This window comes from Streptococcus cameli (genome assembly GCF_053207365.1).
In genome coordinates this window covers 459232-515324 of record NZ_JBRUIM010000001.1, presented here as the reverse complement: position 1 = coordinate 515324, position 56093 = coordinate 459232, and the positions used below count along the sequence as shown (strand labels likewise).

The 56093-nt window shown below is 39.9% G+C and carries 62 protein-coding genes, 1 pseudogene and 1 riboswitch (1 of these 64 running past the window's edge); of the genes and pseudogenes, 18 read left to right on the top strand and 45 right to left on the bottom strand.

From position 1 onward, the window contains the following. On the bottom strand, positions 1 to 1336 hold the 5' portion of the coding sequence (ldcB, locus tag ACVR1I_RS02670; protein WP_447442501.1) for an LD-carboxypeptidase LdcB/DacB. The gene continues 917 nt to the left of window position 1, outside the view; 1336 of the gene's 2253 nt are visible here — the first part of the coding sequence; the start codon lies at positions 1334 to 1336; its stop codon lies beyond the left edge, outside the window. A gap of 133 nt (positions 1337 to 1469) precedes the next feature. Here ldcB and ACVR1I_RS02665 point away from each other — a divergent pair, with 133 nt between their 5' ends. Genes ACVR1I_RS02665 through ACVR1I_RS02655 form a run of 3 tightly spaced genes read left to right on the top strand, consistent with a single transcriptional unit; the run spans position 1470 to position 2278 of the window. Continuing rightward, positions 1470 to 1877, top strand: a complete 408-nt coding sequence (locus ACVR1I_RS02665) for a hypothetical protein (RefSeq protein ID WP_447442500.1) — start codon at positions 1470 to 1472, stop codon at positions 1875 to 1877. Continuing rightward, positions 1870 to 2094: a helix-turn-helix transcriptional regulator gene (locus tag ACVR1I_RS02660; protein WP_447442499.1), complete on the top strand. Its 225-nt coding sequence runs from the start codon at positions 1870 to 1872 to the stop codon at positions 2092 to 2094. Before ACVR1I_RS02665 ends, ACVR1I_RS02660 begins: the two co-directional genes overlap by 8 nt. Then, a complete protein-coding gene (locus ACVR1I_RS02655; protein ID WP_447442498.1) occupies positions 2087 to 2278 on the top strand; it encodes a hypothetical protein in 192 nt (63 codons plus the stop codon). The genes ACVR1I_RS02660 and ACVR1I_RS02655 overlap by 8 nt, the downstream gene beginning before the upstream one ends. Before the next feature lie 114 nt (positions 2279 to 2392). Here ACVR1I_RS02655 and tuf read toward each other — a convergent pair whose 3' ends face one another. The 6 genes from tuf to ACVR1I_RS02625 form a co-directional block, all read right to left on the bottom strand. Next, positions 2393 to 3589 carry an elongation factor Tu gene (tuf, locus tag ACVR1I_RS02650; protein WP_447442497.1) on the bottom strand — a complete coding sequence of 399 codons (1197 nt, stop codon included), beginning with the start codon at positions 3587 to 3589 and terminating at the stop codon, positions 2393 to 2395. Positions 3590 to 3789: 200 nt separating this feature from the next. Beyond that, entirely contained in the window at positions 3790 to 3954 is a 165-nt protein-coding gene (locus ACVR1I_RS02645; protein WP_447442496.1) for a hypothetical protein, read from the bottom strand. A 186-nt stretch (positions 3955 to 4140) separates the two neighbouring features. After that, entirely contained in the window at positions 4141 to 6876 is a 2736-nt protein-coding gene (ppc, locus tag ACVR1I_RS02640) for a phosphoenolpyruvate carboxylase (RefSeq protein WP_447442998.1), read from the bottom strand. Positions 6877 to 7002: 126 nt separating this feature from the next. Beyond that, the gene (locus tag ACVR1I_RS02635; RefSeq protein ID WP_447442495.1) at positions 7003 to 8217 is read right to left on the bottom strand and encodes an FtsW/RodA/SpoVE family cell cycle protein; all 1215 of its coding nucleotides are present in this window, start codon (positions 8215 to 8217) and stop codon (positions 7003 to 7005) included. 113 nt (positions 8218 to 8330) lie between these two features. After that, the gene (locus ACVR1I_RS02630; protein ID WP_447442494.1) at positions 8331 to 8711 is read right to left on the bottom strand and encodes a DUF4430 domain-containing protein; all 381 of its coding nucleotides are present in this window, start codon (positions 8709 to 8711) and stop codon (positions 8331 to 8333) included. Further along, complete coding sequence (locus ACVR1I_RS02625; RefSeq protein WP_447442493.1) at positions 8686 to 9198, bottom strand: hypothetical protein; 513 nt, start codon at positions 9196 to 9198, stop codon at positions 8686 to 8688. Before ACVR1I_RS02625 ends, ACVR1I_RS02630 begins: the two co-directional genes overlap by 26 nt. A 119-nt stretch (positions 9199 to 9317) precedes the next feature. Here ACVR1I_RS02625 and ACVR1I_RS02620 point away from each other — a divergent pair, with 119 nt between their 5' ends. From ACVR1I_RS02620 to lysS, 4 genes are all read left to right on the top strand, one after another. Next, positions 9318 to 10178, top strand: coding sequence for a glycoside hydrolase family 25 protein (locus ACVR1I_RS02620; RefSeq protein WP_447442997.1), 861 nt, complete (start codon positions 9318 to 9320; stop codon positions 10176 to 10178). A gap of 89 nt (positions 10179 to 10267) precedes the next feature. Beyond that, on the top strand, positions 10268 to 11110 hold the full coding sequence (locus ACVR1I_RS02615; RefSeq protein ID WP_447442492.1) for a DUF368 domain-containing protein: 843 nt from the start codon (positions 10268 to 10270) through the stop codon (positions 11108 to 11110). Beyond that, complete coding sequence (locus ACVR1I_RS02610) at positions 11107 to 11580, top strand: aminoacyl-tRNA deacylase (protein ID WP_447442491.1); 474 nt, start codon at positions 11107 to 11109, stop codon at positions 11578 to 11580. The genes ACVR1I_RS02615 and ACVR1I_RS02610 overlap by 4 nt, the downstream gene beginning before the upstream one ends. Positions 11581 to 11696: 116 nt before the next feature. Then, the gene (lysS, locus tag ACVR1I_RS02605; RefSeq protein WP_447442490.1) at positions 11697 to 13187 is read left to right on the top strand and encodes a lysine--tRNA ligase; all 1491 of its coding nucleotides are present in this window, start codon (positions 11697 to 11699) and stop codon (positions 13185 to 13187) included. A gap of 485 nt (positions 13188 to 13672) precedes the next feature. Here the strand turns inward: lysS and ACVR1I_RS02600 are convergent, their stop codons facing one another. Both ACVR1I_RS02600 and ACVR1I_RS02595 read right to left on the bottom strand, forming a co-directional pair. Continuing rightward, entirely contained in the window at positions 13673 to 14332 is a 660-nt protein-coding gene (locus tag ACVR1I_RS02600) for a hypothetical protein (RefSeq protein ID WP_447442489.1), read from the bottom strand. 137 nt (positions 14333 to 14469) lie between these two features. After that, entirely contained in the window at positions 14470 to 14865 is a 396-nt protein-coding gene (locus tag ACVR1I_RS02595; RefSeq protein ID WP_447442488.1) for a hypothetical protein, read from the bottom strand. Positions 14866 to 15291: 426 nt separating this feature from the next. On the opposite strand from ACVR1I_RS02595, the pseudogene ACVR1I_RS02590 reads away from it, so the two are divergent. The 3 genes and pseudogenes from ACVR1I_RS02590 to ACVR1I_RS02580 form a co-directional block, all read left to right on the top strand. Continuing rightward, positions 15292 to 15531 (top strand): annotated as a pseudogene (locus tag ACVR1I_RS02590) (transposase); the annotation flags it as partial. Positions 15532 to 16202: 671 nt separating this feature from the next. Continuing rightward, the gene (locus ACVR1I_RS02585) at positions 16203 to 16805 is read left to right on the top strand and encodes a TetR/AcrR family transcriptional regulator (RefSeq protein WP_447442487.1); all 603 of its coding nucleotides are present in this window, start codon (positions 16203 to 16205) and stop codon (positions 16803 to 16805) included. A 9-nt stretch (positions 16806 to 16814) separates the two neighbouring features. After that, on the top strand, positions 16815 to 17426 hold the full coding sequence (locus ACVR1I_RS02580) for a TetR/AcrR family transcriptional regulator (RefSeq protein ID WP_447442486.1): 612 nt from the start codon (positions 16815 to 16817) through the stop codon (positions 17424 to 17426). Between the two features lie 27 nt (positions 17427 to 17453). Here ACVR1I_RS02580 and ACVR1I_RS02575 read toward each other — a convergent pair whose 3' ends face one another. From ACVR1I_RS02575 to ACVR1I_RS02525, 11 genes are all read right to left on the bottom strand, one after another. Then, positions 17454 to 18491 carry an LLM class flavin-dependent oxidoreductase gene (locus tag ACVR1I_RS02575; RefSeq protein ID WP_447442485.1) on the bottom strand — a complete coding sequence of 346 codons (1038 nt, stop codon included), beginning with the start codon at positions 18489 to 18491 and terminating at the stop codon, positions 17454 to 17456. 60 nt (positions 18492 to 18551) lie between these two features. Then, on the bottom strand, positions 18552 to 19217 hold the full coding sequence (locus ACVR1I_RS02570; RefSeq protein WP_447442484.1) for an ABC transporter ATP-binding protein: 666 nt from the start codon (positions 19215 to 19217) through the stop codon (positions 18552 to 18554). After that, positions 19198 to 19923: an ATP-binding cassette domain-containing protein gene (locus ACVR1I_RS02565; protein ID WP_447442483.1), complete on the bottom strand. Its 726-nt coding sequence runs from the start codon at positions 19921 to 19923 to the stop codon at positions 19198 to 19200. The genes ACVR1I_RS02570 and ACVR1I_RS02565 overlap by 20 nt, the downstream gene beginning before the upstream one ends. Next, a complete protein-coding gene (locus ACVR1I_RS02560) occupies positions 19902 to 20696 on the bottom strand; it encodes an ABC transporter permease (RefSeq protein WP_447442482.1) in 795 nt (264 codons plus the stop codon). The genes ACVR1I_RS02565 and ACVR1I_RS02560 overlap by 22 nt, the downstream gene beginning before the upstream one ends. Next, positions 20683 to 21636, bottom strand: a complete 954-nt coding sequence (locus ACVR1I_RS02555; protein WP_447442481.1) for an ABC transporter permease — start codon at positions 21634 to 21636, stop codon at positions 20683 to 20685. The genes ACVR1I_RS02560 and ACVR1I_RS02555 overlap by 14 nt, the downstream gene beginning before the upstream one ends. A 2-nt stretch (positions 21637 to 21638) precedes the next feature. Then, entirely contained in the window at positions 21639 to 23192 is a 1554-nt protein-coding gene (locus ACVR1I_RS02550) for an ABC transporter substrate-binding protein (RefSeq protein ID WP_447442480.1), read from the bottom strand. Further along, positions 23189 to 23860: a class I SAM-dependent methyltransferase gene (locus ACVR1I_RS02545; RefSeq protein WP_447442479.1), complete on the bottom strand. Its 672-nt coding sequence runs from the start codon at positions 23858 to 23860 to the stop codon at positions 23189 to 23191. The genes ACVR1I_RS02550 and ACVR1I_RS02545 overlap by 4 nt, the downstream gene beginning before the upstream one ends. Positions 23861 to 24055: 195 nt before the next feature. Next, a complete protein-coding gene (locus ACVR1I_RS02540; protein ID WP_447442478.1) occupies positions 24056 to 24469 on the bottom strand; it encodes a lipoprotein in 414 nt (137 codons plus the stop codon). Positions 24470 to 24490: 21 nt separating this feature from the next. Continuing rightward, a complete protein-coding gene (locus ACVR1I_RS02535; RefSeq protein WP_447442477.1) occupies positions 24491 to 25741 on the bottom strand; it encodes an ABC transporter permease in 1251 nt (416 codons plus the stop codon). After that, complete coding sequence (locus ACVR1I_RS02530; RefSeq protein ID WP_447442476.1) at positions 25741 to 26436, bottom strand: ABC transporter ATP-binding protein; 696 nt, start codon at positions 26434 to 26436, stop codon at positions 25741 to 25743. Before ACVR1I_RS02530 ends, ACVR1I_RS02535 begins: the two co-directional genes overlap by 1 nt. Further along, positions 26417 to 27583, bottom strand: a complete 1167-nt coding sequence (locus tag ACVR1I_RS02525; RefSeq protein WP_447442475.1) for an efflux RND transporter periplasmic adaptor subunit — start codon at positions 27581 to 27583, stop codon at positions 26417 to 26419. The genes ACVR1I_RS02530 and ACVR1I_RS02525 overlap by 20 nt, the downstream gene beginning before the upstream one ends. Positions 27584 to 27813: 230 nt before the next feature. On the opposite strand from ACVR1I_RS02525, the gene gorA reads away from it, so the two are divergent. Beyond that, positions 27814 to 29163 (top strand): glutathione-disulfide reductase, encoded by a 1350-nt coding sequence (gene gorA, locus ACVR1I_RS02520; RefSeq protein ID WP_447442474.1) that lies wholly within the window; start codon positions 27814 to 27816, stop codon positions 29161 to 29163. 9 nt (positions 29164 to 29172) lie between these two features. After that, on the top strand, positions 29173 to 29370 hold the full coding sequence (locus tag ACVR1I_RS02515; RefSeq protein WP_447442473.1) for a hypothetical protein: 198 nt from the start codon (positions 29173 to 29175) through the stop codon (positions 29368 to 29370). Between the two features lie 27 nt (positions 29371 to 29397). Here ACVR1I_RS02515 and ACVR1I_RS02510 read toward each other — a convergent pair whose 3' ends face one another. Next, on the bottom strand, positions 29398 to 29961 hold the full coding sequence (locus tag ACVR1I_RS02510) for a GDSL-type esterase/lipase family protein (RefSeq protein WP_447442472.1): 564 nt from the start codon (positions 29959 to 29961) through the stop codon (positions 29398 to 29400). Between the two features lie 112 nt (positions 29962 to 30073). On the opposite strand from ACVR1I_RS02510, the gene ACVR1I_RS02505 reads away from it, so the two are divergent. Beyond that, positions 30074 to 30742 (top strand): fructose-6-phosphate aldolase, encoded by a 669-nt coding sequence (locus ACVR1I_RS02505; protein WP_447442471.1) that lies wholly within the window; start codon positions 30074 to 30076, stop codon positions 30740 to 30742. Positions 30743 to 30878: 136 nt separating this feature from the next. Further along, a complete protein-coding gene (locus ACVR1I_RS02500) occupies positions 30879 to 31418 on the top strand; it encodes a biotin transporter BioY (RefSeq protein WP_447442470.1) in 540 nt (179 codons plus the stop codon). Between the two features lie 8 nt (positions 31419 to 31426). Here ACVR1I_RS02500 and ACVR1I_RS02495 read toward each other — a convergent pair whose 3' ends face one another. Continuing rightward, positions 31427 to 31642 (bottom strand): YdbC family protein, encoded by a 216-nt coding sequence (locus ACVR1I_RS02495; protein WP_447442469.1) that lies wholly within the window; start codon positions 31640 to 31642, stop codon positions 31427 to 31429. A gap of 91 nt (positions 31643 to 31733) precedes the next feature. Between ACVR1I_RS02495 and ACVR1I_RS02490 the strand changes: the two genes are divergently transcribed. Continuing rightward, on the top strand, positions 31734 to 32060 hold the full coding sequence (locus ACVR1I_RS02490) for a hypothetical protein (protein ID WP_447442468.1): 327 nt from the start codon (positions 31734 to 31736) through the stop codon (positions 32058 to 32060). Between the two features lie 31 nt (positions 32061 to 32091). On the opposite strand, the gene ACVR1I_RS02485 is transcribed toward ACVR1I_RS02490, so the two are convergent. Both ACVR1I_RS02485 and ACVR1I_RS02480 read right to left on the bottom strand, forming a co-directional pair. Beyond that, positions 32092 to 33378 carry a peptidase U32 family protein gene (locus ACVR1I_RS02485; RefSeq protein WP_447442467.1) on the bottom strand — a complete coding sequence of 429 codons (1287 nt, stop codon included), beginning with the start codon at positions 33376 to 33378 and terminating at the stop codon, positions 32092 to 32094. Between the two features lie 50 nt (positions 33379 to 33428). After that, positions 33429 to 34358 (bottom strand): peptidase U32 family protein, encoded by a 930-nt coding sequence (locus ACVR1I_RS02480; RefSeq protein ID WP_447442466.1) that lies wholly within the window; start codon positions 34356 to 34358, stop codon positions 33429 to 33431. Between the two features lie 155 nt (positions 34359 to 34513). Here ACVR1I_RS02480 and ACVR1I_RS02475 point away from each other — a divergent pair, with 155 nt between their 5' ends. Beyond that, a complete protein-coding gene (locus ACVR1I_RS02475) occupies positions 34514 to 34828 on the top strand; it encodes a DUF3270 domain-containing protein (RefSeq protein ID WP_447442465.1) in 315 nt (104 codons plus the stop codon). Between the two features lie 124 nt (positions 34829 to 34952). Here ACVR1I_RS02475 and ACVR1I_RS02470 read toward each other — a convergent pair whose 3' ends face one another. The 9 genes from ACVR1I_RS02470 to ACVR1I_RS02430 form a co-directional block, all read right to left on the bottom strand. Continuing rightward, entirely contained in the window at positions 34953 to 35408 is a 456-nt protein-coding gene (locus ACVR1I_RS02470; protein WP_447442464.1) for a YtxH domain-containing protein, read from the bottom strand. A 1-nt stretch (position 35409) separates the two neighbouring features. Next, positions 35410 to 35811: a DUF948 domain-containing protein gene (locus ACVR1I_RS02465; RefSeq protein WP_447442463.1), complete on the bottom strand. Its 402-nt coding sequence runs from the start codon at positions 35809 to 35811 to the stop codon at positions 35410 to 35412. Between the two features lie 12 nt (positions 35812 to 35823). After that, positions 35824 to 36600 carry a prolipoprotein diacylglyceryl transferase gene (gene lgt / locus ACVR1I_RS02460; RefSeq protein ID WP_447442996.1) on the bottom strand — a complete coding sequence of 259 codons (777 nt, stop codon included), beginning with the start codon at positions 36598 to 36600 and terminating at the stop codon, positions 35824 to 35826. A gap of 4 nt (positions 36601 to 36604) precedes the next feature. Then, on the bottom strand, positions 36605 to 37540 hold the full coding sequence (gene hprK / locus ACVR1I_RS02455; protein WP_447442462.1) for an HPr(Ser) kinase/phosphatase: 936 nt from the start codon (positions 37538 to 37540) through the stop codon (positions 36605 to 36607). Positions 37541 to 37628: 88 nt separating this feature from the next. After that, positions 37629 to 38126, bottom strand: a complete 498-nt coding sequence (locus ACVR1I_RS02450) for an NUDIX hydrolase (protein ID WP_447442461.1) — start codon at positions 38124 to 38126, stop codon at positions 37629 to 37631. Further along, positions 38126 to 38395, bottom strand: coding sequence for a PspC domain-containing protein (locus ACVR1I_RS02445; protein WP_447442460.1), 270 nt, complete (start codon positions 38393 to 38395; stop codon positions 38126 to 38128). Before ACVR1I_RS02445 ends, ACVR1I_RS02450 begins: the two co-directional genes overlap by 1 nt. After that, complete coding sequence (locus ACVR1I_RS02440) at positions 38379 to 39149, bottom strand: hypothetical protein (RefSeq protein ID WP_447442459.1); 771 nt, start codon at positions 39147 to 39149, stop codon at positions 38379 to 38381. The genes ACVR1I_RS02445 and ACVR1I_RS02440 overlap by 17 nt, the downstream gene beginning before the upstream one ends. A gap of 69 nt (positions 39150 to 39218) precedes the next feature. After that, entirely contained in the window at positions 39219 to 39653 is a 435-nt protein-coding gene (locus ACVR1I_RS02435) for a SprT family protein (protein WP_447442458.1), read from the bottom strand. Beyond that, positions 39640 to 41769 (bottom strand): Tex family protein, encoded by a 2130-nt coding sequence (locus tag ACVR1I_RS02430; RefSeq protein ID WP_447442457.1) that lies wholly within the window; start codon positions 41767 to 41769, stop codon positions 39640 to 39642. The genes ACVR1I_RS02435 and ACVR1I_RS02430 overlap by 14 nt, the downstream gene beginning before the upstream one ends. Positions 41770 to 41902: 133 nt before the next feature. Between ACVR1I_RS02430 and ACVR1I_RS02425 the strand changes: the two genes are divergently transcribed. Next, positions 41903 to 42274 carry a hypothetical protein gene (locus ACVR1I_RS02425; protein WP_447442456.1) on the top strand — a complete coding sequence of 124 codons (372 nt, stop codon included), beginning with the start codon at positions 41903 to 41905 and terminating at the stop codon, positions 42272 to 42274. A gap of 53 nt (positions 42275 to 42327) precedes the next feature. Here the strand turns inward: ACVR1I_RS02425 and ACVR1I_RS02420 are convergent, their stop codons facing one another. After that, a complete protein-coding gene (locus tag ACVR1I_RS02420) occupies positions 42328 to 42843 on the bottom strand; it encodes a QueT transporter family protein (RefSeq protein ID WP_447442455.1) in 516 nt (171 codons plus the stop codon). Then, positions 42841 to 42938: riboswitch (PreQ1 riboswitch) on the bottom strand. Its footprint overlaps the gene before it by 3 nt. Positions 42939 to 42966: 28 nt before the next feature. Between ACVR1I_RS02420 and ACVR1I_RS02415 the strand changes: the two genes are divergently transcribed. Next, positions 42967 to 43413, top strand: coding sequence for a GtrA family protein (locus ACVR1I_RS02415; protein WP_447442454.1), 447 nt, complete (start codon positions 42967 to 42969; stop codon positions 43411 to 43413). 23 nt (positions 43414 to 43436) lie between these two features. On the opposite strand, the gene ACVR1I_RS02410 is transcribed toward ACVR1I_RS02415, so the two are convergent. The 11 genes from ACVR1I_RS02410 to ACVR1I_RS02360 all read right to left on the bottom strand — a co-directional run bounded on the left by ACVR1I_RS02410 (position 43437) and on the right by ACVR1I_RS02360 (position 55958). Further along, positions 43437 to 44147 carry a B3/B4 domain-containing protein gene (locus tag ACVR1I_RS02410; protein WP_447442453.1) on the bottom strand — a complete coding sequence of 237 codons (711 nt, stop codon included), beginning with the start codon at positions 44145 to 44147 and terminating at the stop codon, positions 43437 to 43439. A gap of 11 nt (positions 44148 to 44158) precedes the next feature. After that, positions 44159 to 44605, bottom strand: a complete 447-nt coding sequence (locus tag ACVR1I_RS02405; RefSeq protein ID WP_447442452.1) for a MarR family winged helix-turn-helix transcriptional regulator — start codon at positions 44603 to 44605, stop codon at positions 44159 to 44161. Between the two features lie 83 nt (positions 44606 to 44688). Continuing rightward, positions 44689 to 45621, bottom strand: coding sequence for a YihY/virulence factor BrkB family protein (locus tag ACVR1I_RS02400; RefSeq protein ID WP_447442451.1), 933 nt, complete (start codon positions 45619 to 45621; stop codon positions 44689 to 44691). A 23-nt stretch (positions 45622 to 45644) separates the two neighbouring features. Then, positions 45645 to 46505 (bottom strand): methionyl aminopeptidase, encoded by an 861-nt coding sequence (locus ACVR1I_RS02395; protein ID WP_447442450.1) that lies wholly within the window; start codon positions 46503 to 46505, stop codon positions 45645 to 45647. Position 46506: 1 nt separating this feature from the next. Beyond that, a complete protein-coding gene (locus ACVR1I_RS02390) occupies positions 46507 to 47076 on the bottom strand; it encodes a GNAT family N-acetyltransferase (RefSeq protein ID WP_447442449.1) in 570 nt (189 codons plus the stop codon). 51 nt (positions 47077 to 47127) lie between these two features. Next, a complete protein-coding gene (gene murA, locus ACVR1I_RS02385) occupies positions 47128 to 48408 on the bottom strand; it encodes a UDP-N-acetylglucosamine 1-carboxyvinyltransferase (protein WP_447442448.1) in 1281 nt (426 codons plus the stop codon). Between the two features lie 194 nt (positions 48409 to 48602). Beyond that, the gene (locus ACVR1I_RS02380) at positions 48603 to 50756 is read right to left on the bottom strand and encodes a G5 domain-containing protein (protein WP_447442447.1); all 2154 of its coding nucleotides are present in this window, start codon (positions 50754 to 50756) and stop codon (positions 48603 to 48605) included. 276 nt (positions 50757 to 51032) lie between these two features. Continuing rightward, positions 51033 to 52220 (bottom strand): methionine adenosyltransferase, encoded by a 1188-nt coding sequence (gene metK, locus ACVR1I_RS02375; RefSeq protein WP_447442446.1) that lies wholly within the window; start codon positions 52218 to 52220, stop codon positions 51033 to 51035. A gap of 258 nt (positions 52221 to 52478) precedes the next feature. Continuing rightward, positions 52479 to 53759: a response regulator transcription factor gene (locus tag ACVR1I_RS02370; protein WP_447442445.1), complete on the bottom strand. Its 1281-nt coding sequence runs from the start codon at positions 53757 to 53759 to the stop codon at positions 52479 to 52481. Continuing rightward, entirely contained in the window at positions 53728 to 55398 is a 1671-nt protein-coding gene (locus ACVR1I_RS02365; RefSeq protein ID WP_447442444.1) for a sensor histidine kinase, read from the bottom strand. Before ACVR1I_RS02365 ends, ACVR1I_RS02370 begins: the two co-directional genes overlap by 32 nt. Next, positions 55398 to 55958, bottom strand: a complete 561-nt coding sequence (locus ACVR1I_RS02360; protein WP_447442443.1) for a DUF624 domain-containing protein — start codon at positions 55956 to 55958, stop codon at positions 55398 to 55400. The genes ACVR1I_RS02365 and ACVR1I_RS02360 overlap by 1 nt, the downstream gene beginning before the upstream one ends. Positions 55959 to 56093 lie beyond the last annotated feature (135 nt).

Genomic DNA, 56093 nt, shown 5'->3' with positions numbered 1-56093 from the left:
TGGCTAACTTGTAATAGAGGTGAATATGGTAATCGCCGATACTGTATTTGTGATTCTGAGCTTGAACAGAAACTCTGTACTTCCCATCTGAACTTTTCTGAGCAGTATACCAGTTCAAATCGTCCTGACCATTTACATCTGACCAAACTGGAATGAGAATAGAGGTGATTTCTTGAGGAGCTGAGACCCCCGTCACTACAATATCAAAAGTTCCTTTTTGGTCATCATATCGTTCAATATGGATCTGACCAGTACTCTTTGGAGCCCTCATATCGGTCTGGAATGACTGAACACCATACATTTCCCCTGATTCAACAACATAGTAAAGAATAAATTGGTACTTGCCATACGAATTGGCATGCTCTTTGGCCAAAACGGTTAACTGGTATTGGCCATTTTCTTGTGGTTGTAAATCGTACCACTTCTTATCATCTTGCCCAGCCTCTTTGGACCAGACAGCCATTTTTACCTGTTTGATGGGGGACGAGCTATAAACATTCTTTACTGAAACAGTTAGTTCTCCTGTTTTCTCAGAAACAAGCTCAATATCGCCTTTTACCTCAATCGGATTTTCTTTGGGAAGCGCAGGGTTCTGACCAGTGTTATCTGATACAGAATAAAAAGAAATTCCTTCTTGTCTCCAACCATGATGCACCAGACTAGCATATTCCTTTGTATTCTTTGTGTAGAGATGTCTTCTTAAATAAGGATTGTAAAGCCGATAAATCGGAACTTCACCAAATGAATAAAAGGCTTTGCCTTCTTGTCTCCAACCATGGTGTGTTAAGGTATTGTATTCGTTTAAATTCTTTGTATACAAATGGGTACTTAAGGTCGGATTATAGAGACGGTAGACAATCTCCCCCTGATGTTCCGAAGAGTGCCAAGCCAATCCTTCTTGTCTCCAGCCCTTGGTTGCTAGAATCGAGTATTCATTCGTATCCATGGTATAGAGGTGTACACTAAAAATTGGATGAAAGAGACGATAAACTGCACGAATTGATTCATTTTGTGTTTGTTCTCTGGTCTTAGTCTCTTCTTCGAGTCCCACAGATGATTCAATGGGCTCTTCAGCCACTGTATTGGTATCAGACAGACCTACCTGTACAGTCGGTTCTGTGCTTAGACTTGTACTATCTCTTGGTTCAACTAGAGATGAAGAACTATTGTCAGCTGGCTCTTCTCTTACCATACTACTACTCGTACTTGTTCCATCGATCACAGAAGAGGAGGTCGTTGTCATATTTTCTTCTGCTAAAAAAGCAGTTGGTAAGCTGGCAATTAGTAATGTAAATAGCAGCAAAGTTGTCTGTGTTTTTGAAATGATTTTTTTCATATTTTGCTCCTTTTCTCACTTATTATAGCAAATGAAGCGTTCCCATTCAATCAAAAACTGGTTGACAATGAGATTGTTAAGTGATATATTTATAACAAATAAAGTTACTTATTTCTAACTAAAAGGAGGGGCTATGAAACATCATCAACCTTTTGATCTCAGTGTCAAACTCTACGGACTGACACTTGGTTTTGCACTCGAATTCTATGTAATAGGGCTTTGGCTACTCTTACCAAATAACATCGAAAAATACAGTATCCTTGGCTTTGGTTTTATCTTTGTGACTAGCGGACTCGTCTATTTTGCTCTGAGAAAATCTGGTGAAAGGCCAGACGAGCGTTTCTTTCAGAATCTTCTCAAAGCTGCCAGTATAGTCTTAGCGATGATAATCCTATTCCTTCTAGCATTGGGTATTTTTATCCTTTTTTATCAGAAATTGACACTATCTGCCGGTCTGATTTTTATTGTTCTTGCCGCATTGATTTTTTTATTTGATCTGGTCTTTTTCAGTTTGGAAAAAGAGGGGTATCCCTATGCCTAATATCATCAATCAGTTAAAAGCCGTTCGGAAAAAGCACAAAATGAGCCAGCAAGAACTGGCTCAACTAATTGGCGTCCGCAGAGAAACCATTGTCCATCTTGAAAACGACCGCTACAACCCCTCACTGGAAATGGCTCTTAAGATTGCAGCTGTTTTTCAAGTGTCTATCGAAGACATTTTTCAATTAAAGAAGGAGGTAGCTGCAAACGATGGCTGAATCAAGAAACTGTCAAGAATGCCATCAAACCGATACCATAATCTGCAAAAGTACTGTTTACGGAGCAGTTACTCGGGCAGATAAGAAATTCCCTCTCAAACAAGAACTAATCTACCATGAAATTTGTAAAAATTGTGGTACGATCCTTCGTTCTTATATCAAAAGCCCCTCTCGCTTGTTGTAAGTCTGTCTATCTGACAGACTTTTTTTATACACAAAAAAGTCTCCTACCAATGGTAGGAGACTCCAATTTAAAGTTGTCTGACTTTATAATTGTTAAATTGGGAACGCAATCGAATTAAGCTTCGATTTCTGTAACCATACCTGAACCAACAGTACGTCCACCTTCACGGATAGAGAAAGTAGTACCTTGTTCAACGGCGATTGGGTGGATCAATTCAACGTCGATAGTAACGTTATCACCAGGCATTACCATTTCAGTACCTGCTGGCAATTTGATTGAACCAGTAACGTCAGTTGTACGGAAGTAGAACTGTGGACGGTAGTTGTCGAAGAATGGAGTGTGACGTCCACCTTCTTCTTTAGAAAGGATATAAACTTCACCTTTGAATTTAGTGTGTGGGTTGATTGAACCTGGTTTAGAGATAACTTGTCCACGTTCGATTTCGTCACGTTGTACACCACGAAGAAGGATACCTACGTTATCGCCGGCAAGACCTTCGTCAAGTTGTTTACGGAACATTTCAACACCAGTAACAACTGCTTTTTTCTTCTCTTCTTTGATACCAACGATTTCGATTTCGTCGTTGACACGAACAGTACCACGGTCGATACGTCCTGAAGCAACAGTACCACGACCAGTGATTGAGAATACGTCCTCGACTGGAAGAAGCAATGGTTTGTCAGTATCGCGTTCTGGCTCTTCGATGTACTCATCAACAGTGCTCATCAATTCCATGATGATGTCTTCGTATTTAGAGTCACCTTCAAGGGCTTTAAGAGCTGAACCTTGGATAACTGGAAGATCGTCACCTGGGAAGTCGTATTCTGACAAGAGGTCACGGATTTCCATCTCAACCAATTCAAGCAATTCTTCATCATCAACAAGGTCAACTTTGTTCATGAAGACGATAAGACGTTTAACACCTACCTGACGTGAAAGCAAGATGTGCTCACGAGTTTGTGGCATTGGTCCATCAGTTGACGCAACTACAAGGATCGCACCGTCCATTTGGGCAGCACCAGTGATCATGTTTTTAACGTAGTCCGCGTGTCCTGGGGCATCGATATGCGCATAGTGACGTGACTCAGTTTCGTACTCAACGTGTGCAGTGTTGATAGTGATACCGCGTTCGCGTTCTTCTGGAGCAGCATCGATAGACGCATAGTCTTTAGGTTGGTTAACTGATGAAGGCAAGCGACGTGCTAATACAGTTGTGATCGCTGCAGTCAAAGTAGTTTTACCGTGGTCGACGTGACCGATAGTACCAATGTTTACGTGTGGTTTGCTACGGTCAAATTTTTCTTTTGCCATTTGAGTGAAAGCCTCCAATAAAATATATTTTATAGATAGACCGTAGGCATTACAGTCTAACTTTACCTTACTATTCTATCAAATTATGGCGAAATTGCAAGTGTTTTACTTATTTTTCTACCCATCGACTCCAAAGAGTAGTTTCAGTCAATGGACAAGTACAGTCCTCGTTTCATTTTATACGACCATAGCCTGATACTCTAGTTTCCTTTTTCAAGTTGACGATACGGCCTGATGTATATACTCTGGCCAATAATTAAAGCAAAAATCCACTCTGCATTTTCCAACTGTTGAACATATTCTGCCCATCCAGTTACAATAACCTCAGCAAATCTTGCTTCATCAGTGCTATCATTTTTCGACAAAACCACTCGATGTCTTTGTGTAAATCCCAATCTCTAACTGACCCAGGCTATCCATTCTTTTTCATAATCATCTAGTTGAATTGCCATCACTTCCTTTCTTTACTTATTAAATGATTGATCCCTTCTTTGGTTACAGTTTTGCAAAAAAACTTCGAACAACTGTCGAAGTTTTTTATCTGTGAATTCTTAACCAGAATTCCGTAATCCTGTCGCGATACCATTGATGGTAATGTGAATGAGGCTTTCTTGTTCTGCACTCAATTCACCGCGACGCAAACGGTTAATCAATTCAATCTGAATGTAATTTAAGACATTGAAATAAGGGAGTCGGTAATCTAGACTGGCTTTTAATGCAGGCAATTCTGCCAAGAGATGGTCATTTTGTTCAATTGCCAAAATGATATTTTTGGTCAATTGCCATTCATCTAAAATGGCATAAAAGACCGATTTGACTGCTTCATCTTCACACATTTTAGCATATTCAAAGGCAATATTCATATTGGACTTGGATAACACCATGTCTACATTTGATAAGAGGGATCGGAAAAACGGCCAGTTTTCATACATAGTTTTTAGTTTTTCTAAGTTTTCAGGTGCCTGATCAATGAAGCGTTTGAAACTAGAGCCTACTCCATACCAACCTGGCAACATCACGCGGTTTTGCGACCAAGAAAATACCCAAGGAATAGCACGCAAGCCAGAGATCTCTGTGATGGTTTTACGAGCAGCTGGACGCGAGCCGATGTTGAGACTGGAAACCTCACGAATTGGACTAGCCGTAAAGAAATAGTCGTAAAAATGAGGGTTTTGGAAAACCAATTCACGGTAAATATGGTAACTATCATCCACAATATCATTCATGGTTTCACGGTATCCATCGATTTCTTCTGGATCTGTAATCATCTGGGTAACCATGCGGTCCAAGGTTGCAGATACTAGCATTTCCAAATTGTAATAAGCAGCATCCTTATTCCCATACTTATTCCCAATCACTTCTCCTTGCTCCGTTACACGAATGCGGTCATTGATTGAGCCAAATGGTTGAGAAGTAATGGCATCATAAGATGGGCCTCCACCTCGACCAACCGTTCCACCTCGACCATGGAAGAAGGTAATCTTAACACCGTTTTCTCTTCCGATTCGCGTCAAATCATTTTGAGCCTTGTAGAGGGTCCAGCCAGAAGCAAGATATCCCCCATCCTTATTCGAATCAGAATAGCCCAACATGATTTCTTGGTAGAAATCATTAGTAGCCAACCATTTCTTAACTAGGTCGTAATTCAAGTATTCTGTCATGATCCCACGCGAATTTTCCAAGTCTTCAATGGTTTCAAACAGTGGTACAATCTGGACACGGGCCTTGTCTTTTGTCACCAAACCAACTTCTTTGAGCATAATGGCCAACTCAAACATATCCGACACACTCTCTGTATGTGAGATAATATGTTGTTTGATTACTTGATCGCCGAGTCGGTCTTTCAGCTCACGCGCTACCTGGTAAATTGCCAACTCTTTTTCCAATAAGGCTGATTTTTCCAAATGCGGTGCAGACAAAGGACGAGGATCATTTTCCAGTTGTTGTATCAGAATACGGCATTTTTCTTCCTCAGATAAGGCTGAGTAATCCGAGATAATATTGGCACTCTTGAGCAATTCAGCCACGCAGGCTTCTTGAATACTCGAATCCTGACGCATGTCAATGCTGGCTAAATAGAAGCCAAATACATCAACCGCTTGAAGCAATTCATTGAAATCACCTGTTAATAGAGCTTGACCACCGTTTTCTACTAAGGATTGTTGAATGATCAGCAAATCATTTTTAAACTCCTGCGCAGTACGGTAGCTCATTTGAATGGTTTCCTTGGCTTCTGTACTAGCAGTTGACAAACGATTTTGCAAGAAACGAGCTACAATGCTGGCACTATTTTCTGTGGTACTGATATTGTCAAAGGCTTTCGCATCCGTAAGGTGGTCTAAAATATTGGTTTCTGCTTGAGGGGTTCCGAGTTCAATCAAGGTTTGAACCAGTTTCGACAAAATGTAGCTAAAGGCTTTCCGATACGGCTCGTTTTCACGATAAATCGATTGGTCTTCAGAAAGTTCTGCTAACTGTTCTACTTCTGGACTAATTCCTGTCAAAGTTGTTGACAGAGAGAAGGTCTGGTAAAGCTCAGAGACTTTTTCAATGTAGTAGTTGACAATAACTTCACTCTGAATTGTTGCAGACAAACGAAGTGTTTCAGCTGTGACAAATGGATTCCCATCGCGGTCACCACCGATCCACATACCCATGGTAATTGGAGTAGGATTCGTTAATACTAACCCTTTTTTGGCTGCTAATTGTTTATAGGTCGCAGTTAGTTTGGTCACAGCTGGAATAAGCGAAGTGCTGTAATACTCCATGACATTGGTGATTTCATTTTTAACCTTTAACTTCTTCTCACGCGTAATATCCGTTTGCATAATGATTTCAACATATCGTCTCAAATCTGCATGCCATTTTTCACGATTGACAACTCCCGCCTTCACATCTCGGTATTTACGGAGTAAATCATGGATTTTTTTGGTTAATTCCAAGACTGTTTTACGTTGTACTTGAGTCGGATGAGCCGTTAAAACAGGCACTACATTCAAGTTCTCCAAGATTTCTGAAGCATCTGTACGAACCGATACCATATCAATGGTTGTTGAAATTTTCCCTAAGTAATCTTGGTTGGTATTGTTGTTGTAGTTGATTTCATAAGCTAAGTCCACGTCCTCTGAAATATTGATTAAGAGTGGCAAGATGGCAAAATAGCGTGAAATAACAGCCAATTCATCATTGGTCATCTGTCCAATAATATCCAGTAATTCTTGGTAATGATCTTGAGTAGATAAGTGGGCCAAGGCTAACGTTTTATCAAATATGTCAGACGGAATCATTTGACGAGCAACATCTTGTAAGGTGTCTGTCAAAATCGTAATTTCCTCTTTTATCGTATTTTTAGCATTATAATTTTCTATTGTTTGTTTTGCCACTAGCAATCTCCTTTCGTTAGTGCTTTTTCTTTAATGGAAAAAGGTTTCTTCAATTTCTCTTTCAAGCTTTTTGCGTTTTTCATGGGCATCAATGTTTAGGACAAACCCAATACCAACTGAAATAATCAAGAGACTGCTCCCTCCTTGTGATAGAAAGGGAAAAGTCACTCCTGTTGCAGGAATCAAGCCAGAGATTCCGCCAATATTTACAAAGGTCTGAATCAATAACATTCCAGCAACACCAAAGGCCACCATGGCATTAAAGGCATCTTTAGCCCGCATACCGACATTAATAATGCGAAGGATTAAGAAAAATAAGATAGCTAATATCAGACTAGCTCCAATAAATCCCAATTCTTCAATGGCAATTGAAAAGGCAAAATCGGTATGGGCCTCTGGCAAATAGCCATTCTTTTCAATAGAGTTCCCAAGTCCACGGCCAAACCACCCACCATTGCTCATCGCATAGTAAGAGTTGGCCAACTGCAAACCTGCATTTGTCGCATCTTCAAATGGATTAAAGAAGGCCGAAAAACGCTTTGCAACATAACCAAATACTGGAATCCTTGTCACAACATCCACACCAATAAGACGGATAGAGCCTAAAAGCACTGTCGATGCCGTTACAATGGCCAATAAAATGGTCGAAAACCAACGGTAGCCAATCCCACTAACAGTTACCATGATAACAATAATAAGTGCAATAATGGTCGCATTTCCCAAATCAGGTAGGGTCGCAACAAGTCCGATAAAAACCAAACTAACAATCCGCCAATCATTGAAACGGTTGGGAAGCCACCTTCCTTTTATCAAAGCCCTATAATCATAAACCGCGACTTCTTTTTGCATTTCATAGAATTTATAAGCTAAGTACCAAATGATAATGAGTTTCAAGTATTCAGCAGGTTGTAAACTTATCCTACCAAAGCGAATCCAACCATGAGCTCCATTATAACGAGAAAAAAAACGAGAAGCAATCAAGAGTCCAATTTCAACCAAAACAACCAACTTGATGAAGCCTTTGTTTCGTAAAAAACTCAGTCGCATCCGATACAAAATATAAATGACAACCAGACTAACACCCCAAAATAGAGCTTGATTTCGCACCAGACCAAAGGGATTTAATCCACTTTGAACCTGGCTAGCACTGGTCGTTGAATAAACCATAATCAAGCCAATGATGGATAGCATGATATATGGAATAAAAATGGAATAATTTAAAAAATGGCGCTTATCAATTTTCATCTCTGCTCCTGGATTATCATTTCGAGAATATTTTTACTATTATACCACAATTTCACATTTATTGTCAGAATATTTTTGACAAAAAAAGAACGGTTCCCCATTCTTTTCTTACTTTATTCAAATGTCTCTAAATAAAAGACGATTGTGTCACCCTCAGCGACTGTCATTTCCTCTGCACCTTTTGGCGCTAACTCATCGTTGATGTCATACATCCAATAGGTCTTTTTTGAGACATCTTGGGATACACCATCAATCGCTGTGACCATGCCATTGTCTTCATCAACTTCGTAATTTTCTTCCAAGATATCCATGACAGAATCATCCTTTTCAAAATGAACTGTTTTGGTATCTGTTTTATCCTCAAATTTCACTGTCAAAGTCGCTGTTAGCGCATTGCTATCAACTTCCTTTTCTTCAACAGATGCTGCTGATTGACAAGCAACTAATAAAAATGCAACTACTAAGGTATTAAGGCCTAAAAATAATTTTTTCATGTGGGTAAAATCTCCTAAAAATAGAATCAATAAGGGGGTAAAATAAACCGGTTGACACTGCATGTAGCAGATCAAAACTCAGGCCATTAACCCAAAAAACAAATAGATTTGTTGAAAACTGAAATGAGAGAGGAATACTAATCCAAAAACCATAGGACAAGGTTATCAAGGTTGCAAAGAAACTTTGAATGAGAAGCCAAAATCGTCCAGTTCCAACAAAAGGAACAAAAAGCAGTCTCCAAATACTCATGATGACAAAAAAGCTAAGAATCTGCCATAGAACAACGATACTAAATCCAAAAATCAAACCACTCCCAAAAATCGTCACTCCCATAATTAAAAAAGCATCTACTGCACTCATATAAAAAAGACTAATTAAAAAGAAAGCTGTAATGGGTTTGATATTCGGAAAAGGACCAAATGCTACCCTCAGCACAATACAGAGTGCTGCTAAGATGGCAATTCGACTGATTCGCCTTGCGGTCATTCCTCATCTCCTTCTTCTTTCTACACAGTTAACTCTATCTTATTTCAAGTTGTCTGTCAAGCGGTTCATACTAACCTATTTTTTTGACTTTTTGGAATTGAAAAGGTAAAATATACAAGATAAGAAAGAAATTAAAACCGATTTTTGTATTTGCTTTTTTCTTCCTCTTTGTTGTCACTATTTTATGGACACGAACGAAGGCATTGGAATCAAACCAGCAAATCAAAACCATAGAGAATACCAATGTGACATCAAGTGTCTCTGTTTCAGAAACCAGTACCAGCCCATCTTCATCTGAACCCTACTATATTGAAAACGCTCTAGAAATGAAGCCCATAATTGATGTCTCTGGTTGGCAACTACCGTCTGACATCGATTATGACACCTTATCTAAAAATATATCTGGTGTTATTGTCCGTGTTCAAAGTGGTTCACACACCACAAAAGACAACAACGCTTCTGATAAAAACGGCCTTGATAAATCCTATAAAACCCATATCAAGGAATTCAAAAAACGGGGGATTCCAGTTGCTGTTTATGCCTATGTAACCGGCAATAGCATCAAAAGTATGGAAGAAGAAGCTACTAGTTTCTATAAAGCATCCGCACCTTATAATCCGACCTTCTACTGGTTAGATGTAGAAGAAAAAACAATGGACGATATGAATGCTGGTGTTGAAGCCTTCCGTAAAAAATTAGAAGATATGGGTGCTCATAAAATCGGGATTTATATTGGAACCTATTTCATGGCAGAACACAGTATTGATACGGCAGCCTTTGATTCCGTCTGGATTCCAACTTATGGTACAGACTCCGGTTATTACAATGCTGCTCCCAATACAGATATTGATTACGATTTACACCAATACACTTCTCAAGGTCGATTGAACGGCTTTAAACACGCTCTTGACTTGAACCTCATTACCACTCTAAAAGAGCCAAACGAAGTTTATCAACGCTTGTTTACAAATCCTGAATAAAAAACTTAGCTCCTTAAATGGAGCTTTTTTTCTGCCCGCTTTTTCTAAAAAAGTGCTATAATAGACTGATTAAAAAACTGGAGGAATTCATGGGATCTTTTGTATCACGTATTATTAAAGGAATGATCATTGCACTGGGCTTCATCCTGCCTGGCGTCTCTGGAGGAGTCTTGGCGGCTATCTTAGGTATTTATGAACGGATGATTCGTTTCCTAGCCCATATCCGACAAAACTTCATTGAAAATGTGCTCTTTTTCTTACCTGTTGGTATCGGTGGAATTTTAGGGATCGCTCTCTTTTCTTATCCGGTCGAATTCTTATTGGAAAAATTTCAAGTTCCGGTTCTTTGGGGATTTGCAGGTGCGATTGTCGGAACCATTCCAAGCCTGATGACCGAATCGACCCGTAAAAGCGGACGTGATTTCGCAGAATGGTCTTGGCTAATCGGCACCTTTGTTATTTCTGGCGTCCTCCTATATAACCTCAACAACCTCATCGGGACTATCCCGGCTGGTTTTACAGGCTTTGTCCTAGCAGGTGCCTTAATCGCTCTCGGTGTCTTGGTTCCAGGTCTTAGCCCATCCAATCTGCTCTTGATTTTAGGGCTTTACTCACCAATGCTTAAAGGCTTTAAATCCCTGGATTTAACCGGAACTTTCTTGCCAATTGCAATCGGAGGAGTTTTGGCGATATTGCTTTTTTCAAAAGCCATGGATGCAGCACTTGAAAAATACCATTCACGAGTCTACCACTTTATCATCGGAATTGTTCTGTCCAGTACCCTACTGATTCTCTTGCCAAATCCAAGCAGCTCTGAATCCATCTCTTATACTGGTGCAGGTGTAGGAACGTGGTTGGCAGCACTTGTTTTATTTGTTTTAGGAATTTGGTTGGGACTTTGGATGAGTAAACTCGAGGAAAAATACAAATGAGTAAGAAAAACAAGCTCAAGAAAACCCTGGTCGACCAAATCTTGGACAAGGCCAATATTCCACACGAACCCCTTTCGCTCAATGCCTTTGAAGGACGGTTGCCAGACGGTATTCAAGAAGCGGACATCTTCAAAACCCTTGCACTAATTGGCGATAAAACAGGTCCGCTAATCGGCATTGTACCGATTACCGAACACCTATCCGAGAAAAAATTAGCTGCCGTTTCTGGCAACAAAAAAGTCAGCATGATTCCACAAAAGGACTTGCAAAAAACAACTGGCTACGTACATGGCGCCAACAACCCAGTTGGTATTCGTCAGCGACATGCCTTTCCAATTTTCATTGATCAAATTGCCCTTGAAAAAGGACAACTGATCGTTTCAGCTGGAGAAATCGGCCGTTCGATCCGCATCGATAGCCAACTATTGGCTGACTTTGTCCAAGCTAGTTTTGCCGATTTGTGCCAATAAGAACCCGTATCCATCCAATCGATGGATATTTTTTTGCTCACAGTGCGATCCCAGCTGATTTTTTCCTCAATCTATGATAAAATAGAAAGAACAGACTTTGGAGGAATGAAAAATTTATGTCGAACGAACATATTGAAGAATTAAATGACCAACAGATTGTCCGCCGTGAAAAAATGGCTGCTTTAGCAGAACAAGGAATCGATCCATTTGGAAAACGATTTGAACGAACTGCTGATTCTGGCCAGCTCAAAGAAAAATACGCAGACAAGACCAAAGAAGAATTACATGATTTAAATGAAACAGCGATTGTCGCTGGACGCATGATGACCAAGCGTGGAAAAGGAAAAGCTGGCTTTGCACACTTGCAGGACCGCGAAGGCCAAATCCAAGTATATGTCCGCAAAGACGCTGTCGGTGAAGAAAACTACGAGATTTTTAAGAAGGCTGACCTCGGTGATTTCCTTGGGGTTGAAGGAGAAATCATGCGGACTGACATGGGTGAGTTGTCCATTAAGGCGACTAAATTGACCCACTTGTCCAAAGCACTTCGCCCACTTCCTGAAAAATACCACGGCTTGTCTGATGTGGAAACCATCTACCGCAAACGCTATTTGGATTTGATTTCCAATCGTGAAAGCTTTGACCGCTTTGTGACACGCTCTAAAATCATCTCTGAAATCCGCCGCTACTTAGATGGCCAAGGTTTCCTTGAAGTTGAAACGCCTGTCCTTCACAATGAAGCTGGCGGAGCTGCTGCTCGTCCATTTATCACCCACCACAACGCTCAAGATATCGACATGGTACTGCGGATTGCAACTGAATTGCACTTAAAACGCCTTATTGTCGGTGGAATGGAACGTGTCTATGAAATGGGCCGTATCTTCCGTAACGAAGGAATGGACGCAACACACAATCCAGAGTTCACTTCCATTGAAGTTTACCAAGCTTATGCGGATTACAAGGACATCATGGACTTGACCGAAGCGATTATCCAACATGCTGCAAAAGCTGTTATCGGAGATGGACCAGTTAACTATCAAGGTACAGAGATCCAAATCAACCAACCTTTCAACCGTCTCCACATGGTCGATGCCATTAAGAAGATTACAGGGGTTGATTTCTGGCAAGAAATGACGCTTGAAGAAGCACAAGCTCATGCCAAAGAAAAACACGTGCCACTGGAGAAACATTTCAATACAGTCGGTCACATCATCAATGCCTTCTTTGAAGAGTTTGTTGAAGAAACCCTGATTCAACCAACCTTTGTCTATGGTCACCCAGTTGAAGTATCGCCACTTGCGAAGAAAAACGAAGAAGACCCACGTTTTACAGACCGTTTCGAACTCTTTATCATGACCAAAGAATACGCCAATGCCTTTACCGAATTGAACGACCCAATCGATCAATTGGAACGCTTTGAAGCGCAAGCCAAGGCCAAAGAATTGGGAGACGACGAAGCAACTGGTATTGACTACGACTTCGTAGAAGCCCTCGAATATGGTATGCCACCAACTGGTGGATTGGGGATCGGGATTGACCGCCTCTGCATGCTCCTAACAAACACCACAACGATTCGCGATGTCTTGTTGTTCCCTACGATGAAGTAATCTCGCTTAAAAAACTTGATATCATAAGGTTTTTGGAGATAGAATTGCATAACTTAACAAAAATTTAACAAAAATTATTAAAGTCTTGATAAACCAAAATTAAAAGATTTTAAAACAATAAAAAAACGAACTAAGCTAAACCTAGAAATTTAATTCTAAGTATGTGTTCGTTTTTTTTTATGGAATCTATGAATCTATAATTTTTGTATAACCTGATTTTATAGCTTATTGTTTTAATCAAATTCAAAACGCTCTATTCATAAAACTTTTATAGGTTTCTTTCAATTTATTATCTATTTGATTTAATTAAAGCATAAAAGATTCTATAGATTGGTAATTTCAAATAAAAACGCTTAAGGTACGATTCAAAGAGACGAAGCCGATACTTTTACAGTAAGTGATACTAAAAATACTAATGAGTTATATGGTAACAGTATATAACTCTACAGAAAAGTATAATGGTTTCCTAAAAACATTTGTAGTTGCTACACATTCTTTTTCTTAAGTATTTCCTCTGCATCATTTAAAAATATTGATAACAAATTACCTTTATTAACCGATTTCACACCTAAATCTTTACGCATTTCATTCATAACTTCTTCAATTAGAATTAAAACATTTTCTTGAGAGGTTGTATTTTCTCCATCTAAAGAATTTTTTCTGAATTTAATCCATTTTTTAACTACCTTCGGAGAACCCCATAGTGTAATTTTGCTATTAAAGCTTTGGATATCTTTTCTCATTTCTTCTTCAGGATAGTTATTACCATCGCCACCACTCTGCGTTATCTTATAAACCAAACTTATAAATTCTGTGTAAGGTTCTTCTCTTTTTCCTGCTAAATATTCTCTTCGTTTGTTTATATTTTCAGAAAACCTTGAATAAAATGAATTAGCCAGTGAAATAAAGCCAGTTATTAACGCTACTAATATCACAGCATCTAAACTGGAAGCCATATTTTGTAAATATGTGATTATTGAATTAAGAACTCTAGGAAACTCCTTTATAACATAATTAGATATTAAGTAGGTATCTGCAATCAAAAGTAACAGTAAAATATAATTCAAGATTTTGGGTACTTTGGTACTGTTACCAATAATATAAGATACCAAAAATGTTACAAATACTAAAATTCCAAAAAGCATACTTCTCCTCTATCTGAATAAACAATATCTAAACTAACAACCTCTTATTGTGCTTTTTTAAAACTACTGTACTTTTAGTTACAAGAAAGAAATTTTCATCGTTGATTAGTCTATTATAAATTTGAAATTTACATTCTTTAGTTTTCACATCTAGAGTATATAGTATATAGTATATAGATGTGATAATCAAATTTTGGATCCTCCGATGCTCTGATTTCATTATTATTTATATCTCTGACTTCTTCAAAGAAACATTCAAATTCAGTAGAAATGTCGTGTACTAAATTGATGATTTTTCCTATATGGTCTAAATCTTCAAAATTACTTTTCTTTTCAGAAAAAATGTATATATGACTTATTTTTTCTGTTCCTTCGGACCACCTAAACAGATAAACAACATCAATCGAATCAAGTTCTCCAGTAGATAAATTAACATGAGGGTACATCCACCCCTCATATTTTTCCTCTATTTCAAACCTTCTTGGGTAAAAACCAAGAAAATCACCTGGTTCAAACTCTAAAGTTACTTTCATCCTATCTCCTTTTTAAACAAATGAATTATCAAACAGTATAACAAGAGCGCTTTCAAAAAGCAATAATTTTAGTAATATATTTTACTAAAATTACTTTTTAAATCCTATATTGAAACAAGTACTGTTTTTTCCTTTTTATCTAAAAATTAAAATAAATATGGCATGATAGAAAGATAGCCTTTATTCACCCTTGTAGCCGGAGCGTAGCGACTGTCCCTTTAATGAGATTGAGTACCCTTCGAAAATAGAGGAATTGAAAAAATTTAGGTACCTGGATGAAAAATCTGTCGAAGACCGTTATTTATATATTTATAGTATATATTTAATATATATTTAGGGGGTCTGGAAAGCGTTGATATGAATCGGCTACACTAAACTAGACAATATTTATAAAGTATTCTACACTAAAGAAAACAGGAGAACTCTATGTCTCGAAAAGTACGCCGTCATTTTACAGATGACTTTAAACAACAAATCGTTGACCTTCACACTGCAGGTATGAAACGAAGTGCGCTAATCAAAGAATATGATTTAACCCCCTCGACCTTTGACAAGTGGGTGAGACAAGCTAAAACAACGGGATCCTTCAAATCGATTGATAATCTTACCGATGAACAGCGGGAGCTGATTGCCCTTAGAAAGCGAAATAGAGAACTTGAAACGCAGCAATAGATAATACTAAGTTTCCTATTGCAAATATCATCAGTTGCATATCTGTCGGTTTTTCAAGCAAAATATTTGTTACTACTATTAGACCTACCATAATAGCTACTAAGATTATTAAACTAATAATACTCATAGCTTCAATTCTATCATTGGGATCTAAGTAAGAAATAAGTAAGAAAATCGCATTCATTATCAAACTAATTCCTATTGCAGATGAAAATAACAAGACTACATCTATATATCGATATCCTTTAGCATATTCTTCCCATGTCGAGATATTTGATGCTTTCGCTTCTTTGTTTCTTCCCTAGTATTTATAAAACCAAGAAAGGATAATAAGAATAGCAAACTGTTTAAATAGTGACTAAGAAATGCACATTTACTTTCTTACAGCATCAAATCAATAGTTGGAATTAATTTCCTAAATCAGTTTTTCCATTAATAATTATGTGATTTTTTTCATTAATCATTCAAAAATAAGACATTTTCTCTAAAAATGTCTTTTTTTAGGTGTTCAAATACTTGTTTTATACGAATGAATAGGATAGGATAATAGATACAAACCTTAAACGAGATTCAATAAAATCTTTACTAGGTAACGATTTAAGATAGAGCTGTTATTAAAAAAACTAGCTATGCAAAAGCTCTATTTCATTATATGGAGGTGTATTTTGTCAAAGTTTCATAAACACTCCAAATCAAAACAAGCTTTAATTTTCGCATTATTTGATTTATCTTGGGAAAAAGAATTTTCGACAATTCCCATAAAAGATATCTGCCAAAAGAGCAAGATAGGACGATCAACTTTCTACAATCATTTTTCAGATAAAGACGATTTGTCCCGTTATATTATTACATATTACAACCACTTGGTACACGCTATTATTTTACAAGATTCTGTTGAACCAAGAACTTCGTCAAAGAATTTAAAAGAGGAACTATTTGAACATACTTTGCATTTATTGGAGCACCAAACAGCGATGTATTCTTTACTATTCTCACCTTTTCCTAGTCAAGAATTTAAACTGCATTTAGAAGATGTCATTAAGCAGAGAATGAGTCGCATTGTCTATCAAAAAGAGCACCCTTATCGTGTTCCAGACGAATTAATTATTGACATATTTGCGAATATAGCTCTTCAGGCTATTTATTACTTTGTCGAGCAAAATAAAAGATTAGATTTTCCAATATATGCCAATTATTTTGAATTACTTCAATCGATTACAAATTTAGATAATCCGACAATTGAAAAGCAAACTGTTAAATTAACTTAAGGAGAAAACATGTCTTCATATGCAACTCTACCAAAGAGTAAAAAAGCAATCGTAACAGCTCTAATCAGTTTATTAGGAAAACTGGATTTCCAAAAAATTACTATTCAAAAAATCTGTGACCAAGCTGGAATTGTTCGCTCTACTTTCTATCATCATTTCGAGGATAAGACGACTGCAGCTATCTTTGTGGTAGAGCATGTAACCAATTTAGCAAAAACTGCGACTCTAGATACTTTTTTAACAGAAGATGAGATGGACTTACGAAACAACCTAATAAGAGGTTACCAAATTACCATCAAACATCATCATATGGTAAAAGCAATGTTCTCCTTGCATCTTCCTGAAGCAGATTTCGAGCAAAATTTTAAAGATATCTTGCGTATCAAAACGGAAGCAATGATTGAGGAGCACAAAATTCATCCACAAATTCCAAAAGAATTAGCCATCAATCTCTATATTTCAAATGCCCTCTTGGTGACAAAATACATTGCCTTTCATCCTGAAACAGCAGACATTGAACAGCTAGCAGACTTCATGAGCCAAATTTATTTTAAATTATTGGGGCATGATCCCAATAAGACTACCATCAAAAACCAAGCTAAAACTGAATCTGATTTATAAAAAACTTTTCCTCGCGGAAAAGTTTTTTTAGGCGAAATAATTCCTAACGATAGGCGCTACCACTGTGCCGTATAGCTCAATTGCCCGAAGAACGCTATCGTGTGGCATCGAGCCAATCGGCAAGTGTAAAAAGAAACGATCCAAGTCAAGTGTTTCAATCATAGTGATGATTTTTTGTGCAACATGCTCTGGATTCCCAACAATGGTCGCACCTAAATCCGATAAGGAATGCTCATACTGCTCCCGTGTCATCTCCCGCCAGTGAGGTCTATCTTTCGCAATATTGTCCACAGTCTGTTTCGTGGGATAGAAATATTCTTCAACTGCTCGTTCTTGCTCATCTGCAATCCACCCCCAAGAATGAGCGGCTACCTTGATTCGTTCCTCCGAATGACCTGCACTTTTGGCAATCTTACGGTAATGATCCGCCAGTGGTTTAAACTGTTTTGGAGCTGTTCCAATGACGGCATAGACAATTGGTAAACCGAGCTGGGCAATCTTGATCGTGGACTCAACATGACCACCCGTTGCCACCCAAATCGGAAAATCTTCCTGTACGGCTCTTGGATAAACAGGTCTGTTTTGAACAGTCTGTGTATGTTTTCCCTGCCAATTTAGATTGGTGTCTTCCTTAATACAGAGTATCATGGCTAATTTTTCGTCAAATAAGGCTTCATAGTCAGCCAAATCTTGACCAAATAAGGGAAAACTCTCCGTAAATGATCCTCGTCCAGCCATGATTTCCGCCCTGCCATTTGATAAAGCATCGATGGTTGCATATTGCTGGTAAAGACGAACAGGATCCATCGAAGACAAGACAGATACAGCCGAAGTCAGCTTGATTTGTTTTGTATTGATGGCTCCTGCTGCCAAGACGATCTCTGGTGCAGATACCGCAAAATCCTCTCGGTGGTGTTCTCCAATACCGTAAACATCTAATCCGACTTGATCCGCCAGTTCAATCTCTGCAATCAACTGACGAATACGCTCATCATGCGAATAGAGTTGGCCTGTCTTTTCTAAGGGTGTTGTCTCTCCAAAAGTTGAAATACCTAGTTCAATCATTCTATTTTCCACCTAGTTTGTAGTCTCTTATGATGATTTTATCACTAATTAGTTGTTTTATCAATCTTTTTGACTGACCTGTTCTAATGAATAAACCATATGACAATTGTTATCCACCAGTTGACGATCATGTGAGATAAATAATACTGTTAGATTCTTTTGCGCCTGTAACAAGCGAATGATTCCCATCTCTGTTATCTTATCTAGATTTGCAGTTGATTCATCACAGATTAATACTTTTGGCTTAGCCAACAATGCTAGAGCAATACAGACCCTTTGGTATTGTCCGCCACTTAAAGTACTGATTCGCTTACTTAATATGGTCGAATCTAGCTTGCAATCCGACAACAGAGTAGCTATTTGCTCTTGTTTTTCTTGAGTGGAAAATTGCTCTCCGAAAAAAGCTGTATAGGTTTTGTTCAACAAAGAACCAACTGTCTTTAGCGGATCTAAGCTATCGCGATTGTACTGCGGAATCAATTGAACATTTCTAAACCAGTCACTTATCTGATACGACTCTTGTGATTGGTCTAATAAAGTAATAAAACCGCTGCTTGGTTTTTCAAAACCAGCTAAGATTTTCGCTAATGTTGATTTCCCAGAACCATTTGGTCCAACCAAGCCAATCCACTGTCCTTCTTGTGCTTTTAAATGAAAAGCATTCAATACGGATTGTTCTCCATACTGTTTGGATAATTCGCTGCATTTAATCACTATTGGTTTCAAAATAACTAAACAACTCCTTTGTATAGTTCTCTTTAGGTTGATCTACAATTTGCTGGACTGTTCCGGATTCGACGATTCTTCCAGACTTTAGAATAGTAATATGTGTTGCAATATTCGCTATGAGTTCTAAATCATGTGTAATAAATAAAATGGTCTTCCCTTTTTCCCACTGTTGTTTTAAAAGTGTTAGTATTTCGATACGTCCTTTTGGATCCAAGGCACTTGTTGGCTCATCGGCTACAATAAAGTCTGGATTTGACAGCAATGAAAAGGCGATTGCAACACGTTGGCACATTCCTCCGCTCAACTCAAAACTATTTTTTCTTAATAAAGTAGATAGGTTTGTCAATCCAACTTCCAACAAACTTTTCTTAATCATTTCTTGTCGCTTTTGTCTCTTCCATTTTGTTTGAGACCGCAAAATATGATGTCCTTGTTCTTCAACAGTCCAAAAAAGTTGTAAATTGTCCCTTGGATCTTGTAAAATCAATTCACTTTGTTTCGCAAAGTTAGTGATTTCTCCAGATAGACTTAATCTCTGGGGAAGGATTCCTAACACTAATTTACTCAGTAAACTCTTTCCGCCACCGCTTTCTCCTACGATACAATAAAAACTATTTTTCGGAATTGTGAACTTATCGATGGATAATAAGACCTCATCTGAATTAAAAACAGAAACATTTCTTAATGAGATGATAGATTCCATTTGTTAATCACCTTTCTACCTAGATAATTTCCACCATAGACCAATACAGTTAATACCAGACCTGGATACAATAAGAGCCCAGGTGATTGATAAAAGTACGTTCTTCCATCATATAAAATCGTACCTAATTCTGGAAAAGGAGGCTGTACACCGATACCGATAAAAGCTAAGCCTGAAATACTTAAAATAATTTTTCCAATATCCGTTAAAAACAGTGATAAGAGTCTTATGGAAAGATTCGGCAAGATATGAAACAATAAAATCTGAAAAGTAGTCAAGCCTCGCATAGGAGCCAAGCGAATGAAATCTTTATTTTTTATATCTAGAACCAAGTTGCGAATATATCGCACATATTTGCCAGACCAACTCACCACCATTGCAACTACAATTGTTATGGTTGAGTTTGAAAATAGCCCTACAAATACAAGTGCTAAAACCAGCGATGGGATACACAAGAGTAAATCCGATAAAAAAGTAGCTACTACATCCATCCACCCACCAAAATACCCTGCTAAACCGCCTAACACCAGACTGATGACGACAACAATGCCCAAAGTAAGGCCACCTAATGTGATAGAATGCATTGTCCCCACTACTAATCGACTAAATAAATCTCTCCCTAAATAATCCGTTCCGAGTGGATATTTAAAACTGCCATTGTTTAGTAGATTGGTCTGATCGATTTGATTCGGATTTTTCATAAAATAAAGAATAACGAAAATGAAGATGCCTGCAAGAATGATACACCAACTAATCCACTTAGAAAACTTCATTTTCTTCTCCTTTTATCAAACAAATTCGATTGTCAATTACTTGCAACAAGACATCTAAACTGTAATACAAGAGAAAGGTCAGACAGGCTAGAAGGCAAGTGATACATTGAATAACAGGGTAATCTCTTGATAGAATTGACTCCAACAATAATTGCCCAACTCCAAAAATACTAAAAATAGACTCTATCAACAGAATCATTCCAAATAAATGTTGAAAAGCTTGTACCCACAAGGTTACAAGAGGAATCAATAACTCTCTTATTTGGTACAACCAAATATAGTACCATTTCATCTTTCGAAAACGGGCCATCAGCTGGCGCTCTGATTGCTTATTTTCATAGAATAAATCCATGCTCATCTTACTTAGATAAGCTCCTTCTGAAATGACCAAACACATCACTGGTAGGATAAAATGTAGGGGCGTTTGACTCCCTACAAAAGGCAAAAATTGGAACTGAATACCAAATAAGTAAATAAGCAGAAAAGACGAACAATAAACGGGGGTAGAAACCAGAATGGTAAAAAAAGAGCTTAGGAATGAAAAGTTTTTTTCTTTTTTTACATTAGCAAGCATCCCCCCTAAAACCAAGGAAAGTAATATATTAACAAGATAGGCTGGAAGAATAATCCCTAAACTTGTTAAAAAACGTTCTCCAAATAATAATAATGCTGGCTTTTTATGAACGAATGACACACCAAAATCTCCCATTAAGGCGCTTTTTAACCATACTATATAAGTTTCAAATAAATTACCCTCTAATCCTAATAATTGCCTTACTTCTGCTAATTGTTGTTGGGACGAAGATTCAACCCCTGCTCTTCTTAAAAAACCAAGTGCAGGATCCCCCACTGAAAACCGAAGCAAAACGTGCAATAAAAAAGAAAAAACAAGAAGACTCACAATGAGTCTTAGTGTTTTTTGTAAAATAAATTTCTTCATTGTTATTTCACTTTTAGTTGAGCGTAATCAATCGGTGCATCTGATAAACCAGAATAAGCAAACTTCTCGATTGATTCTGAGGTAACGAATGTCTCATCTCTGTAATCCACAGGAACAGCTAAACTTGCTTGAGAAAAATAGGTTAGAATGGTGTCAAAAGCTACTTCTTGTTCCTTGCGATCAGACAATGTTTCAAAATCCGTTAACATCTTTGTCAATTTTTCATCATTGGCTAATAATCCAGATGTTTCATCTCCATTTGCAAAGACCGATGTCATAAAACTATAAGGCAATAGCGCATCTGTATAAGTACGGTACAAAATCAAGTCAAATTTTTTACTTTGCCACAAGGTGTCATAGTAACTCTCCGTATCCAAAATACTAATGTTGGCTTCAATGCCAATTTCTTTTAAAGAAGCTTCTATGATTTCTGCTTTTTCTTTCCAAGATGGGAATTCTGCTGTCTGAATGATAAAATCAAAACGAAGCTCTATCCCATCTTTCTCATACATTCCTCTTTTATTTAACTGGTACCCTTGAGTTTCAATCAGCTCCATGGCTTTGGTTTTATTGTATTCAGTCGCAATCTGGTTTTCTGGACGAACATACTGAACAGTTGGTTGGAACAAGCCGATCATCTTTTTAGAAGACAAATTATCTTTATTAATCCCTAACCCAATAGCCTGACGAAGCTCTTTTGTTAGCACTTGATTGTCTGGATTAAAGGCTAGAAAATGACTCATGGTTCCTTCAAAATCATAGCGTCTGTATTTTTTTGAAAGCGTCTCTGCTTCGAAATCAGATATTTCACTTAAGGTTCCACCAACAATATCCACCTCACCACTTTGCAAAGCAAGACTTCTAGCACTTGCATCTGTAATTGTTTTAAAGGTAATTGAATAATCAACAGGCTCTTCTTCATTATAGTATGGATTCGGAACCATTTTTGTAGATTCGGCGTCTGTTGTTTCAATTGTAAATGGCCCTGTTCCAATCGCCTGTTGGAATGTGCCGTCTATCTTTTCTTTTTCAACAGCAGTCGTACTCATCATACGCAATGGTCGCGTTTGACACAGTTCGTTAAGTACTTGGTTAACGGTTTGACTAAAATACAATTCAATCGTATAGTCATCTAAAATTTCTATTTTGTCGAGGTAACTCAAAGTCTGAAGTGTTGTACTACTATTTTGAAATTTAGCCCTTTCTAAGGTAAATTTCACATCTTCAGCTGTAAAATCTGTTCCATCAGAGAATTTAACATTCTCTTTTAGGTGAAAGACATATTTTTTTCCATTTTCTAAAATCTCCCAAGAATCTGCCAGGCCTGGTTTAAACGCCCCTTTTTCACCATATTTAACGAGAGGTTCATAAATGGCACTATAAAGAGACATTGCAGCATCATAGCTTGTTGCATCTAATTTATCGGCATTTCCTTGGGTTGAAATAGCCACTTGGATATTATTTTCTTGTACACTTTTAGCAGGTCCTGTTTGTTTAGCGCAAGCGACCAAACAGCTTAGAAGCAAAACACTTCCTAAAAATTGAATCTTTTTCATTTTCTTCCTCCCTTAGTTGCTTTTATAATATAAGATTGTTGATAGGAATAAATTAAATCATCTACTGTTTCATAAAATTCTCGGTAATGGCTCACATCAAATCGATCCGATTTCCATTCCTTTATCAATTCAACAGAAAACCCCTTTTCAACAAAGGCATCCACAACTTCAGTTAATGTTTTTACCTGCATTTTTGTCGATCCGTAGCGATCAATCTGTTCTTTCATATAAGACAGACTTGGATTTTTACTTTGATCTGCGAAAGAAGCATAATACACTCCTCCCTCCACTAATGCATCCGAAATTACTTGTGCATGCTCATCTAAATCTTCAATTAAGTAGAGAACCGATGTGCTGATAGCAGTATCAAAGGCTTCTTTAAACACTTGAGGATCGCTAGTTTGTACATATGTAATTGGGTAGTTACCAACACGATTTTGGGCTGTTTTGATTGCTTCACTAGCTAAATCCATTCCAGCTCCTTTTTGAAATGGAATACGGTCATATAGTGCACGCAAAAAACCTCCTTGGTTACATCCAAAATCCAATATTTTTTTATCTCGAATTTCTTCGACATCAAGAAGAGAGATAACATTTTGCCAGGCTTCTTTGTGGCTTTCCTCCATTCCTTGGTCTCCACCTTCACCATTCCACCAATTCTTATACATCGCTTCTCCTTTACCAGTTAATTAACTAATCAAGTATATCGCTTTTGATGTACTTTGTCAACCTATCATCCATTTCTATTTTATAAAATAATATCATTAGAAACTATAATATATAGAAAGGAATCATCTTAAACACCACTATTTATCTATAAAAAAATAACCAGCTTTTGCTGGTTATTTTTTAGAATACAATCGTTATTTTTCCCATTCTGTTGGTTTGCGCAACCAGTTAGCTGTTTGTTTATCTAGCTCCAATAAAAGATCTCCTACAACCGGCATATCTTCTAGCAATAGTAGATCAACATTGCTATAGTTGTACAAATTTACCAAGTACCCTTTTTTATCTTTAATTTCAAATCGGTAGAGGACTACTGCATTTTCTGGTATTTCTCCAAAAACAGTTGAAGCGTCAGCGTCTTCACCACTTTTACCAATATACTCAGAGAAAACATCTAAGACATCTTGATTGGTGGTTTCAAGAACTTTTTGGTCCTTGCTATCAAATACTGTCAAGGTATCTTCTGCTACCGGTTCTGATTTGACGAGCGAGCATGCAGCCAGACTGATACTGAGAAAACACAAGATAAGAAGAGAGAAAAACTTTTTCATGAGCGATTCCTTTCTAACCCTCTATTCGTAGCGAAGGGCTTCGATTGGGTCCAATTTAGAAGCTTTATTGGCTGGTAGGACTCCAAATACCATACCAACTGCTGCTGAAAAGAGCAGACTTCCTACCACAACAGGAATAGAGATACTGGCCATAATCCCTTCCCCCAATGGTTGAATACTATTTAAGATAAATACCCCACCTTGCGCAATCAAGAGACCAATCAAACCACCGATACTGGTTAACACCATCGCCTCAATCAAGAACTGCAAAAGGATATTGCTTCGGGTAGCACCCAGTGCCTTACGAAGACCAATTTCACGGGTCCGCTCTGTAACGGATACCAGCATGATGTTCATGACCCCGATTCCTCCAACAAAAAGAGAAATACCTGCTACTGCCCCAATAAAGAGCGTTACTCCAGCCATTTGTTGGTTAAAATCATCCAGCATTTGACTCAGGTCAAAAATTTCATAACGGGCATCTTTTAGACCTGTTTCTTGGGTCAGGTACTCGGCTGCTGCAGTTCCGATTTCACCAGAACGTGCGATATCCTCCACGTTTACATACACAAGAGCATTTTCCTTTTGTCCAAACTCTGCAGCCAATTGAGTATTGGTCATCAACGCATTTCCATCATTCATCATGCCAAATGGTCCACTAGTTTCGGTATTGGAATCTTTATAGACACCAATGACCAAATAGTTCTGATTTCCGATGGATACCGTTTGGTTCAGTGCTTCTTCATGGCTAGAAAAAAGTTTTTTGACCAACTTTTCATCCAGCATGATGACCCGTGAAAAGCGGTTGTAATCATCTTTGATAAATTGGCGTCCCGCTAGAATCTTCAATTCTTTGACATCAAAATAGCGAGCATTCACACCTGTAATATTAGCATTTTGAACTTCTTTTTTTCCATACTTGATAGGAGAGGCATTGTTGGTCTCAGTGTAGTAATTCTTGACCCCATCAATCTCCAAAAGGCCATCTAAGGTTTTTTTCGTCAAATCCGGCTCTTGCTCTTGGGAAACTTCTTCAGAATTAAACATGGTCATCATACCATCTGATACTTCTTCTGTCACATAGGTTGTAAAATAGATTTGAACATTTTCTTTATCACCACCGAGGGCTTTTTCAAGGCTTTTACTCATTCCATGCCCCATAGCGACAATAATCACCACAGAGGCAACACCGATGATAATCCCCAGCATGGTCAAGAGCGACCGCATCTTATGAGCAAGGACAGATTTTAAGGCAAACTTCCAATTTTCCATTAGTAAACCTCCTTGCGGCTATCTTCTGTGATTTCTCCATCACGAAGAACAATTTTCCGAGTAGCATATTCTGCAATTTCTGGCTCATGGGTAACCATGATAATGGTGCTTCCTTCCCGATTTAACTCGGTCAAGAGATCCATGATTTGGGCACCTGTCTTAGTATCCAGCGCTCCTGTCGGCTCATCTGCTAAAATGATTGACGGACTATTGACCAGGGCACGAGCAATCGCAACCCGCTGTTTTTGCCCACCAGATAATTCAGATGGCAAGTGTTCCATCCGTTCCGAAAGCTCAACCTTTTCTAGAAATTGTTTTGATAATTCTTTGCGTTTTGTAGCTGGAACACCTGCATAAATGAGAGGCAATTCAACATTTTGCAAGGCATTTAATTTGGAAAGAAGAAAGAACTGTTGAAAGACAAAACCAATCTGGTCATTACGGACATGGGCTAGTTTCTTCTCTGAAAGATGGGCCACCTCTTCTTCCTCTAATAAGTAATCACCTGTTGTTGGTCTATCTAAAAGACCAATGATATTCATGAGAGTGGATTTGCCTGACCCAGACGGTCCCATAATGGCTAAAAACTCACCTTCTTCAACTTCAAGTGAAACATCTTTCAATACCCGAAGCTCTTGGTCTCCATTTTTATAACTCTTATTGATGTTGGTCAGCTTAATCAGTTGTTTCTTCATGGGCTTCGACCTCTTTTCCATCTTTTAAGCTATCATTTGGCCAAGAAATAACCTGATCTCCTGCTACTAAGCCCGATTTTACTTCTTGGTGAATGGCATCTGCACTACCAAGTTCAACCTCTACCTTTTTGGCTTTTCCATCAACATAGGTCCAAACAAAGTTTTTATCCTCCTCTGGCACAACTGCTGTAACTGGAATCAATATATTTTTCGATTGATTAACAACTTCAATATTGACAGTGAAGCCTTGCTTTAATTGACCAATGTCACTGGTCAATTGAATCTTGAATGGGTATTTAGCAGAAGCTGTTCCACCTCCAGCACCACTAGGAAGAGCTGTTTCGCCTTGGCTAGCTGGGTAGTTCGAAATGTAAGAAACCTTTCCGGTCCATTCTTGATCTGGGTATACTTTCGATGTGATTTTGACTTCCTGGTCCACACCAATATTGGCAAGGTCATACTCAGTCAATTCACCCTTGATTTGAAGACTTCCTTGATTGACAATATGGACAACCGTTTGGCTGGTGCTGGTATTGGATTTTGAAACCGAGGAATTAACCTCAACAACCGTACCTGCCACTGTACTCTTAATCGTTGCATCTCCTAGCGCAGCCGCAGCTTTATCAACCGCCGCCTGTGCATCTGCATAAGAGTCATTCAAATCCTGTAATTGCAAATCAACAGAGCGTTGAGCTGAAGCAACCGCATTTCCATCTTCACCATCGTCGCCTGATAAGGCTACTGTTTGCCCATTGGTGCGTAAATCATAAATCTGACGTCCAATTTTATCTCGACCACGCACAGCAGAATCATAGGCAGACTGCAACTCTGTCACATCATACTGCACCAAGTCTTGACCAGCAGTGACTTGATCTCCTTGCTTGACCTTAATCTCGGTAATATCCCCTTTTGTGGCATCATAATAAACATATTGTTCTTCTGCTGCAATGACAGTACCAGAAAGAAGTGTTGATGATGCAATTGATCCTTCCTTTACAGCTACATAAGTTAGGGGCATGTCTCCCATCTCTTCTGTATCACTTGGTTTTGACAGCCCATTTTGAAGAAGAGCAAAACCAATGACTCCAGCAGCCACTACTCCTAATCCTGAAAACAAAGCAATTTTCGCCTTTTTTGTCTTAAACATATCTTTCTCCTTTTAAAAATATAAAGAAACTTACTGTGTTATTGATATAATACACCAATGCAATAATTTTTGCAAGCATTTTCTAATACTATTTTATAAAAAAATACGAAAATCATCATTTCATAAGAAATCCTTTTACCTTACAGTTTTGTAAGTTTTGGCAAGCGTAGCAAATTTTTGCGAGAAAATAAGAAAAACGATACAATAAAATCACTGAAAAGGAGCTAAAAATGGTTAAAAAATTTGATATTATTGCTATCGGAGGGGGATCTGGCGGCATTGCCAGCATGAATCGTGCTGGTGAACATGGAGCCAAGGCTGCTGTCATTGAAGGAAATCTTCTAGGTGGAACCTGTGTCAATATCGGTTGTGTTCCAAAAAAAATCATGTGGTACGGTGCCAACATCGCTGAGAGCATCCACCACTATGGACCAGAATATGGTTTTACAGCTGAAAATGTGACTTTTGACTTTGCGACACTGCGTCAGAATCGAGAAGCCTATATCGAACGTTCCCGCAATTCCTACAATGGGTCATTTGCACGCAACAATGTTGAACTAATTGAAGGGTATGCCCGTTTTGTTGATGAACATACTGTTGAAGTTAACGGTGAATTGATCATGGCTGATCACATCATCATTGCCACGGGAGCTAAACCTGCTGTACCAAATATTCCAGGTAAAGAGCTTGGTGTTGTATCAGACGATGTTTTTGCTTGGGAAAACTTACCAAAATCAGTAGCCGTTATTGGAGCAGGTTACATCGCTGTTGAAATGGCTGGGGTCTTACATAACCTTGGTGTCAAGACAGATTTATTTGTTCGAAAAGAAGGACCACTTCGTAATTTTGAGCCGTACATCGTCGAAGCTTTAGTTGAAGATATGGAAAAAACAAACCTTTCTCTCCATATCCATAAGATTCCAACTCGCTTAGACAAGGTTGGAGACTTGATTCAGATTACCTTTGAAGATGGCACGACACATCAGGCTGAACAAGTCTTGTGGGCCATTGGTCGCACACCGAATCTTGAAGGACTCAATCTTGAAGCCGCAGGTGTCCAATTAACAGACCGTGGCTATATTCAAGTCGACGAATTCCAAGAAACAACAACTAAAGGAATTTATGCCATCGGTGATGTAACCGGACAAGCAGAATTGACTCCAGTAGCTATAAAAGCTGGACGACTTCTTTCTGAACGTCTTTTCAATAATAAACCAAGTGCTAAAATGGATTATTCCCTGATTCCAACTGTTGTATTCTCCCATCCAGCTATTGGAACAGTCGGCTTAACAGAGCCAAAAGCCATTGAAACTTATGGACAAGAAAATGTAAAAGTCTACACCTCTGCCTTTGCATCTATGTACACCGCACTCGGAACTCATCGCCAAATGGCCAAGTTTAAACTAGTTACAGCTGGAGAAGACGAACGAGTTGTCGGCTTACACGGTATCGGTTATGGCGTTGATGAAATGATCCAAGGATTTGCTGTTGCCATGAAAATGGGTGCTACTAAGGAAGAATTCGATGCCGTAGTGGCTATTCATCCAACGGGATCTGAAGAATTTGTCACCATGCGCTAGGAGTACCAAATGCAACAGAAATTATTGATTCTCTTGCGTCTGGCCATCGTATTATTTTGTGTTGCCAATACACAACACCACTTTCTAACAGGTCACGCCGATACAGCCCTTTCCTTTGTGACCTTGCTCGTCATCTTCTATGAAGTATTTGAAAGTCACAAAAAAATTCGTGAGTACCGTAAAGAAAAACAGTCCCAAAATTCCTAATCTGGGACTGTTTTTTGTTTATCTTTGTCATTGCATAGCTTGATACATGGCCTTTGCTAAAATATTATATGCCACTTCTCCAAAATGGAGGCCATCATCCATACTTCCTTTTAATAATTGATCTGCTGGTGCTGGACCATTTTGAAAAAGAGGCTGAACGGCTAGATAGGACATTCCGTATTCGGTAGCCATTTTTTCTACGATTTCACTATAATAACCTGCCAATCGATTGGTCCGGTAAGGTTGCTTTTCTTCGTCCACAAAGGTCATGCCTAATAAAACGATTTGTGACGGAGCATAGTTCTTTAAAAGGCGTTCACATATCCACTTCAGATTGTCTTGGTATTCGCCAAGGTAGATCTGCTTGTGGGTTGCCATATCATTGGCTCCAATCCATACAAAGACAAAATCAGCACCGGACACATCAGCCTCTTTTAAGATTTGGCAAGTATCTACACTATTGGCACCTGATACTGCCAGATTCTGAAATACTAATTGATCATCTAACTGCTCCATGGACCACTCGATATGCGGTTTTTCTTTTCCTTCTTTACGGGCAAACAAGCTATCGCCAATCAATACTAATTTCATTTGGTCTCCTTTTTGTAACAGTATACAATATTTTTAAATATGCCTCCAGTTTTCACTACACAAATCATGGATTTTATGGGAAAATAAGAGAAAAGAACAAAGGAGAAAGACTATGAAACTCATACTCGATACTGCCAACATTTCTAAAATCAAAGAATACTTGGATTACCTGCCTGTTCACGGAGTTACCAGCAATCCAAGTATCATCAAAAAAGAAGGAAAAATTGATTTCTTTTCCCATATGAAAGAAATCCGCAACCTAATCGGTTTTGACCGTACCCTCCATGTCCAAGTCATTGCCAAAGATTATGAAGGTATCCTAAAAGATGCCAAGGAGATTTTAAAGGAGATTGATGACCAGGTCTACATCAAAATCCCTGTGACAAAAGATGGCTTAAAAGCCATTCGTCAGTTAAAATCAGAAGGAGTTAACATTACTGCAACTGCCATCTATACAGAGATGCAAGCCCTCTTGGCTGTTGAATGTGGTGCCGATTTCCTTGCTCCCTATGTTAATCGGATCACCGTTTTAAATGGAGACCCTTACCAGCTCATTGCCAATGTTCAAGAACAAATTGACCTAACTGGTTCAACCTCCAATATCCTCGCTGCTAGCTTCAAACAAGTCCATCAAGTGCAAGATGCAACCTATGCGGGAGCTGCTTATGTGACAGTCGGTTGCGATGTCCTTGACCAATTCTTAGCTTATCCTTCCATTGACAAGGCAGTAGATGATTTTGCGGCTGACTGGAAAGAAACCTTTGGAACAGACCACATTTAACTCAAAAGAGAAAGAAACTTTCTTTCTCTTTTTTTAATATATTCTAAAGCTGTGACAGCAGATAACCAGCCATTGACTTTTGCCCTAAAGACCTGTATAGTAATTGTTAACCATTATTTTAGAAAAGGGTAACACGATGAATCAACACATTATTCGAACCATTACTTACAGTGCGATTGGAGCAGGACTACTAGCTGTTTTGTCCCAAATTTCCATTCCACTCGGACCTGTCCCATTTACTTTGCAGACTCTAGCCATCGGGATTATTGCAACCCTCTACAAACCAAAAGAGGCTATCACCAGTGTCCTACTTTACCTACTATTAGGAGCAATAGGCCTACCCGTTTTTGCTGGAGGAGCAGCAGGATTTGGCGTACTCTTTGGTGCAACTGGAGGCTTCTTATGGGCTTTTATCCTCTACGCAGCCATCACTTCCACTACAAGCAGTCTTCATTCCAATCCTGTCACCACTTTTTTATCAAATAGCTTGGGTGTTGCCATCGTTTTATTGGGTGGTGCTGCCTACTTTAAATTCTTTAGCCAGGCCAGTTGGACAGATACCTTTGCTTGGACAGTGACTCCATTTGTGTTAACAGGAATTTTAAAAATCATCCTTGTCATCATCATCTGCAAGGCCTTGCAGCCAATTCTAAAAAAAGAAGCCTACTTTAAATAGTGGGCTTCTTATTTGTTGGAAAAGGCGTTGAGCATGACTTGAAACTCTTCGTTTGATAGCGTAATGCCTTTCCCCATCTTAGTGTGGTCTGGACTCCAGGTACGGATATCGTATTTTGCTGGTGCACCGTTAAAGGAAACCCGGTTGAGTTCCTTGGTCCAACCCTTGTCATTTTCTGAGAGCACCAAGAGGTGTTCTTCAATTTCAAATGTAAATTCTGCCATCTGAACCTCCTACAAGATTATTCGAAATAGTTCTTGTCTTTTTTTTAAAAATTGGGTAAGATTATTGTATCAAGGATGAAAGGATTTTGCCATGAAAAAGTTTGCGCACCTGCTCAAGGACCAGCTGAACCTTTTTTTGGGAAATGCTGCGCCACCCATCCAGATTGAAGAAGAAGACAATCCCTATGGGCCATTGGTGGAGATGATTGCTCATGCCCAAAAGACATCTTCTGCTGTGCATGTGATTTATTCCAAACAAAAAAGCATCACAGGTGAAATCGTGAAATGGGACGAAAAAAGGGAACAATTGATTGTTAAAAATTTTGCTAAAAATTTAACCACCATCATCCGTCTCAAGGATATTCAACGCATTACCTTAGTGCCGGAGACCATTACCCGCTCTCAAAAACTAGATTAAAACAATGCCTCAGCAGTGCTGAGGCATTTTACTATGCTCGAACGGTCATGGATACACCGTCTTCTTTATAAAGATTGATCAGACCAGATTTGCAGGCACGGATCATATCTCCAGGAGAAACAACTTGATCCAATTGGATGGTTAAGAGCTCCATAGGCTTATTGGCCCGTTCAATGGCCATTCCATCAGCATCCCGCAAATCGCGAATGACGGTTTCAAAATGACGGAAGCCAGGTCCATAAAATTCAACCGCATCCCCTTCGTTGATGACATTACGTTGGCGAATGGTTGCGACCATCTTGTCTTCATCAAAAGCAACCACTTCTCCGATAAACTTGTATTCTGGAATTTTACGACGGGCGCCAAATAGTTGTTCATTTTCTGTGGGGGCATGGTAATAGAAACCGGTCGCCAACTCCCGTTGGGCTACTTTCCACATTTCGTCAATCAGGTCTTGTTTGATAGCCTCAAATTTTTCAGGACTTTCCAAATAGGCATCTACTGCCGCCTTGTAGCAATTTGTCACCGTCGAAACATAGTGAACAGACTTCATCCGTCCTTCAATTTTAAGGCTATCAACACCATTTTCAATCATGTCTGGAATATGGTCAATCATGCACATATCCACTGCAGACATGGAAAATTCTTCTGGATCCTGTCCTTTGATACTGCGGCGTTCTTCCCCAAAGGGCAAATCGTAGAGATTGTATTTCCAACGACAAGATTGTGAGCAGCCTCCACGATTGGCATCGCGGTTGCTCATGTGATTGGATAAAACACAGCGTCCTGAATAAGAAATACACATGGCACCATGAACAAAAGCTTCAATTTCCACACTGGTTCGTTTTCTGATTTCTGCCAATTCCGCCATGGTCACTTCACGCGCCAAGACCACTCGGGTTAAGCCCAACTCTTTCCAAAACTCAAAGGTTTCATAGTTGGTAGACGAAGCCTGGGTCGATAAATGGATTTCCAATCCTGGTGCTTCGGTCGCACAAATCATGATGAGAGCAGGGTCTGATACGATAACCGCATCCAGCCCCATATCCCGCAATTCCCGAAACCAAGCTCCTGCTCCCGTTTCATTTCCCTCATGGGTAACCATGTTGGCTGCGACATAGACCTTTGCTCCTCGGGCGTGGGCATAGTCAATTCCCTCCTTCATTTCTTCCATAGAGAAATTGCCAGCACGACTCCGCAAACCGTAGGCTTGCCCCCCGACAAAGACAGCATCTGCACCATAATCAATGGCAACTTTTAACTTTTCCAATGTACCTGCAGGTGATAAAACCTCAGGTCGTTTTAAATTTCTTGACATGTGTGTTTCCTTCCTTCTATTTGCAAGATAGACAATGAAGTGACCGTTTCTTATTTGACTTTGTTTCGGTCGTATTCGTAAAACCCAGTATCCAAGCCCCGCTCTTTTGGATGGAGCTTACGGACTTGTTCCTCCAGATAAAAGAGTTGGTCATAGGTTAAGGCATCTTTTTCCAACAAATCTCGCGCTTCTACAAAGAGTTTGGCGATTTCGACAAAATGATCTCCTGGACAGAAAATCCCATCCAATTTCCAATTGCAGTAGCCATGCTCTGCCAACTCAGGCAATTTGGACATCATGTTGATATCATTGTTGATGAAAATATGGGTTCCATGTTTGTCTTCAAAAATCGAATAGTGGCTATCAGGATCACTTGGTTCTGCCAAAAAGAGGCCACGTTCCTTGGACTTATCCGTCTCTGCTGCCTGGGTAAAATTATAGTAATTTTGCAACAAGGACCGCTTGGAATGGTGGATAACAGAGGCACCATAGACCAAGATTTCAGCCGGCATGGCTAAATTCTCTGCGATATCAAATAGTTCTTCAGATGGTATCTCCCTTGCCAACACAGCTTCGACCGCCCCATGGTCTTTCCAAAAATTAATCTGGCGGCTAGAGGTCACAAAAACCGAGGTATCATAAATTAGTTTAAAATGATAGTCATCTCGTTTGTTGATGTAAAAGACGCCCGCATCACCTACTACCAAATAATCCACCTGGATTTCTTTCATCAATTCCATAAAAGGAGTGATGGCATCCATCATCTCTTGGTGCATCAGGGCATTGGCTGCCACTGTCAATTCTTTACCAGCGGCATGAACCATACGGGCAATGGTCCGAATCTCATCATAGGTAAAGGTTTTGGGTACCCGTAAGGCATAATCCTCTTCACCGATATAAATCCGGTCAACACCCGCATCCAAAAGTTCTTTGACCTGTTCGACACTTTCAGCTGTTGCTGTAATGATAATTTTCTTCATGTGAATAGTATAACAAAAATTTTCAGCGTTTTTTCATTTTACCTGCATTTTAATGTTCTGACTTTTCTCATTTTTTTGTAACAGTTTTGTAACATAACTGTCATACTCTGACAGTATTCATATGGTATCCTAAGGTGTAGAAAAAAGGAGACCGTATGGCACTTAGACAGCAACGGCCTGACCAATACCAGTATGAAGAGTATATCCCGAAAGAGAAACAGGCCAAGTACCAAGAATATTCTATACAACATTCCCACACCAATCGTTTAAAAGAGGTGTTATTTTTTGTAAATGTTGTATTGTTTAGCATTTTAACCGTATTAACAACCTATGTTTATCTCTCGATGAAAATTCCAGTTTTTTTGTCCTTTGTTTTGGGTATTGCAACTGGCTTGATCGGATTGAGAGTCATCCAAATTGCGATGAGAAATCACTATTTCCGTATGAAACAAAAAAGACGTTCGAAATAAATGTCTTTTTTCTATCCAAATACCTTCGTTTTGCTTTTTTTTCATCTACCTGCACAAGCAAAAGACATTTATTTAAATACAAGAACACAAAAAGCCCACAAAAATGGGCTTTTTATTTTAGTTATTAGGATTCCAAATCAATTTCAATTTCGTCTTGGACGACGATGTCTTCTGCCAAATCCACTTCTGTTTCTTCAAAAACTTCAATGATTTCACCTTCTTCAGCCGGAACTGAATCAGACAATTGCTCCTTGATTTTATCGAATTTCTCTAAAGACTGTTCTTTCAGGAGTTGAGCTTTTTGTTTGCCTGTTTGTACAAGGTCTTCAATGGTCAATTCCCCAGTTTCAAATTGCTCTTTGACTTCTGTATACTTGTCAACTGCTTGATTTTTCAAGTCCTGAGCCTTGTTCACAATGTCTGTATGAACAGATTCTGGATTTTCTTGGTAGTCTTTGACCACTGTTGATAGCTTGGATTTTAATTTTTTTCCACTTTCAGATGCAAGAAAGACTGCTGCTGCTGTTCCCCCTGCAATTCCCAAAACAACACTGGTTAATAAATTTAGTTTTTTAGCCATCTTATTCTCCCTTCTTTTTCTTACCTAAGAGTGATGACACAACATTTACAGCAGTCGCTACACCGCCAACTTTAGCGGTCGTTTTCCCTGCTGATGACGCCTTGCTTGTCAAATGACGAGCTGAATGATTTAAATCTGATACAGAGACGGACAAGTCGGCAACAGCTGTAAACAAGGGATCCAAGGTTGACACTTTACCATTGACATCCTCCACTAAAACATTGGCTTTAGCAAGTATTTCATTGGCTTGGTATAGGGTCACATTGACATCACTTGTCAACACCTTAATCGTTTGTTGGGATTCATCCACAACTTTCCCGACTTTTTGCAAGAGCAATACAAGATAAACCCCCACTGCGACAATCACAACTGCAACAACAAGTAAAAATAGTTCAATTGACATAGATTCCTCCTTTTAGGACTGGTAATAAGGGCGATTGCCTTTTTTTCGATAATAGAGAAAAAGACCAAGACCCAAGGCAACAAGTAGGGCTGATAGCCACTGTGACACACGAAGACCTGCTAGCATCAGACTATCTGTTCGCATGCCTTCAATCATGAAACGTCCTAGACCATACCAGACTAGATAAAAAATGGTAATTTCTCCCTGTTTGAGTAGTCCTGGTTTTCGGCGCAAGACCGCAATCAAGGTAAAACCCAGTAGGTTCCAAAATGATTCATATAAGAAAGTAGGCGCACGGTAACTACCATCTATATACATTTGCTTTTGGATAAACTCAGGCAGGTAGTTTAAATGGGAAACTTTGGCACCAAAAGCCTCTTGATTAAAGAAATTTCCCCATCGGCCAATAGCTTGGGCAATCATCACAGAGGGAGCTGCAATATCCAAAAAATCCCACGTATCAATAAAATTATATCGGGTATATAAAATCAAGACGAGAAGACCTGCTATTAAGCCTCCATAGATAGCTAAACCACCATTCCAGATGGCAAAAATCTCTAACAGATTATCTTGGTAGTCCTTCCACGAAAAGATAACGTAATAAAGACGGGCACCAATAATCGCAATCGGAAAAGCTAATAAAATAAAATCTAAAACATCATCTGGACGAATCCGTTTTCGAGGTGCTTCTTTTGAAGCTAGGTAAACCGCCAATACCAAACCGGCTATAATACACACTGCATACCAACGAATTGATAAGGGACCTAAACGTAGGGCAATCGGATCAATCATCTTATCCCTCACTTTCCTTATTGCTTTCAATCAAGCCAGATAGGCGTTCTTCAAAGGTTTTGGTTGCATCAAATCCCATTTTCTTAGCGCGGTAATTCATCGCAGCTGCTTCAATCACCACAGAGATATTCCGTCCTGTTGTAACTGGGACTCGAATCTGTGGAATTTCAATACCTGAAAATTCTACTGTTTCACCACCATTTCCAAGGCGATCGAACTGTTTCCCTTTTTCAAACTTCTCCAAATAAATCGCTAATTGAACTTCTGATGAGCTTTTAACTGCACTTGCTCCATACAAGCTCATGATGTCAATAATACCAACTCCACGGATTTCAATCAAATGACGAAGAATCTCTGCTGGCTCTCCCCAAAGGGTCACATCATCTTTTGCATAGACATCTACTCGGTCATCTGCAACGAGTCTGTGTCCTCGTTTGACCAATTCAAGACCGGTCTCACTCTTACCGATCCCTGAATCTCCTTGAATCAAAACCCCCATACCATAAATATCCATCAAGACCCCATGAATGCTAGTTCGTTTGGCTAAACGCGAGTCAAGATAAGAAGATAGTTCTCCTGATAGACGACTGGTTGCGGTGTTACTTTGTAAAATCGCAATCTGATTTTCCTTAGCCGCTTGAAACATCTCCTCTGGAATGTCTAAGCCACGCGCAACAATGACAACAGGGGTCTCAGGCTGGAACATCTGACGAAGAACTTGGTAGCGATTGTGAGCGGTCATGGCCATCAAGTAAGACCATTCTTTCATACCAATTAACTGAATTCGTTCTGGTGAGTAATAGTCGAAATAGCCCGTCATCTCAAGTCCTGGTCGTGAAATATCAGAAGTTGTAATCTCTTTTTTCAAGAGTTTTTCTGTTCCACTAACACAGGTAACACGGATATGTTCGATTAAATCTTTTACATAAACTACCATCTATTTACCTCATCTATTTGATGCTACTATTATACCACAAAGAAAGCGTTCTTTTCTGTTTTGCGCATAGAAAAAGCAACTACTGCTTTTATTTATTGACATAAGCTAGTAATTGCTTCTTTTGACTCTCAAATACAAGTTGCTCTTCCAAAAACGATTCTAACTCCTGCTCTGCTATCCAGACATAGCCATCTGTCTCGCCTTCTTGGCAAACGATGCTGTCTTTTGCGGCAGATACTATTACCAGATAGGTATCAAAATGGGTCAGATACTGTTCTTCGGTAAATGGAAACAGGTATTGAATCGCATCCGCTGATAACCCTGTCTCTTCTTTTAATTCCCGCAAGGCTGCTTCTTGAGCGGTTTCCCCTTGTATAACAGAACCACCTGCCCCCAATTCATAAACATTAGGGTAATGACTTTTACTACTGGAGCGTTTGACAAAAAGCCAAGAGCCATCTTGGTGCTGAACCCAGACATTGACTGCCAAGTGGTAGTAGCCTTCTTTGTAAGGAAAGGCTGAACGCTCTAGGACAATCCCTGGTAGCAGGTCACGATTGCTATCATAAGCATCCCACACTTCCATTAGGTAAACCACTTTCCATCATCGATGATATCCGCATCTTTTCGTTTGCGGTTGAGCGGAGCTTCGTAGTAATAGTTCTTTCGATTTTGAGGCAACTTTAATGCCGCTACAATATAGGCAATAATGGCAAAAATACTAACTGGGCTAAACAGTACAATCGCTACAAAAATCATTCGCGTCAAGGACAAATCCCAATTGAATTTTTCAGCAACACCAGCTAATACACCTGAAACAACTTTGTTTTCTGTTTTTTTATAAATTCCAAACATGTTTGATTCCTTTCATCAAGAGGGGACTGGTCTCTGTTTCTACTTGAAGATACAAGATCGTATTCCCCTGTTTTTCACAACAGTAGGGACTGGTTTCCATTTTGCGATTGATTTGCACCAGCCCTTTCTTTCCAAGTAAACGACCCTTTAATCCCTGATGTTTTGGAACATGGAGATGAATAGGCGCATGCTGGATAACAAGATGTAGGTGCTGGTTGTGCTCTGGATCCGCAGTCACTCGAATATCCTGTTGTTTTTTATCCGAGTGACTATGAATCGATACGTCTTCAAAAGGAAGATAGTCAATCCGCGCATCTGACTCTCCAATTTCTAAATCAAGAACTGACAGCCATTGGTTTTCAGGCAAATAGATCGTTAGTTGGCAGCTTACATTTGATAAAAAATGAAGAGCGTGTTTCTCAACATAAATCTGAGGAAGACTCGTTTCAGCTGTGGATTGGGGATAGACAATAGAAAGACGAACTGTTTCTGACTTGTGCTTTTGAAAGACCAGCTTGCCTTTTGACAGACTGATTTTCATGGATTCAATGTCCTTGAAATGGTAGTTTTGCTTTTCCTTAGAGGTCGCAAAGACTTTGAGACTCGGAATAGTAAAGGCTAATCGTGCTTTTTCTTCTACAAATACAAAATCAGGCGCTTCTTCCAATTCTAAAAAACAAGCTTTGGCTTCCTCTTTTGTCAGGACACCTTTTTCATATAATTCTATCAATCGTTTTTGTTGTTCTTGTCCCATACAATCACCTCTGTACAAACAGTATACCATTTTTTAACAAAAAGAAATCAGCCCAAGGACTGATTTCAATTATGCTTTGTAATCGAGTTTTCCACGGCATTTTCCGCACCGGAATTTGGCGGTATCAATCCGCCGTTTGCGGGGGTAAAGTTGCTGACAGCCCAAACACTGGTAGAGGTGATTGGCTCTTTTTTTGTCCTGTAATGGAGGAGCAAATCGCAGGCCGTTCACTTCCTTTAAAAGTGTCTTGAAGTCCTGATCTCCATGCTTGTAGCCTTTTTTCTCAAAATAGAGATGGTAATGGCAGAGCTCATGGCGGACAATCTGCCGAAAAATATCCAATCCGTGTTGGTCCACCATCTTGGGATTGAAGTCCAGGTGGCCATCCTTGGGAAAGAATCGGCCACCCGTTGACCGTAGGCGCTTGTTCCAATGGGCTTCGTGCAAAAAGGGTTTGCCGAAATCTTCTTGGGAGACTTGGCGAACGTAATCAGTGAGATTCACGAGGCACCACCAAGCTGAGATTAACTTTTTCACGGACGGTATCCAGTTTGTGGACCCAAACCGTCACCACGTCTCCTACGGATACGACTTGACTTGGGTGCTTGATAAAGGACTTGCTCATATTGGAAATATGAATCAGGCCATCTTCGTGAATGCCAATATCAACAAAGGCACCAAAGTCGACCACATTTCGGACTACTCCTTCTAATTTCTGGCCAATGACCAAGTCTTTGAAATCCAGGACGTCTTGACGAAGCACAGGAGCTGCAAACTCATCCCGCATGTCCCGACCTGGTTTCAAGAGGTCTGCCAAAATATCCTTCAAGGTCTCGCTACCAATGCCCAATTTTTCTGCCATCTCTTTTACCTGGACTGCCTTCAGGCTTTCTTGAGCTTGGTTATCTAGTCTTGTAATCCCTAATTCTTGAAACAGCTGGGAAACAGCCTGATAGGACTCTGGGTGAACTCCTGTGTTGTCCAGGAAGTTTTCCCCGTTTGGAATTCGCAAGAAACCAGCGGCTTGTTCAAAGGCCTTGTCCCCCAATCGTGGGACCTTTTTCAACTCTGAACGGCTGGACAGTGCCCCGTTTTCCTCACGGTATTTCACGATGTTTTCTGAGATGGTTTTATTGAGTCCAGCTACGTGAGAAAGTAAGGCAGGACTGGCCGTATTGACATTGACACCGACTTGATTGACCACCGTCTCCACGACAAATTCTAGTCCTTCAGACAATTTCTTCTGGTTGACATCATGCTGGTATTGGCCGACACCAATGGATTTAGGATCGATTTTAACGAGTTCAGCCAATGGATCTTGGAGCCTGCGGGCAATGGAAATGGCGGAGCGTTTTTCAACCGTCAAATCTGGAAACTCGTGACGGGCCAAATCCGAAGCCGAATAGACAGAAGCCCCGCTTTCATTGACGATGACATAGCTCACATCTGGAAAATCTTGAAGAATCTCAGCTACAAAACTCTCAGATTCGCGACTGGCTGTCCCATTTCCGATGGCAATGATCTCAACCGCATATTGGCCCAACAAAGCCGCCAAGTCCTTTTTAGACTGGGCGATTTGGCCAGCTGAGGCTGGTTTGACTGGGTAGATAACCTGGGTCGTCAAGAGCTTCCCTGTCGCATCAACGACCGCCAACTTAGCCCCAGTCCGAAAGGCAGGGTCAAAGCCCAAAACAGTTTTGCCTTTTAATGGTGGTACCAAGAGCAGGTTGCGTAGGTTTTCTGAGAAGAGGGAAATAGCCCCTTCTTCTGCGGCTTCGGTTAACTCAGTCCGAATGCGGCGCTCCATAGCCGGAAGGATTTTTTTCTTGACGGCTTGTTGAATGGCTTCTTCGATGTAGGCATTCTTTTGAGGGAAGCGGACGGCAAAAAAGCGGAGCATCTTTTCAAGATTGTGCTCAAAGCCAACTTTCAAGGCCCCTAGCTTTTCACCACGGTTCAAGGCCAGGGTCCGATAGCCTTGCATATCAGCCACTTTTTCAGAGAAATCATAGTACATCTGAAAGACCAATTTCTCATCGGCTGCCTGATCTTTCAAACTAGAGACCAAAACGGAATACTGCAAGATTTCCTGATAGGTCCATGCCCGTAATTTGGTGTCCTCTGAAATGGCTTCGGTCAAAATATCGACTGCCCCTGCCAGACAAGCTGCGGCTGTATCAAATCCCTCGCATATAAAATCAGCAGCCTGTGTTTCCAAATCGCCTGTGTTTTGTAAGATAAGCCGGGCCAAGGGAAAGAGACCTGCCTCTTTGGCAATGGTCGCCTTGGTGCGGCGTTTTTCCTTATAAGGAAGATAGAGTTCTTCCACATCGGCTAGTTTTTCGGCTTCTTCAATTGCTTTTTGCAAGTCTGGAGTTAATTTGCCCAGTTCTTGAATCTTGGCCAAAACCGTCTCTTTTCGATCAGCCAGCGCAGTCAAACTCTTGTCCAAATCGATAATGGACTTGATTAACACTTCATCAAGGTTGCCAGTTGCTTCCTTTCGGTAGCGGGCAATAAAGGGAATGGTGTTGCCTTCTGCTGTCAAGGCTAAGACCGTATCAATTTGTTTTAAGCTGACGCCCACTTCTTGGGCAATTGTTTCGTATTTTTTATCCATGACCCTATTATATCATAAGTCCCCATTGACGAAGCCTTCCTTTTTCACTAAAATAGAGAAAAACAGGAGGATTGGTATGCACTTATTTCAAGAGATGGAACAATTATAAGTCCAAGAAGCAGCTGGATGGATTATGCCCATGAATTGGCAAGAGACACCACAAGAAATAGCCCCAGCTGATTTGGACCATTTTGCTCAGAACATGCTGGGCTTGCTGGTTGAGTGGTTCCTAAAGTGTTCCCAAATCTATCTCTTTCAGCTCCAAGAAGAAGAGTTGGTTGCCATGGCATCTTGGCGTAAAGAAGACATCATCGAAGCCCTCTATCTTGCCTTGACAGACCAGATAGGAAAAATCTATGTCTATCTCAAAGACTGGAAGAGCCTGCTGATTTTAAATGGCCAACAGGCCTGTCCGCTTTATGCAAGCGATCCTCAGATATTGGAAGGCCTAAAAACGGATTGCCTCCGCAATCAACTGGACTTGCGAGACAACAATCCAATTTAGATGTTACAACAAAAAGAGCCCGATGCAATCAGGCTCCTATCCTCCCAGATAGATTAAGGGGTTAAATTGATTTGTTTGGTAAGGCGTTCGATTAAGATGGCTCCTACCAAGAGGGAAGCTAATTCTCCTAGACCAGTTGTCAACCAGGTAACGAAAAATGGGCTGTCAAACAAGATTTTCAATTCTAAGGCAATGGTAAACATGCTAAGAGAAAAGAAAATAGAAAAATAAAAGAATGCTTTGTTAAACAAGCCGTCCAGAATCCGTTGATCCATGTATTTCTCAAAGAGAAAGACACCTAAAGTAACGAAGATAAGCGTCGAAAATCCACCAACAAAGACATCCACAATCCCATAACCAATAAAGTTTGCAATCATACAACCAATTGTCAGACCGGTGATGTATTTCTTGTTGTAAAAGGCTAGGAAGTTCAACATTTCGGCAATCCGAAATTGGTAAGCACCATAAGAAATGGCGTTTAAGGGTGGGGTGATGGTTAACACCACATAAATTGCCGCAACAAGGGCGATTTGCACCATGTCACGCGCGTTCCATTTATTCGTTTTCATCTATTCTCCTTTGGCGGCTAAACCGCTTGTAATATGCTTGGCTAAAGGGAGGAAGTGCCAAGGGTTGCTGCTGCAACGTTGTCTAGTATAGCACATTCTTAAAAAAAATGGTAGACTAGTTCTATGAAACAATTAAAAAAAATAATCACAAATGAAATTTTCCTCTATTTAGTTTTTGGCGTCGCTACAACTGTTGTCTATATGGTATCACGTAGCCTCTTGTTCAAATGGATTCCTTCTATTGAAGTTGTCGTATTGCTAGCAAACAGCATTGCGATTGCTTTTGCCTTTGTGACCAATGACAGCATCGTCTTCAATCAACAGCGGACGGGTTGGCAAAAACGGTTTGTCAAATTTCTTTCTGCTCGTCTCGCAACGCTTGTCTTGGATATTTTTCTAGCCTTTCTCTTGGTCAGAGCTTACCCACATCTCATCGGGCAATTTGTGCAAGGAAATCCTGAACAAATCAATTTCATTGCAGGATTGATCGCTCAAGTACTGGTCATTGTGGCCAACTATGTCCTCAGTAAATTATTTGTCTTCAACGAAAAACAGCCTCATCTCAATTAGGCTGTTTTGTTGTTTGTTGGCATTTATCGGATTCTGACAAGTGGTTGATTTTTCGTTAAGTGCATGATGTCCCCAGAAACGCCAAAATAGCTTTCTACTAATTCCTTCAAAGCCTCCATCGCTGCTATTGCAACTTGTTTTTGGGAGCCTGTCACTGCTTCAATGACCAAAACGGCTTCAGTTGTATCTTCTGTCAACATGGTTCGCTGGGCTTCTCTCCAATTGAAATTGCGGCAGATTGCACCAGCAGCATCATAATAGATGATTTCTTCTGGTAAAGCCGGTGAATCTTCTTCTGCACCAAGTGGGAAAAAGGATTCTCCACCCTTGGCCTTGCCCAATTTCATATCACCTTCAATCTTGTCTACATCTTCTCCACCACATGGCAAACCATATGATAAAGAGATGCTATTGTACAAATCAACTAGTGGATTGATTGGTTGAAACTCTCGGTTTTGACTGACTCTTTTTAGAAGTGCTTCAATTGAGGAGCGTGTCCCTTTTTTGGTTTTAAATTGACCAAATGCCTCACGCCACTCTTTGACCACCCTATTTTGCGCAAAGGAATCCTCTGTTATAAACTGCTCTGCTTTTTGACTTGCCTCTGCTAACAACTCTGTAAAATAAGCCGTTTTTGAAGAGTCTATGTGGTTGTCTATGCCTGAGATAAATAAGACAGAGATCAGTCCTTCTGGAAATACATCCCAAAAGCTTTCTTTAACAATAATATTCATGGTGTCCTCCTTTAATAGATCCGTTTTTTTCCATTTTTGACACGTTCCCAATCTGAAACAATGGCCTCGCCAGCTTTCAAGAGAAGTCGATAAAGGCAGTCGGCTTCTTCTGGCGTCAGAGCTGAACACAGTTGTTGTTCTGAATAGGCATGCTCCCGTAAGACAAAGCATGCTAGCTCCTCGCCTTTTTTTGTGGCAAATAGAGGCTTATTTTTGCGGTTTGTTTCAGACAAGACACGTTTGACAAGGCCGTTCAACTCTAGTTTTCTAACAGCGCGTGCCACTGTTGAGCGATCAACCTTTAGAATATCTGATAATTCTTCTTGTATCAGACCTGGTTGTTCGTAGATCCGCACCAAATACAAATACTGTCCCTTTGATAAGTCGATATCCCGAAACTCATAGTTGGCAATGGAATCCAAACTTCTTGCTATTTTTCCAATTTCTCTACTAATCATCTGTCCTCCTCTTTTTAGTATATCATTTTTTATTGCAAATGCAACAAAAAAACAAAAAATAGAAAACTATCCCATCGGATAGTTCATTCTTCTACTGTTTCTTCTGATACGGTAAATCTGGCCCGGATACGATTAAAGACAGAAACGACATCTCCGTTTCGTGTATAAAAGTCATCGCAGTACAAACTTTGCACTGTTGCGTTTAAGACTGCTCCTGTGATTAGGACATTAGCCATAAAGACAAACCAGAGCATCATGACCAAGATGACAACTGCTGTCACAAAACGAAAGTCCATGAGGCGATCTGCATAAGATTCAACGTAAATAGAAAATAACCGTCCCACTGTCCCCATCACCAGCATCACAAATAAAGCACCAGGTATGGCATAACGAATCTTGCCTATTTTTACGTTAGGCGTAACATAGTAAAGCATGACCAAGGCCAAAAAGAGGGTCACATAAATGACAGGCGTCGTATAGTCCATGAGCGTTAAAAAGCTCCCATCGCCAATTTCCAAGAGTCGGTAAATATTGCGAATGGCTGTATTTCCAAAAGTAATCATCAAGACACTCAAGGTAATAATCATCTGCAGCGCAATTCCCAAGGAAATTCCCACCAAGTGTGTAATGATAAAATCCCGGTGTTCCGTCACTCCGTAAGCCTTGTTAAAGGCTTTTTGGAGGATATTCATGCTTCTAGAAATCGTCCACAAGGTCGTTGCAATCGAAATCCCAATCCAAGAAGAGGAGGGCTTGGTTAAAACAGACTCCAGCATGCTTTTGACCGTCGGCATAAGCTGTTCTGGGAAAAAATCCTTTGATAAGGCTAGAATCTGCTCAACATCAAATTGAAAATAGGGCAGCAAGCTAGCCAACATCATCAAAATCGGGAAGACCGAAATCAAGATGTAATAGGCCACTCCGACACTGGTTATATCAATATCTGCCGAGGTATATAAGGAAATAAAAGAAGTAAAAAATTGTTTCCACTTAGGTTTTTTTGTTCTTTTCGTCACGCTTTTTCTCTTTCAGCTACTGGCTAATAGGTGCCTTCTTCTCCCTGACTGGTTAGGATTTTAGGACCGTCTTTGGTAATCACAAATTGGTGCTCGTATTGACAAGACAGGCCGCCATCTAGGGTCTTATGGGCCCAACCGGTCTTCATATCTGTATCAATTTCCCAGGTTCCTGTATTGATCATGGGCTCAATGGTCAAGACCATTCCTTCTTTGAGGCGTAAGCCACGGCCTGAACGGCCAAAGTGAGGAACCATCGGTTCTTCGTGCATGGTGGGACCAACTCCGTGTCCTACCAAATCTTGTACCACCCCGTAACCACGGCTTTCTGCGTGTTCTTGAATGGCTGCTCCGATATCACCGATGCGGTTACCGACTACGGCTTGTTCAATTCCGATATAGAGGCATTCTTTGGTGACAGTCATCAAGTCTATCACTTCTTGTGAGACTTGACCAACTGCATAAGCCCAACACGAATCCGCCAATCCACCTTTGTAGGCTGTTGTGTGTGTTTTCATTTGGGCAACATTGTTAAAGTTTAACTTGGAAACATCCAAAACAGACTTGTCAATCGGCTCTGATAGCACCATGTCTACCTTCAAGAGATCCCCTTCTTTTAGGATATAATGACGGGGAAAGGCATGGGCTACTTCATCGTTTAGACCACAGCAAGTGGCATAAGGATAGTCCATGATGTGACCATCAACACCGATTTGTAGCGGTAGTACATTTTCTTCTTTGCAGCGTCTGCGAACATATTCTTCGACTTCCCACATGTCCAAGCCTGGCTTGATTAAGTCACGGAGACCGATATGGATACTGGCTAAAATATCGCCAGCTCGGTCCATTGCTTCAATTTCTCTTTGTGATTTTAATGTAATCATATCATTCTTCCTCTTTTAACATCTTGTATAGCTCTTTTTTTGTAAATTGAAATTGGAGGTAGTCCCGCATCTGATGGGTGTAGCGATCGCTCCCCTTGTACTGTTTGACAAACTGATAACCTGCCTTTTTCGCTACTTGTTGGCTGGCCTTGTTTTCCAAATGGGTCATCAGCGTCAACTCTTTAAAATCCATGTGGGCTAGAGCCAGATAAGAAACAGTTTTCAGTGCTTCGCACATCAATCCTTGACCCCAATAGGTCCTTGATAGGAAATACCCTATTTCTGCTACTGCTTTTTTCTCTGAAATCATTTCAAAGGAAAGAGCACCAATCAATTGCTGGCTTCTTTTATCGACCACGGCCCACTTCCCTAAGGGATTTTTTAAGAAGAAACTCACCAGTAGTTCGGTTGCTTCTTCTTGGCTTGCCCGACTGGGAAATACAAAGGGCAGTGCTGCATCTACTCCTACAATCTGATAAAAAGCCTCTCTATCTTCATAGGAAAAGGGCCTTAAGACCATTCGCTCTGTTTCAAACAGAGAATAGTGGGCTAGTTTTGTCCACAAACTCATTTGTGCATCCTCATTTATAGAAAGAGAGCAAGAAGCATGGATTGTCTCTCGCTAGCTTTCTTGCTCTATTGTTTCATCTTCTAGCAGCTGAATGTCTGCACCCAGGTCTTGTAATTTTTCGATGATATTGGAATAGCCTCGAAGGATAAATTCAATGTTGGTAATTTCGGTCTGACCTTTTGCCATCAAACCTGCAATCACCATGGCTGCTCCTGCACGCAAGTCCGTTGCCTTGACCTTTGAACCTGTCAAGGGTTGACTGCCTTTGTAGGCAATGTAGTTGCTCCGAGTGGAAATGTCTGCACCAAAGCTAGCCAGTTCTGCTACGTGGCCAATTCGTTTTTCATAAATGGTATCAATGATGCGGCCGCTTCCCTCTGCCTTTAACAAGAGCGGAGTAATCGGTTGCTGCAAATCAGTGGCAAAGCCTGGATAAGGCGCTGTCTTGATAGAGACTGCCTTTAAATAATCCTGTTTTTCCACATAAACACTGTCTTCTGAAATGGTCATGCGAACACCCATTTCCTCTAACTTGGCAATATAAGACTCCAAATGCTCATACAAGACATTGTCGATTTGAATCCCTTCACCAACTGCTGCCGCAAGCGCAATATAGGTCCCTGCCTCAATACGGTCTGGGATGACTTGGTGGCGTGTGCCGTGTAAACTCTCTACTCCATCAATCGTGATCACATCTGTTCCAGCACCCCGTACATGGGCTCCCATGTTGTTAAGCAGAGTCGCTACATCAATGATTTCTGGTTCTCGTGCCGCATTTTCAATCACTGTTCGACCACTTGCTTTGACTGCTGCTAACATCGTGTTGATAGTCGCACCTACGCTAACGGTATCCATGTAGATGTGCGCTCCACGAAGTGTTTTGTCTGCTGCAATAAGGTGCATATTATTGCCTTCATAGGTCACTGCTGCGCCCATTGCTTCAAATGCCTTGAGGTGCAAGTCAATCGGACGTGGTCCCAAATCACAGCCACCTGGAAGACCGACAACAGCTTGACCAAAGCGCCCTAAGAGCGATCCATAGAAATAATAGGATGCACGAAGACTATTGATCTTGCCAAAGGGCATTGGAACATCTTGCACGCCACGTGGATCAATTTCCAGTGTTTCGCCATCTTGACGGACAGTGGCGCCCATCGTTTCTAAAATATCAATTAAACTATCTACATCTGAAATGGCAGGTACCCCATCCAGTGTCACTACCCCATCACTTAGAATAATCGCTGGAATCAAGGCAACAACTGAATTCTTTGCACCACTAACGGTTACCTTGCCTTTTAAGGGAGTCCCTCCCTTAATTACAATTCGTCTCATACAAACTAATCACTTTCTGATATTCGCCAAAAATAGGCATACAGTTTATTGTATCATACTATTAGAAAATTAGCTACTATTCTAGTTTTTAAGCTCTTTTTTACAAAGAAGTCCCTCGTTAGCCAAAAAAAGAGTATCTGTTTTTATCCAGATACTCTTTAACACAATAGAAAGCAAAACTGTTTTTCTTCTGGTTATGATAAGGATGAAAAACGTTTTTTAAGGAAAGCATAAGCAGTTAATAGAACGAGGCCAATTCCGCCTAATAGGGTCAGGAAAGGACTGTTTTTGGTACCTGTTTGTGGTAAGACCTTCATACCAGGCTCCCCTGATTTTACTTGAATAGAAGATGTTTGGCGCAAACCATTTGCATCCCCATCTCCTTCGCTCGGCTGTATATTGGCTGCTGTTTCTTTTGTACCAACTTCTACAACTTCTGTAACAGCAGCCTTGATAACCTGGCGACTAATTTCCTTGCGACTGGTTTCCACGCCATCGGTATAGGTCACTTCATAGGTGATTGCCACCTCTCCCGCTTGACCTTTTGTCTTGATTCGGCGCTCACCTTTTGGCAACGATGGATTCTGCTCCTCTTTGATGTCAAAAGGAATAGGGCTATTCAGTACCTCTTCTTTTGTGGAAACAAGAGGATTTGGTGCCAATTCTTTTGTACCAACTTCTACAACTTCTGTAACGGCAGCCTTAACAACCTGTCGGCTAATTTCCTTGCGACTGGTTTCCACGCCATCGGTATAGGTCACTTCATAGGTGACGGCCACCTCTCCTGCTTGACCTTTTGTCTTGATTCGGCGCTCACCTTTTGGCAATGATGGATTCTGCTCCTCTTTAGTTTCAAAGGCAATAGCCTCTTTTTGGATTTCTGTCTTGACTTCGGTTTTTGTTCCTGTGTCAGTTTTTACAATTATTTTGTTGCCTTTTTCTAAATGCGGTTTCAAAGTATCGGCGATGGACTGTTTCTGCACATACACAACCGTTTCAGCTGGAATGGCTAAGCTCTTAGCTTCCACTTTCCAGTCTGAGCTATCTGTCAAGAAATGAACTTCTTTTAAAGAGTCCAAATTACCGGATAAAAAGTTAGCTGGAAGATGAGTGACTCCTTTTCCGAATGTGATTTTTTCTAATTTTGGCAATCCGTTAAATGGGTATACTCCAAACTCCGAAACCTGATTTGGAATCGTCAATTCCTTTAATTCCATATCTTCATAAAAAGCGAGGCGCCCAATCTTTTTCAAACTATTTGGCAATGCAATACTTTCAACATTGATGGTCGCTGCAAAAGCAAAGGTTGGAATTTCTTCAATCCCTTCTCCTATGCTAATTTTCTTTAAGGTCGTATTGTTATTGAATGCATAAGGCGATAAAGACTTGGTGGCATTTGGTGTTGCAAAGGTCTCTCCTGGTTTTTGAGCAGGATAATAGAGCAAACTCTCTAATCCCTTAGTATACAGAACACCATCTTGCGATTCATAACGTTCATTTCCTTCTGCGACATGAACAGCTTTAAAACCAGACGACAAAGCAAATGGTTTTTCCCCGATATGATTTAGGGTTTTGGGAAGAATCAATTCTTCTAATTTTGGCAAGCTCGCAAATACTTCATTTCCGATACTGTTTAGGCGTGAGCCTTCTTCAAATGTAAAACTTGTTAAGCTTTCATTGAAATTAAAAGCCCGATTTCCAATTGTTTCAACAGAAGCTGGGAGCTGGAAACTTTGCAGATTGGTAAAGGAAAAAGCACCATCTTCTATTGTTTGCAATTGACTGCCTGCTTCAAAGGCAATCGTTCGTGCATTGCTAGCCTTAAATCCATTTTTCTTGATGAGAGTTACTCCTTTTGGTACTGTAATCGCCGCAGGGTAATAGGTCATCATTCCAGATTCATCTGCATAATAGGCCAAGGCTTCTTCACCAATAGCAGTAACCGTATAGGTTGTGCCATCAATCGTCACTTGAGATGGCACGGTATAGGGCTGACCATCTTGTTCACTTTTAAATTCAATGGGGTACAGACCATTTCCTAGCTGAACAGTTGGGTGCTCGCCTAAACTCAAGACCTTAAATTTCACACCGTTTTCGACTAAAACCTTTCCAACAGATACAGCCTCATTACTAGAACTTGTCTCGCTACTTTCTGCTTCAAGGACAGGAAGAGTCGTACTAGCTTCTGAATGACTATCCTCGCTCAGCGTTTCACTAGTTCCGACAACGGCTTCCATTGCCGAATTGCTAGTAGGGGGTTCTTCAGCCAAAACAAGAAGCGGTTGGGCCAACTGAGACGTCAGCAAGGTTGCAACAGTCGTTAAATAAACAATTTGTTGTCTTTTCATATCAATTCCTAACTAAATAAAACAAAATGATGAAACAATAAACTGCGAGCTCTTTCAGTTTATTCTTCCTCACAATTCTTGAGAAACCATTTTCCAGTAAAAGAGGATTGCATTTCTCAGTAGAATTGGTTCGAAAAAGTTGTTAACAAGCTTTTTCTCTTGTTTTCCAGTATAGCACCACTTGTTTATTAAGTCAACTTAATTTTTTATTTAATCATACCTAATTATTTTAAAAACAAAAAAAGAGAGAGGATTTTTCCTCTCTGTTACCTATTGTTACAAAACAGCCACTTTCAGAGCTTCTACCTTGTCAAGACGCTCCCAAGGAAGGTCAATGTCTGTCCGACCCATGTGGCCATAGGCTGCTGTTTGTTTGTAAATCGGACGTTTCAAATCCAACATCTGAATGATACCTGCAGGACGAAGGTCAAAGATAGTTCGAACTGCTGCTTCTAACTGACTCTCAGAAACTGTGCTGGTGCCAAAAGTATCGACACGAACAGATACTGGATGAGCTACACCAATGGCATAGGCCAACTGCACCTCTGCCTTGTAGGCCAAGCCAGCCGCGACGATATTTTTAGCAATATAGCGTGCTGCATAGGAAGCAGAGCGGTCTACTTTTGTCGCATCCTTACCTGAGAAGGCACCGCCACCGTGACGGGAATAGCCTCCGTAAGTATCAACAATAATCTTACGACCTGTTAAACCAGAATCCCCTTGTGGGCCACCGATGACAAAACGACCGGTCGGGTTGATAAAGAATTTTGTTTCATCATCTAAATACTGAGCAGGAATGACTGCCTGAATAACTTGTTCGATTACATCTTTGCGAATCTGTTCATTGGTGGCTTCTGGATCGTGCTGGGTAGAAATGACCACCGTGTCTACTCGAACTGGTTTGTCATTCTCATCATATTCAACGGTCACCTGTGATTTGGCATCTGGGCGTAGGTAACTAATGGTTCCTGATTTGCGAAGCTCTGCCAATTTTCGCACCAATTGATGAGATAGTGAAATCGGCAATGGCATGAGTTCTGGTGTTTCGTTAATCGCAAAACCAAACATGAGCCCCTGGTCGCCCGCTCCAATCAAACTCAATTCATCTTCTTGACCTTCCCGCACTTCCAAGGCCTCATTAACTCCTTGGGCGATGTCTGGCGACTGCTCAATCAAGGATGGGTGTACCCCAACTGATTCTGCCGCAAAACCATAGTCTGCATTGGTGTAGCCAATCTCAGCAATAGTATCGCGGACTACGCGGTTGATGTCCACGTAGGCAGTTGTTGAAATTTCCCCAAATACATGGACCGATCCTGTATAAACCGCTGTCTCTGCTGCGACGTGAGCGTCTGGATCCTCTGCTAAAATGGCATCCAAAATGGCATCTGAAATCTGGTCTGCAATCTTATCTGGATGCCCCTCCGAAACTGATTCAGACGTAAATAATTTCCGTTCTGACATAAAATGTCCCCCTTTTAAAAATAGTGTTTTTGCTGAGAAACCACCCCGTTTCTTTTTTATCGCAACACTATGGCCATCTAAAAAGAGAAAAGTTTGGGTTTCTTAACGAGTTAAAAAGTTACAAAGAACTGGCAAAGAGCAACTCTGCCACCTTTTCGGGACTTATTAACTCCTTTATTGTACCATATCTTTGGGCAGAAAAAAGAGAAAAGCTATTTTTTTCGACAGGATAATGCAAAAAAAGACCGAGTGGTCTTTTTATTCTGTCAATGTGTTTCGCTTTTGCCGATAGGATTTCGGCGATTCTCCACAAATCCGCTTGAAAATCTTGTAAAAATAGCCCACATTTCCATAGCCCACTTGAAAACAAATTTCCTCAATGCCATCATCACTCGATAACAATAACTTTTTAGCTACTTTTATGCGCTTGTGATTCAGCAACTCTGCAAAGGAATATCCCGTTTCTTTTTTGATGATTTGTCCCAAATAAACAGCGTTCAAAAAAAGTTGCTCACTGACTGATTTCAGGCTCAATTCTTTTTGGTAGTCTTGTTGGATCAAGAGTAAACTATCTGAGACATGTTTGCTGTATTGGTAAACGGCGCCAATTTTCAAAAGATGATGCTTGGTTTCGCTGACAAGGTCTTCCATGTTTTTACTTTTATCAACTTGTAGGATAAAGGCTTCCAAATCCTCTCGTTGCAAACCTTGAAATTGGTGGTAAATTTTAGCCATCAATTGGTTAAAGAATTGTTTGGTTAGATACACCCGAGTGTTGCGTTCTGTAATGGTCTGCTTGATCCCTTCCAGCTCATCAATCAATTCTTGAAAATGCCCCGATTCAATGTAGGGAACCAATTGATCGTAAAACTGTTGGACAGAATCGATGGATTTCTCTGTCAGGTAACCATAAAAAAGCAAACGTTCTACCTTGTCTTTTGAAGCAGATAGATGAGTTGTGGGAGTCAGTTTCTCAACAAACAAGGCATTCGGATAAACTGTTTCTCCTAGGTGAAAATAAAGTGTCTGCTCATTCATACGGACAGAGGCCACTTCTAAACCTTCTATTTTTTGAGTGTCCACAATTAAGTAGGCCGATGGTTGATGTTCTAAAAAGCTCGTTAAATTGGCTCCCTCTCTGACAAGATCCTTCCACGGAGATTGTTTTTGCTGAGCAAGTTTTTGTAAAATCAGTTTCAATTCAGCTTTGTTGACTGGCTTGACCAAGTAATCCACTACTCCCAAATTGATGGCTTTTTTCGCGTATTCAAATTCTTGAAAACCCGACATGATGATATAGGAGGCTTGTTGAGAGTATTTTTTCATCTCTGAAATCATATCCAATCCCGTCATATCGGGCATATTCACATCGGTTAAAACAATGTCAATCTCATTTTCAGTGAAGCGTTGCAAGGCTTCTTTTGCGTTTTCAGCTGTGTAAACTGTGGAAATCCCATATTCCTGATAAGGAAGAAACTGTTTCAAGCCTTCTAAAATCATGTATTCGTCATCTACTATTAATAGATTCATGGATTGCACCTTCCTCCTGTTCAAGTTTCTGTTTGATATTAATGGAATAGGTCACCCCAGATCCAGGTTGAGAGGCCAGAGTCATATGGTATCTCTCCCCAAAGAATAGGAGTAGTCGCTCATGGACATTGATAATCCCAATCGACTTTCCTTCCTCCAATGCAATCTGCTTGCGGCTCTTTAGAATGGTTTGATAGGTTTCAAGGGTTTCTTGAGACATGCCCTTGCCATTGTCTCGAATCAATATCTCCACCCCTTCTTTGTGTTTCAGGACTTTGACACTGAGGGCGTTGTCTTTTCGCGTTAAATCCACACCATGAACAAAATAATTTTCAACCAAGGGTTGAATGACAAAACGCGGTATGGCTATATTTTCACACCCCTTGTCAATCTGATAGGCGTAGGCGATGGATCTTGGGTAGCGAATTTGGCAAATGTAGCTGTGTTTCTCACAAAATTCTAGCTCTTCCTTGATGGTTGTTACATTGCTTTGCGAGATACTTCCCCGTAAGAGACTGCTAAATTCGTAAATCATGTCTGACAATTCGTCTAAATCCTTGGTAACAGCGTACATCCTGAAAAATTCCAAGGTATTGTACAAAAAGTGGGGGTTAATCTGGGATTGCAGGGCCCGCATATTGGCTTCTTGTTGCTTGATTTCCAAGCGGTATATATCGCTGATATTTTTATCAAGGGTATCCAACATCTGGTTGACCTGCGAGGCAATCAAGAGCATTTCTTGTTGTTTGTTTCTGGTTTCAATCCGAACATTGGTATCGCCATCTGTAATCTGTTGCACCGTTTTAACAATATCTCCCACCTGAAATTTATAATAGTGGAAAACACGATTTAACAAAAATAGCAATAAAAGAATCAAGCTACTGCTGGCTAAAAAAATCAAGGCAGTTAATTTCCCAACTTCTTTATACATAAACGCTTGTGGCACACCGACCTCTACTGATAAATCCCCACTATCTTTTGAAATAATTCTATATTTCTTTTTTACTTCCGAATTTTTTTTGTAAAAAACACGGTCCAAAGAATCTGTAATGACGAGAGAAAAAGGGATTTCACTTTCTCTTTGGACCATTAAATCAATCGCTGTGGTATCAATCGATACGTAAACAGTTCCTAAAGATGATGATGTTGCTGCATCTTTTAGAATAATTGGGATACTGTTAACAGGTGCTTTGTAATCACTAGCAGCCACCTTCGTTCCTGATTTGAATCGACTAGTAGATAAATAAACCGATTCTGAATCGTTTAACACAATATCAATACCCGAAACAAAAGCATAATCTTGGTAAATGGATTGGATTGTTTTTTGTAGTGAGACTTCTTTAATGAGCAATAAATCATGTTTCAAAAGCCACATTTGGTACTGATCTGGTGGCAATTGGAAATACTTGTACATCCCTTCTATACGGTCCTTATCCAAAGAAAAAGAGGTCATTCGCTGACGAATGCTACTATTATAAGCATCTAGCTCCTCGGTCACTGTATTTAAAATGACCTGTTGGTGTTGAGTAATTCTTTCTTGGTATTGTTGCCAATTTATATAGGACAAAACACTTGCAAAAAAGACAACGATTCCAATTACCATGTAAGAATAACTTCGTAATAAGGTATGGATCAGAATTTTTTTCATTAGAAGAGCTTCTTTTCAATTTTTTGATAGATACAATGCAAAATATCTGAGCTAAACAAGAGCCAAATACAAGGCAGAAAGACAACGAGAATAAGAGGGAGTTTCATTCCCAAAAACACGCACAATCCTGTTCCGATGAGCCATTTTACAGTCGCTTGGAAATCAAGGAATACCCCAATCGCAGATAATTTTAATTGTTCCAAAACGGATCCTTCATAGTAAATTTGCAACACTAAGTAAACACCATACATGGAAAGTGAAAATAGGAAAAAACTGATTTGCAAAACTAGGCCAATCAACAACCAAATAGACTGGGTAATTTGAGTATATAGCCACAGAGTGTAGAGGAAAAAAAGAGCTAATCCTGTGGAGAAAAAGAAACTGATATTGGCCTTCCAAAACTGTTGTTTAAAATAAGCAAAGGCCTCTGAAAATGTATAGTCCGCAATCTGACTCCCTTTTTCTTTATACAAATACAATAAAGTAGCATTTGCAGGCGAAAATCCAAAGATAAGAAGTCCACAAGCAGACAGGACTATGTAGAGAAGGGTTAAGCGCATTAAAAAATACACTCTTGAAAATAGATTTTCCAATATCATGTTATCATTTCCTTTTTATTTATGATGGCGCTTTCTTTATCTTTATTCTAGCAAATTTTATCTGAAATAGATATAGAAACGAGAAAACCAGTATAA

What these genes read in the sequence shown, in the direction of transcription:
- ACVR1I_RS02665 (WP_447442500.1), top strand. Translation starts at nt 1,470, where the DNA reads ATGAAACATCATCAACCTTTTGATCTCAGTGTCAAACTCTACGGACTG.
- ACVR1I_RS02660 (WP_447442499.1), top strand. Translation starts at nt 1,870, where the DNA reads ATGCCTAATATCATCAATCAGTTAAAAGCCGTTCGGAAAAAGCACAAA.
- ACVR1I_RS02655 (WP_447442498.1), top strand. Translation starts at nt 2,087, where the DNA reads ATGGCTGAATCAAGAAACTGTCAAGAATGCCATCAAACCGATACCATA.
- tuf (WP_447442497.1), bottom strand. Translation starts at nt 3,589, where the DNA reads ATGGCAAAAGAAAAATTTGACCGTAGCAAACCACACGTAAACATTGGT.
- ppc (WP_447442998.1), bottom strand. Translation starts at nt 6,876, where the DNA reads ATGATTCCGTCTGACATATTTGATAAAACGTTAGCCTTGGCCCACTTA.
- ACVR1I_RS02635 (WP_447442495.1), bottom strand. Translation starts at nt 8,217, where the DNA reads ATGAAAATTGATAAGCGCCATTTTTTAAATTATTCCATTTTTATTCCA.
- ACVR1I_RS02630 (WP_447442494.1), bottom strand. Translation starts at nt 8,711, where the DNA reads ATGAAAAAATTATTTTTAGGCCTTAATACCTTAGTAGTTGCATTTTTA.
- ACVR1I_RS02625 (WP_447442493.1), bottom strand. Translation starts at nt 9,198, where the DNA reads ATGACCGCAAGGCGAATCAGTCGAATTGCCATCTTAGCAGCACTCTGT.
- ACVR1I_RS02615 (WP_447442492.1), top strand. Translation starts at nt 10,268, where the DNA reads ATGGGATCTTTTGTATCACGTATTATTAAAGGAATGATCATTGCACTG.
- ACVR1I_RS02610 (WP_447442491.1), top strand. Translation starts at nt 11,107, where the DNA reads ATGAGTAAGAAAAACAAGCTCAAGAAAACCCTGGTCGACCAAATCTTG.
- lysS (WP_447442490.1), top strand. Translation starts at nt 11,697, where the DNA reads ATGTCGAACGAACATATTGAAGAATTAAATGACCAACAGATTGTCCGC.
- ACVR1I_RS02600 (WP_447442489.1), bottom strand. Translation starts at nt 14,332, where the DNA reads ATGCTTTTTGGAATTTTAGTATTTGTAACATTTTTGGTATCTTATATT.
- ACVR1I_RS02595 (WP_447442488.1), bottom strand. Translation starts at nt 14,865, where the DNA reads ATGAAAGTAACTTTAGAGTTTGAACCAGGTGATTTTCTTGGTTTTTAC.
- ACVR1I_RS02580 (WP_447442486.1), top strand. Translation starts at nt 16,815, where the DNA reads ATGTCTTCATATGCAACTCTACCAAAGAGTAAAAAAGCAATCGTAACA.
- ACVR1I_RS02575 (WP_447442485.1), bottom strand. Translation starts at nt 18,491, where the DNA reads ATGATTGAACTAGGTATTTCAACTTTTGGAGAGACAACACCCTTAGAA.
- ACVR1I_RS02565 (WP_447442483.1), bottom strand. Translation starts at nt 19,923, where the DNA reads ATGGAATCTATCATCTCATTAAGAAATGTTTCTGTTTTTAATTCAGAT.
- ACVR1I_RS02560 (WP_447442482.1), bottom strand. Translation starts at nt 20,696, where the DNA reads ATGAAGTTTTCTAAGTGGATTAGTTGGTGTATCATTCTTGCAGGCATC.
- ACVR1I_RS02555 (WP_447442481.1), bottom strand. Translation starts at nt 21,636, where the DNA reads ATGAAGAAATTTATTTTACAAAAAACACTAAGACTCATTGTGAGTCTT.
- ACVR1I_RS02550 (WP_447442480.1), bottom strand. Translation starts at nt 23,192, where the DNA reads ATGAAAAAGATTCAATTTTTAGGAAGTGTTTTGCTTCTAAGCTGTTTG.
- ACVR1I_RS02545 (WP_447442479.1), bottom strand. Translation starts at nt 23,860, where the DNA reads ATGTATAAGAATTGGTGGAATGGTGAAGGTGGAGACCAAGGAATGGAG.
- ACVR1I_RS02540 (WP_447442478.1), bottom strand. Translation starts at nt 24,469, where the DNA reads ATGAAAAAGTTTTTCTCTCTTCTTATCTTGTGTTTTCTCAGTATCAGT.
- ACVR1I_RS02535 (WP_447442477.1), bottom strand. Translation starts at nt 25,741, where the DNA reads ATGGAAAATTGGAAGTTTGCCTTAAAATCTGTCCTTGCTCATAAGATG.
- ACVR1I_RS02530 (WP_447442476.1), bottom strand. Translation starts at nt 26,436, where the DNA reads ATGAAGAAACAACTGATTAAGCTGACCAACATCAATAAGAGTTATAAA.
- ACVR1I_RS02525 (WP_447442475.1), bottom strand. Translation starts at nt 27,583, where the DNA reads ATGTTTAAGACAAAAAAGGCGAAAATTGCTTTGTTTTCAGGATTAGGA.
- gorA (WP_447442474.1), top strand. Translation starts at nt 27,814, where the DNA reads ATGGTTAAAAAATTTGATATTATTGCTATCGGAGGGGGATCTGGCGGC.
- ACVR1I_RS02515 (WP_447442473.1), top strand. Translation starts at nt 29,173, where the DNA reads ATGCAACAGAAATTATTGATTCTCTTGCGTCTGGCCATCGTATTATTT.
- ACVR1I_RS02510 (WP_447442472.1), bottom strand. Translation starts at nt 29,961, where the DNA reads ATGAAATTAGTATTGATTGGCGATAGCTTGTTTGCCCGTAAAGAAGGA.
- ACVR1I_RS02505 (WP_447442471.1), top strand. Translation starts at nt 30,074, where the DNA reads ATGAAACTCATACTCGATACTGCCAACATTTCTAAAATCAAAGAATAC.
- ACVR1I_RS02500 (WP_447442470.1), top strand. Translation starts at nt 30,879, where the DNA reads ATGAATCAACACATTATTCGAACCATTACTTACAGTGCGATTGGAGCA.
- ACVR1I_RS02495 (WP_447442469.1), bottom strand. Translation starts at nt 31,642, where the DNA reads ATGGCAGAATTTACATTTGAAATTGAAGAACACCTCTTGGTGCTCTCA.
- ACVR1I_RS02490 (WP_447442468.1), top strand. Translation starts at nt 31,734, where the DNA reads ATGAAAAAGTTTGCGCACCTGCTCAAGGACCAGCTGAACCTTTTTTTG.
- ACVR1I_RS02485 (WP_447442467.1), bottom strand. Translation starts at nt 33,378, where the DNA reads ATGTCAAGAAATTTAAAACGACCTGAGGTTTTATCACCTGCAGGTACA.
- ACVR1I_RS02480 (WP_447442466.1), bottom strand. Translation starts at nt 34,358, where the DNA reads ATGAAGAAAATTATCATTACAGCAACAGCTGAAAGTGTCGAACAGGTC.
- ACVR1I_RS02475 (WP_447442465.1), top strand. Translation starts at nt 34,514, where the DNA reads ATGGCACTTAGACAGCAACGGCCTGACCAATACCAGTATGAAGAGTAT.
- ACVR1I_RS02470 (WP_447442464.1), bottom strand. Translation starts at nt 35,408, where the DNA reads ATGGCTAAAAAACTAAATTTATTAACCAGTGTTGTTTTGGGAATTGCA.
- ACVR1I_RS02465 (WP_447442463.1), bottom strand. Translation starts at nt 35,811, where the DNA reads ATGTCAATTGAACTATTTTTACTTGTTGTTGCAGTTGTGATTGTCGCA.
- hprK (WP_447442462.1), bottom strand. Translation starts at nt 37,540, where the DNA reads ATGGTAGTTTATGTAAAAGATTTAATCGAACATATCCGTGTTACCTGT.
- ACVR1I_RS02450 (WP_447442461.1), bottom strand. Translation starts at nt 38,126, where the DNA reads ATGGAAGTGTGGGATGCTTATGATAGCAATCGTGACCTGCTACCAGGG.
- ACVR1I_RS02445 (WP_447442460.1), bottom strand. Translation starts at nt 38,395, where the DNA reads ATGTTTGGAATTTATAAAAAAACAGAAAACAAAGTTGTTTCAGGTGTA.
- ACVR1I_RS02440 (WP_447442459.1), bottom strand. Translation starts at nt 39,149, where the DNA reads ATGGGACAAGAACAACAAAAACGATTGATAGAATTATATGAAAAAGGT.
- ACVR1I_RS02430 (WP_447442457.1), bottom strand. Translation starts at nt 41,769, where the DNA reads ATGGATAAAAAATACGAAACAATTGCCCAAGAAGTGGGCGTCAGCTTA.
- ACVR1I_RS02425 (WP_447442456.1), top strand. Translation starts at nt 41,903, where the DNA reads ATGCCCATGAATTGGCAAGAGACACCACAAGAAATAGCCCCAGCTGAT.
- ACVR1I_RS02420 (WP_447442455.1), bottom strand. Translation starts at nt 42,843, where the DNA reads ATGAAAACGAATAAATGGAACGCGCGTGACATGGTGCAAATCGCCCTT.
- ACVR1I_RS02415 (WP_447442454.1), top strand. Translation starts at nt 42,967, where the DNA reads ATGAAACAATTAAAAAAAATAATCACAAATGAAATTTTCCTCTATTTA.
- ACVR1I_RS02410 (WP_447442453.1), bottom strand. Translation starts at nt 44,147, where the DNA reads ATGAATATTATTGTTAAAGAAAGCTTTTGGGATGTATTTCCAGAAGGA.
- ACVR1I_RS02405 (WP_447442452.1), bottom strand. Translation starts at nt 44,605, where the DNA reads ATGATTAGTAGAGAAATTGGAAAAATAGCAAGAAGTTTGGATTCCATT.
- ACVR1I_RS02395 (WP_447442450.1), bottom strand. Translation starts at nt 46,505, where the DNA reads ATGATTACATTAAAATCACAAAGAGAAATTGAAGCAATGGACCGAGCT.
- ACVR1I_RS02390 (WP_447442449.1), bottom strand. Translation starts at nt 47,076, where the DNA reads ATGAGTTTGTGGACAAAACTAGCCCACTATTCTCTGTTTGAAACAGAG.
- murA (WP_447442448.1), bottom strand. Translation starts at nt 48,408, where the DNA reads ATGAGACGAATTGTAATTAAGGGAGGGACTCCCTTAAAAGGCAAGGTA.
- ACVR1I_RS02380 (WP_447442447.1), bottom strand. Translation starts at nt 50,756, where the DNA reads ATGAAAAGACAACAAATTGTTTATTTAACGACTGTTGCAACCTTGCTG.
- metK (WP_447442446.1), bottom strand. Translation starts at nt 52,220, where the DNA reads ATGTCAGAACGGAAATTATTTACGTCTGAATCAGTTTCGGAGGGGCAT.
- ACVR1I_RS02365 (WP_447442444.1), bottom strand. Translation starts at nt 55,398, where the DNA reads ATGAAAAAAATTCTGATCCATACCTTATTACGAAGTTATTCTTACATG.
- ACVR1I_RS02360 (WP_447442443.1), bottom strand. Translation starts at nt 55,958, where the DNA reads ATGCGCTTAACCCTTCTCTACATAGTCCTGTCTGCTTGTGGACTTCTT.